Genomic DNA, 56,330 nt, shown 5'->3' on the forward strand with positions numbered 1-56,330 from the left:
TGAGCTTCGGCGTGATCGAACAGCTGCGCATGGCCAGGCCCGAAGCCGACTTTCTGGAGCTGGTGCACCGGCTGGACCGCGAAACCAGCGGCATCTTGCTGATCGCCAAGCGGCGCATGGCGCTCAAGCTGCTGCAGGAGCAGTTCCGGGAGCGCGAAACCGACAAGGTCTATCTGGCCCTCGTCGGAGGCGACTGGCCGGCCAATCACCGCGTGATCGACAAAGCGTTGCACAAGTATTTGTTGCCCGATGGCGAGCGGCGTGTGAAAGTGGTGCCCAACGACCACCCCGATGGCATGCGTTCGGTGACGCTGGTCAAGGTCAAGTCGGCTTTTCCCGCCAGTCTGCTGGCGCCCGCAACGCCCTTTACCTTGCTCGAAGTCACGATCAAGACCGGCCGCACCCACCAGATCCGCGTGCACCTGTCCAATGAAGGTCATCCGATTGCCGGCGACGACAAGTATGGCGACTTTGAACTGAACCGGGCGCTGCAGAGGTCCGCCCCGGGCACGGTATCGCTCAAACGCATGTTTCTGCACGCCTGGAGCCTGAAATTTAACCACCCCAAACTGCGCAAGGTCGTGCACCTGCAGGCGCCTTTGCCGCCTGAACTGCAACAGTTTTTACCGGCGCAGGTTTCTACATGATTCGCGGGGGCCCTGAAGCGCTTGGCTCAAACAGCGCAGCCAAGCCGATACGGGGAAAGTTCAGCGGCCTGGCCGCAACAGTGCTGATGTTTGTTTTTGCCGGTCCTGCCCTGTACGGTGTGGCGTATTACCTGGTGGCAGGTGAGCTGGGGCGCGGCGAATTCCGGTGGAGCGAAGTGCCCTCGGTCATCTTTTGGCCGCTTTTGACGGAGTTCATGTTCTGGGTGTCGTGGGGGAGTGTTGAAACGATGCTTCTGGTTCCGCTCCCCACCCTTTTGGCGGCCGCGGTTTTTTGGCTGTTGAACGGGCGGGTGATTCCTTCCTTGAACGCCGTGTCTGCATTTCGTTTTGTTGTTTCCAGATCGGCAATCTGCCTGGTGGTTTGTGTGTGCGCTTTTGTGGCCCTGAATCCGGGGACAGTGACACAAGGATGGGATGCGCTGTATTTTTACAACCCCCACAACCGGCATCCGTTCGACGACTCAGGGTGGGGGTTTCTTGAAAACTATGGACCGCTGTTCCATTTGACGGTGCTCGGCCTGGCAAGCGTCTTGTTGGGCGCAATTCACGGGTTCTCGTCGTGGTGGCTCCGTAAAAACCGGAACAATTGACGCCTGCATTTCAACGTTTGTCCATGTGCGCGCATAGGCCGGCCTTCCCTAAGACAATATATCCCCATGCAAACCCGAAATTTCGACCTGATCGCTTTCGATTGGGATGGCACGCTGTTTGATTCGACCAAAATCATCGTGCGCTGTATCCAGGCCGCAGTGCGTGATGTCGGCGGCACGGTCCCCACCGACAAGGAAGCCGGCTACGTCATCGGCCTGGGCCTCATGCAGGCACTGGCTCATGCGGCGCCTGATGTACCCCCTGAAAAGTATCCCCAACTGGGCGAGCGATACCGCCATCACTATGCCGCGCATTACGACGACTTGAGCCTGTTTGAGGGCGTGCTTCCCTTGCTCGACGCTTTGAAAGCGCGCGGTCACCTGCTCGCGGTGGCCACCGGCAAGTCGCGCCGCGGCCTTGACGAAGTACTGCGCACCGTAGAGCTCAAAGGCGTGTTCGACGGATCCCGCACGGCTGACGAGACGGCAGGCAAGCCCGATCCGCGCATGCTGCATGAGCTCATGGCGGAGTTCGGTATTCCCGCGGGGCGCGTGCTGATGGTGGGCGACACCACCCATGACCTCCAGATGGCGGTCAATGCTGCTTGTGCCAGTGTGGGGGTGAGTTATGGCGCGCATGAGCCGGACACATTTACCGCGCTGTCGCCGCGCCATGTCGCGCATTCGGTGCAGGAACTGCACGACTGGCTGCTGGCCAACGGGTAGCCTTTCGATGACGTCCACGGACCCCCGGCAAGCTTTGTGCAATAGCCGCGACCTGCTTGAAGGCGGGTTGGCGGTGCCGTTCGATGTCATTTATGCCGGGCAGACCTGCCGCGCCTTTGCGGTCCGTTACGAAGGAATGGTCCACGCGTATCTCAATCGCTGCACCCATGTCGCGATGGAGCTGGACTGGCAGCCCAACCGGGTGTTTGATGCCGGGGGGCAGTGGCTGTTATGCGCCAGCCATGGCGCCGTTTACCGTCCGGATACCGGCCTGTGCGCCGGCGGGCCTTGCCAGGGAGGGCTGGTCAAAATCGAGCTTTCAGAAATCGAAGGGGTTGTTTATTGGCATTCTGCTTACAACCTTAAACCGCTACAGTTCTAATACCTCTCTAAACTATCGCCCATGAACGACCCCCATCGCCCTGACCCTCCCATGGACTCTGATTCGTTGCGCGAATCTGATTTCCGGCCCAACCAGCCGGAGTCCCTTCCGCCTTATTCCCAGGCCAAAAAATCCGCCGCTGATCCTTCCGCCAGCCCCGGCTGGGAGCGCGCGACGCTTGAGAAACTGGCTTTTGCTGCGCTGAACGAGCAAAAGGCGACGCGACGCTGGAAAACCTTTGTGCGCCTGTCCTGGCTGGCGTTTTTCATCGCTCTGGTATGGATGGCACTACATCGCGGCACGCCTGCCAGCGATGCGACTGTTCCGCACACGGCCGTGGTGGAAATCAAGGGTGAAATCGCCGCGGGCGCCGACGCCAGCGCCGAGTTCGTCAACGCGGCGCTGCGTGCCGCCTTTGAAGACGAAGGCGCCAAGGCGGTCGTGCTGCTGATCAATTCGCCCGGCGGCAGCCCGGTGCAGGCCGGCATGATGAACGACGAAATCCTGCGCCTGAAGGCCAAGCACAAGAAGCCGGTTTACGCTGTGGTCGAAGAAACCTGTGCCTCGGCCGCTTATTACATCGCCGTCTCGGCCGACAAGATTTACGTCGACAAGGCCAGTATTGTGGGCAGCATCGGTGTGCTGATGGATGGTTTTGGCTTCACAGGCTTGATGGACAAACTGGGCGTGGAGCGCCGCTTGCTGACGGCCGGCGAAAACAAGGGATTTCTTGATCCGTTCAGCCCGCAAAGCGAAAAACAAAAGGTCTTTGCACAGGCCATGCTGGACCAGATCCACCAGCAGTTCATCGCGGTGGTCAAAGCCGGCCGCGGTAAACGCCTGAAGGAAACGCCCGAGATGTTCAGCGGCCTGTTCTGGAGCGGCCAGCAGGCGGTGGAACTGGGCCTGGCCGATCAGCTAGGCAACCTGGAGTATGTGGCCCGAGAAGTGGTCAAGACCGACGAGATCATTGACTACACCCGTCGCGACAATGTGGCCGAACGGCTGGCCAAGAAGTTTGGCGCGGCGATGGGCGAGGGTGCCATGAAGGCCTTCAAGGCGATCCCGGCGCTTCGCTAGGGCGACTTGAGAAGGCGATGGCCTTTGTCAAAAAGCCCGCTTCGCGCGGGCTCTTTTGTTCGTGTCTGGCGCTTTAGCGGCCGATACAGAAGACGGTTGGCAATTCCAGTGGCGCCTGGAGCTTGTCGCGTTTCCAGCCGCTGACCTGCGCGCTGCGGGACCAGCCTTTGGTCATTGTCAGGCCGCAGCTCAGCGCCAGCCGGGTGTTGCCCTGCAGCGTTTGCAGCAGTGACTGGAACAAGGCCGCGTTGCGATAGGGTGTTTCGATGAAGAGCTGGGTCTGGCCGGATTTGAGCGCCAGGGATTCCAGTTCCCGGATGCGCTGGACGCGCTCGGCCGGTGCCTGCGGCAAATACCCGGCAAACGCAAAATGCTGGCCGTTCAGGCCGCTCGCTGCCAGCGCCAGCATCAGCGACATCGGGCCCGTCAGCGGCACAACCTCCAGCCCCAGGTCATGGGCGGCGCGTACCACTGAGGATCCGGGATCGGCAATGGCAGGCATGCCGGCTTCGCTGACCAGGCCCATGTCGCGGCCTTCCACGGCCGCCATCAACAGGGGGCGCGCGTCGAAGTTGCCGGTATGGTCGCCTTTTTTGTGAACCTCCCGTGGCAGCTCCTGGATTTGCTGCGACTGCAGCGGCGCGCTGAGCGGCTGCAGCGCGTCGATACGCTTGAGGTAGGCGCGCGTGCTTTTGGCGTTTTCGCAGATCCAGCAGGAGAGCCTGGCGGCGATTTGCACGGTGCCCAGCGGCATGACATCCTGCAGAGGGGCAAGGTCGTCGCAGCCGAAGTCGAGCGGCGCGGGCACCAGGTAAAGTTTCCCTTTCGCTGCGCCGCTCATGGCTGGCTCCCGTAGGCTGAAAGCAGCCTCACGCCTGCGGCTTCGATGAGCCTGCAGGTGCGGATCAGCGGCAAGCCGATCAGCGCAGTCGGGTCGTCGTTGTCGATCGATTCAAGCAGTGCAATGCCGAGGCCTTCGCTTTTGGCGCTGCCCGCGCAATCGTACGGTTGCTCGGTGCGCAGGTAGTTTTCAATTTCGTCATCCGTCAGCGCGCGGAATTTCACCCTCACTGCGGCCAGGCTTTGCGCTTCATAGCCGCTGTCCAGGCACACGACGGCCACAGCCGTCTGAAAAATGACGGTTTGCCCTCGCATCCTGCGGAGCTGGGCGACGGCTTTTTCGTGGGTGCCCGGCTTGCCGAGCGGCTGGCCGTCGAGGTCGGCGACCTGGTCGGAACCGATGACAACCGCGCCGGGAAATGCCGCAGCAACAGCCCGGGCCTTGGCCAGGGCCAGCCGCTCGGCCAGGGGGCCAGGGAGCTCGCCGGCATGGGGCGTTTCGTCCACGTCGGGCGCGACCACCTCAAACGGGATATGCAGCCGCTGCAGCAATTCCCGGCGATAGCGGGAGGTCGAACCCAAAATCAGGGGGCGGTCTTGTCCGGTGTGTCCGGAGATTGCGGCGAGGTCGGGGGCGGGGTTCATGCCTTGATTCTCTTACACTGCACTCATGTCCAGATCCCTGCAGCCCAACCGACTCAACATGACCGCTTTCGCCCAGGATGGCGTAGCGCTTTCCGAGACTACTTTGCTACGAAATATGGAGCGCCTTGCGCACGAAGCGCAAGGGCTACAGGCCGATTCGGCGGTGAAATGGCAGGCGGTCGGCGAGCTACGCCCGCGCCCGGGCGCTGAAGACGACGTATGGTTGCATCTGACGGCCGAGGCCGTGGTGCCTTTGACCTGCCAGCGCTGCATGGGTGTGGTTGCCACACCTGTAGAGGTCGACCAGTGGTACCGCTTTGTGGCCAATGAAGACATCGCCATGGCCGAGGACGACCAGTCTGAAGAAGACTTGCTGGTGATGGCGCCCCAGTTCGATTTGCTCGCTGTGCTGGAAGATGAATTGCTGATGGCCCTGCCGCTGGTGCCCATGCATGAGGTGTGCCCTGTCGCGCCCAAACTGCAGGCGGGCGACCTTGGTGACAATGCAGATTCGGTGGGCGAGGTTGGTGAAAAACCCAATCCCTTTGCGGTTCTGGCGCAGCTTAAAGCAAAAAAGTAGTAATTTAGAATTACTTATTTCTCAGGTAAAACTCCTAGATTTGTCGGCATTTCACCAGTCGCGGGTTGAGGTGATGAAATTTGTCTCGCATCGAGCTATAATCAAAGGCTTCGCGTACCAATGCGATGAATACGGTGACATGGCGTTTAGACCGCCTTGGGCCGATATTCAGGTCCAGCTGTCTGAACTCGGATTTTGGTGCGTAATTTACCAACCTTACACCCCATCAGGAGCGGATCATGGCCGTCCAGCAGAACAAAAAGTCACCTTCGAAGCGCGGCATGCACCGCTCGCACAACGCACTCACCGTGCCAGGCATTGCCGTGGAATCCACCACCGGCGAAACCCACCTGCGCCACCACATCAGCCCTACCGGTTTTTACCGTGGCCGCAAGGTGCTGAAAACCAAATCCGAAGCGTAATTCCACGCTTTGAGCATGGGCCCGCACTCATCCTGCGGGCCTTTCTTTTGCCTGAATTCCACTCTCTCTTGACTGCACCGGTCGCCCCATGATCAGGATCGCTGTCGATGCCATGGGCGGCGATATCGGCCCAGCCGTCACGCTCCCGGCCAGCCTGGCATTTCTGGATGGCCATCCGGATGCTGCTGTGGTGCTGGTCGGCCAGCCTGAAGTCCTCGCGGGGCACCCGTTGTACCCCCGCCTTCAGGTCCATCCGCGCTGCCAGATCGTTCCGGCCAGCGAGATCGTCACCATGGACGATCCCATCGAGATCGCCTTGCGGCGCAAGAAGAACTCCTCGATGCGGGTCGCGATGAACCAGGTCAAGGATGGTGTGGCCCAAGCGGCCGTATCGGCCGGCAATACCGGCGCCTTGATGGCCATTGCCCGCTACGTCCTCAAAACCCTGGAGGGCATAGACCGTCCGGCCATTGCTACCCAGCTGCCCAATGCCTTGGGTGGCGCCACCACGGTGCTGGACCTGGGTGCCAATGTCGATTGCACCGAAGATCACCTGCTGCAGTTTGCCGTGATGGGATCCGCCCTGGTGGCAGCCATCACCAGCAACCCCACGCCCAGTGTCGGCCTGCTCAATATTGGCGAAGAAGCGATAAAAGGCAGTGAAATTATCAAAAAAGCCGGTGAGTTGTTGCGTTCTGCGTCTAATTCCGGTGATTTGAATTTTTACGGGAATGTCGAAGGTAACGATATTTTCAAGGGAACGACCGATATCGTCGTCTGTGACGGTTTTGTGGGCAACGTCGCGCTCAAGGCTAGTGAAGGTCTTGCAAGCATGATCGGGGGCTTCATAAAGGCTGAGTTTTCCCGCAATATCTTGACAAAAATTGCGGCCATCATTGCCTATCCGGTGCTAACTGCGTTTAAAAATCGAGTTGACCACAGGCGGTACAACGGCGCCGCCTTGCTCGGTCTGCAAGGCCTGGTTTTCAAAAGCCACGGCTCAGCGGACGCCTTTGCTTTTGAGACGGCGCTGAATCGGGCTTATGATGCGGCTCGGAACAATTTGCTTGAGAGAGTGCGCGAACGCATAGCCCATGCGGCCCCTTTGCTGGTGGCAGCGCAGGCGGCGCCCCCTGCTGATGCGCCCGTCGACACCCCTTCAATGTCAGTTGACTCAGCAGTCTCAACACCGGCCACTTATTAATGACCCGTTACTCACGCATCACCGGCACCGGTAGTTATTTGCCGCCGCGCCGACTGACCAATGCCGAACTGGCCGCCGACCTGGCGACCCGGGGTGTGGAAACCTCCGATGAATGGATTGTGGAGCGCACCGGCATCCGGGCCCGCCACTTTGCCGCGTCCGACGTGACCAGCAGCGATCTGGGTGTAGAAGCCGCCAAAAATGCACTGCAGGCTGCGGGTCTGCAGGCTGCGGACATCGACCTCATCATCGTGGCGACCTCGACCCCGGACATGGTGTTTCCCTCGGCGGCCTGCATTTTGCAGAACAAACTGGGCATCGCCGGTTGCCCGGCCTTTGACGTGCAAGCTGTGTGCAGCGGATTCGTCTATGCATTGACCGTGGCTGACGCCATGATCCGCACCGGTTCGGCCAGCAAGGCGCTGGTGATCGGTGCGGAAGTGTTCTCGCGCATCCTGGACTTTTCAGACCGGACCACCTGTGTGCTTTTTGGCGACGGCGCCGGCGCCGTGGTGCTCGAGGCCTCGGACACGCCCGGCATTCTTGCCAGCGACCTGCATGCCGACGGCAAGCATGTCGGCATCCTGTGTGTGCCGGGCAATGTCTCGGGTGGTCAGATCCTGGGCGACCCCTTGCTCAAGATGGATGGCCAAGCCGTGTTCAAGCTGGCTGTGGGCGTGCTCGAAAGCGCCGCGCGCGCTACGCTGGCAAAAGCCAACATGACCGATGCCGACATCGACTGGCTGATTCCACACCAGGCCAACATCCGCATCATGCAGAGCACGGCCAAAAAACTGAAGATGCCGCTCGAGAAGCTGATTGTCACCGTCGACCAGCATGGAAACACCTCCGCGGCTTCTATCCCGCTCGCGCTGGATGTGGCCGTGCGCAGCGGCAAGATCCAAAAAGGCGACACCCTCATGCTCGAAGGCGTGGGCGGCGGCTTTACCTGGGGTGCGGTGCTTCTCAACTATTGAGTGGCTCCCACCCATCTGCCAGGCTTTCACAGACAGGTGGGCATTTGAATTTCAGACCGTCCGGTGCATGGGATCGCCTTGCAGCAGCCTTGCTGGTGCTGGCTTTTGCCTTGGCTGGATGGAAAATCCTGCAGCGCCCACCGGCCACCCCTTTTGCGGCATTGGCGGCCAGCCCTTCGGCTGGTGCCGTCAAATCCGTGCCACGCACCGGCTTGCCGGCGCAGCAGATTTCGCCGGACGGCCGCTTTCGTTTTGATGCGCAATTTGTCTCATCTTCTCCCGGCCAGGCCGTGCATGCGGCCTCCCTCGTGGAGTTGCGTGATGGCCGCTTGCGCGCGGTCTGGTTTTCGGGCTCGCGCGAAGGCGCGGGGGATGTCACCATCCAGACCGCAGTGATGGACCCCGCCAGCCTGCGCTGGAGCGCAGAAAGCACGTTGTTCAACCGTCAAACACTTCAGCAGGGCCTGTGGCGCTATGTCAAGAAACTGGGCAATCCGGTGATTGCTCGCGCGCCCGATGGCTCACTCTGCCTGTGGATGGTCAACGTTTCATTGGGCGGATGGGCGGGCAGCTCCATCAGCTGGGCGCGTTCCACGGATGAAGGCGCGACCTGGAGCATGCCACGCCGCCTGGTGACGTCGCCCTTCCTGAACATCAGTACGCTGGTCAAAGGAGCACCCGTCAGCTTTGAAAGCGGCGAGACCGGCTTGCCGGTGTACCACGAGTTCGTCACCAAATTCGGCGAAGTCCTGCGCATCAACGCTCTGGGCCAGGTCATCGACAAAGTTCGCGTTCCCGGTAGCCGCACCGGTTTGCAGCCGGTGGTGCTGGTTTCGGGGCCAGAGAAGGCGCAGGTCTATATGCGCTCAGGCAATGCCACGGCGCTGATGGTTTCAGATACCACGGATGCCGGCAAGACCTGGTCGCGCGCGTCTGCAAGCATCTGGCCCAATCCGGACTCCGCTGTGGCCGGCGTCGTGACGAACATCGGCACGCAATGGCTGGCCCTGAACCCGGCGCCCCGAAATCGCGAAATGCTGGCCTTGCTGAAAACAGAGGCGGGCGGCTCGTTTGATGGGGTGGCGCCATGGATCGTGGAGTCGTCCGCCAATCCGCAGTCGCGCACGTCCCTCATTGACTATGAGCGCCTGCTGACTCAGGAGCTCAAAGCCCGCGGCGCGAGCGACGGCGAAGCCCAGTCCTATGTAGCCAGTGCCAGGCGCCAGTTGTGCGGCGACCAGAGCTGCTCCCAGGAATTTTCTTATCCTTACTTGCTGCAAACCCGCGACGGCTACCTGCATCTCGTCTATACCTGGCATCGCACGCGCATCAAGCACGTGCGGCTGGACCCCCTGCAAACCCTCCAGGCCGCGCAAGCGGCGACCGGCCATGCTTCCTCCGGCAAATGATCTGATCGCCTTGCTCGGCATTGATCTGGCGCTCAGCGCCGGCTGTCTGCGGCTGCTGGGCTGGCGGCGTGGCGTCGGGCCGTGGGGCAAGTTTGCTACTGCTGCGGTGTTTGTACTTCTGTGGTGCCCGGTGGGGCCGGCCCGTTTACCGCTCGTGGCCTATGTGCGCGGCATCAGCTCGGACCTGAGCATTTCTTTGGTAGCACTCGCCTGCCTGGGCATGTACCAGCGCCTGTCGGGCGTCCGCTTGACGGATACCCGCGAGTGCATGCTGGTGAGTGTTGTCCTGGCTGTGGGCGCATTGTTCTTGTACCCGCTGGCCCTGGGCTGGGGTGACTGGGATGCCTACCGGCTCGGCTGGGGTTCGCCAGTTCTCTGGGCGGCGCTTCTGGCGCTGTCGCTGGCATGCTGGGCCAGCGGATTTCGTTTGCTGCCCGTGCTGATCGCTCTGGCTTTACTGGCCTGGGCTGCGGGGTCGCTGGAGTCCACCAATTTGTGGGACTACCTGATAGACCCCTGGCTGGCCGTTGCGGCTATCTATCAGTGCGTCAAATCGGCTGTCGGATGGGGTTTTGCAAGGCTGCGTGGTGCGCACAATGGCGCTATACCGTCGTCAGCCTGACAGACTGTGCTTCAAAAAATGACTGTTCATCTTCTTAAAATGCATGCGGATGCTTTTCGGCGACCCAAGAATTCGACCCATGGAGTAATCATTTGAAATCGTTTGCTATTGTTTTTCCCGGCCAGGGCTCGCAGTCGGTCGGCATGCTGGACGCCTGGGGCGACCATCCGGTGGTTGCGCAGACGTTGGCCGAAGCCTCCGAGGCGCTGGGCGAGGATGTCGGCCGGCTGATCAAGGACGGCCCCAAGGACGCGCTGGCGCTGACCACGAACACGCAGCCTGTCATGCTGGTCGCCGGTGTGGCGGCTTACCGTGCCTGGATGGCCGAAACCGGTACCGCGCCGGCCGCCGTCGCGGGTCACTCGCTGGGCGAATACTCTGCTCTGGTGGCCTCGGGTGTGCTGACACTCGCGCAAGCCGCGCCGTTGGTGCGCTTTCGTGCGCAGGCCATGCAGGACGCCGTACCGGTCGGCATAGGCGCGATGGCGGCCATTCTGGGCATGGAAGCCTCCAAAGTGATTGAAGGCTGTGCCGAGGCCGCGCGCAGCTTCGGGGCCAACACCACCGAAGTGGTCGAAGCCGTCAATTTCAACGATCCGATGCAGACCGTCATCGCGGGCAGCAAGGCTGCGGTTGAGAAAGCCTGCGAAGTGCTCAAGGCCAACGGTGCCAAGCGCGCCTTGCCCCTGCCGGTGTCGGCTCCCTTCCACTCCAGCCTGATGAAGCCCGCGGCCGAGAAGCTGCGCGAAAAGCTGGCCGCCGTCGAGTTCGCAGCGCCGAAAATCCCGGTCATCAACAACATCGAGGTAGCCGTCGAGACTGACGCTGACCGCATTCGCGCGGCGCTGTACGGGCAGGCTTTCGGCCCCGTGCGTTGGGTGGAATGCGTGCAGGCCATCAAGGCACGCGGCCTCACGACGCTGGTCGAGTGCGGGCCTGGCAAGGTGCTGGCCGGCATGGCCAAAAGAATCGATCCCGAATTGACGGGTGTCCCCCTGTTTGATCCCGCCTCCCTGGCGGAAGTGAAGGAGTTACTGGCATGAGCGAAGTCAAGTTTGAAGGCCAGGTCGCACTGGTCACCGGCGCATCGCGCGGTATTGGCGCGGCCATTGCGCTGGAGCTGGCCCAAAAAGGCCTCAAAGTGATAGGCACGGCGACCAGCGATGAAGGCGCGGCCAAAATCGGCCAGGCCCTTGCGGCTTTTCCGGGTTGCGCCGGCAAAAACCTGAATGTGAACGACGTTACCGCCGCCGAAGCGCTGATCGACGCCATCGTCAAGGAGCACGGTGGCCTGCAGGTGCTGGTCAACAACGCGGGCATCACACGCGACATGCTGGCAATGCGGCTCAAGGATGACGATTGGGATGCGGTGCTGGACACCAACCTCAAGGCCGTGTTCCGCATGAGCCGCGCCGTGATGCGCACCATGATGAAGCAGCGCTACGGCCGCATCATCAGCATCACATCCGTCGTTGGTGCCTCGGGCAACGCGGGCCAATCCAATTACGCGGCGGCCAAGGCCGGCGTGGCCGGCATGACGCGCGCACTGGCTCGCGAGCTCGGCTCGCGTAACATCACTGTCAATTGCGTGGCGCCAGGCTTTATCGAGACCGACATGACCGCCGGATTGCCGGAAGAGCAGCAAAAAGCACTTTTGGGGCAGATCCCGCTGGGCCATCTTGGCAAACCGCAAGACATTGCGCACGCTGTGGCCTTTGTGGCAAGTCCACAGGCGGCCTACATCACAGGCCAGGAGATTCACGTCAACGGCGGCATGTATATGTAGCTCTTGAAACGTCAGCCCTGCAGTTTCATGAAAACAGCGGGCTGAGAGTGGTAAAACACGGGAAATCGAAGCCGGTTTTTATCCGTCCGGCGCGGTGCTTAGGGAAACGACTCTAACGCGGTAAAATCACGGATTAATTTACAACCCTCAGAGGGAACTATGAGCGATATCGAAGCACGTGTTAAGAAAATCATTGCCGAACAACTCGGCGTGGAAGAAGGCCAGGTCACCAGCGAAAAAGCCTTTGTGGCCGATCTGGGCGCTGACTCCCTTGACACCGTAGAACTGGTTATGGCTCTGGAAGACGAGTTCGGCATTGAGATTCCCGACGAAGACGCCGAGAAGATCACCACTGTCCAGAACGCGATTGACTACGCAAACACCCATCAAAAGGCTTGAGGCAAGGCTTTCGCCTGCCTCCGCCGTCATCAAGCCTGAAAAGTCATTCCAGGGCTTTTCGGGTTCTTCTCAGGATTTTTGAATGAGCCGTCGTCGTGTCGTCGTGACAGGTCTGGGTTGTGTCAGCCCGGTAGGTAATACCGTGGCTGAATCCTGGGCCAATCTGATTGCCGGTGTACCCGGAATTGATCTGATCACGCAGTTTGATGCAAGCAACTTTGCCTGCAAATTTGCCGGTGAGGTCAAAGGCTTCAATATCGCGGATTACATTCCCGAAAAAGAAGCGCGGCACATGGATCGCTTCATTCATCTGGGTCTGGCTGCAGCTTTCCAGGCGGTGGCCGACAGCGGCTTGCCGACGGGCGAGGCGCTAGACGGCGAACTGGCGACCCGCATTGGCTGCAATATCGGTTCGGGCATCGGCGGTTTGCCGATGATCGAGCAAATGCATTCCGAGCTGGTCAATCGCGGCCCGCGCCGGGTGTCTCCGTTTTTTGTACCTGCCTCGATCATCAACATGATTTCCGGGCATGTATCCATCAAATTCGGCTTTAAAGGCCCCAACGTTGCGGTCGTAACGGCCTGCACGACCGGACTTCATGCCATCGGCCTGTCGGCGCGCATGATTGAATATGGCGATTGCGACGTGATGGTGGCCGGTGGCGCTGAGTCCTGCGTCTCTCCGCTGGGCGTAGGCGGCTTTGCCGCAGCGCGTGCCCTGTCCACCCGCAACGAAGACCCGAAAACAGCATCTCGCCCTTGGGACAAGGACCGTGATGGTTTTGTGCTGGGTGAGGGCGGCGGTGTGCTGGTTCTCGAAGAGTACGAGCATGCCAAAGCGCGCGGCGCCAGAATTTATGCTGAACTGACCGGGTTCGGCATGAGCGCAGACGCATATCACATGACAGCGCCCGATGTCGACGGACCGCGCCGCTCCATGGTCATGGCGTTGAAGAACGCAGGTGTCAATGCCGACGAAGTCCAGTACCTCAACGCGCATGGCACGTCCACACCGCTGGGCGACCTGAACGAGACAAACGCCGTCAAGGCTGCGTTCGGCAGCCACGCTAAAAACATGGTGGTCAGCTCGACCAAATCCATGACGGGTCACCTTTTGGGCGGCGCCGGCGGCATTGAGTCGGTGTTTACGGTGCTTTCGCTGTATCACCAGAAAATTCCGCCGACCATCAATATCTTCAACCAGGATCCCGAGTGCGACCTGGACTACTGTGCCAATACCGCGCGTGACGCAAAAATCGAGGTTGCCGTCAAAAACAATTTCGGGTTCGGCGGCACCAACGGTACGCTGGTCTTCAAGCGCGCCTGATTTCCCGGCTCACGCACGTCCAACAGCCTGCCTTGAGCCTGCACAACGCCCCGCCGGTTGTTTATCCGCTGGGGCGTTCGCGTTTTCTGGGTACTCTTTTGTTGGGTTTATGGCTGTCCGGGCTGCTTTTAGCCATGCTCTGGTATTTCAATGGAAACCGTCAGCTGGATTGGCGCATCGGCCTGGCACTTACTGCCGCGTTAGGCGCTGGTGTGGCAGCACATATTGGTTGGCGAAATTCTCCGGCGGGCCACTTGGCATGGGATGGCGAAGTGTGGCGCTGGGAGGGCCCGGGTTACCAGGCGGGCGTTGCCGAATATGAGCTTTCAGTCCTTGCCGATTTTCAGCACTATTTACTGCTTCGGCTTGAAAATTCTGTTCACGCACGGCTGTGGCTTTGGGTGGAGCGCGGTGTCATGCCGGAGCGATGGCTGGACCTGCGCCGGGCGGTCTACTCGCCGCACAAGTCATCTTCCACCTTATCGCCGCACGATTTTCTGCCGGCAGAACCCGTGCCGGCTGTGGCAGTATCGGGGTCTATGCGCCCAGTTGAAGTCACGTCACAAAACCCATGAGCGCTGACCTGCCTCCGCCGCAACTGGAAAAAGCAACCGACAGCGATGCCATGCTGGTGGAGCGCACCGTTGCAGGCGACCAGAAGGCATATGAGCTGCTGGTCATCAAATACCAGCGGCGCATCCAGCGCCTGATAGGCCGTATGGTGCGCGATGTGGACCTGGTGGAAGATATCGCCCAGGAAACGTTCATCCGCGCCTACAGGGCCCTGGCGCAGTTCAGGGGCGAGGCCCAGTTCTACACATGGCTTTACCGGATTGCGGTGAATACCGCCAAAAAGGCCCTGATGGACCTTAAACGGGATCCAACCGTCTCTGAAAACTCCTTTAAATCGGGCCAAAGCGATGAAAGCGATGAAACTTCCCCGCTTGAAAACGAACTAACAAGCTCGGAAACGCCGGAAGCCGTGCTGGCCACCAAGGAAATTGCGGAAATCATCAATGCCGCCATGGAAGCCTTGCCTGAGGAGCTTCGCCAGGCCATTACCCTGCGTGAAATAGAAGGGCTGAGCTACGAAGAGATTTCAGAGGCGATGGATTGCCCCATCGGTACAGTGCGGTCACGTATTTTCAGGGCGCGCGAGGCAATTTCGCAGAAGGTGAAACCGTTGCTGGAAAACCAGAGCGGCAAGCGCTGGTGAAGTCGCAGCACCCAGGAGCCATCCATGAACCCACGAATCAGACCCCGTATTTTGAGCCTTTCAAAACGGCAGTTCCGCTGCCCACGAACATGATGAAACCGTCAATGCAAACCAGCGAACTCATGTCTGCCTTGGCCGATGGCCAATTGGACGGGGACGAACTTGTGGCTGCACTCGATGCCAGCCGGCGCGATGATTCAGCGGTCGCCGCCTGGGACGCCTATCACCTGATTGGCGATGCCTTGCGGTCGCCTGCGCTTCGGACCAAAGGGGCGGACATGGCCTTTTTGGCGCGCCTGAACCAGCGCCTTGCCCAGGAAACCCCGGCCGGTTCGAGTTTTCATCCTGCTGCTCCGGCTCTGGATGTTGTTCAGGTACCCGTGCAAGCAATGTCTCAACCGCATGGCGAAGCCGCCAATGACAGCGATTTCCGCTGGAAGCTGGTAGCAGGATTTGCCTCACTCGCCGCGGTGGCTGCCATTGCGTGGAATGCCTCTGGCTTGCTGGCATCCGGCTCGGCGCCGCAGCTTGCCCAGGCGCCACTGTCACAACAGGTGTTGGTTGCTTCGCCCCAAGGCCCAATGGTGCGGGATGCCCGGCTGGAGGAACTGCTGGCTGCGCACAAGCAGCTGGGGGGCACATCGGCCCTGCAGGAGCCCTCGGGCTTCTTGCGCAATGCCACCTTTGAAACGCCGCAAAATGCAGGACGCTGAGCGGGCGCCTGCTTGTCGCCGGGCTTTGGAAACTTCATGAAATTCAAGCTATTTCGCCTTCTAGCCCTTGCGGGATGTGCGCTGCCAGCTATGAATTTTGTAGCGGCACAGGTGCCGCCGCCGGCCCCTGCTGCGACGCCCATGGAATCCCGCAACATCAACGATTGGCTGATGCGCATGCACGAGGCTTCCAAAAAGCGCTCGTACATCGGCACCTTTGTCGTCTCTTCCGGTGGCGCCATGTCCAGTGCGAAGATTTGGCATGTTTGCGAGGGCGACCAGCAAATGGAGCGGGTAGAAACGCTGACGGGGGCACCGCGCTCGATTTTTCGCCATAACGACCAGGTGGTCACCTTCATGCCGGACCACAAGGTGGTTCGCAGTGAAAAGCGCGAGTCGCTGGGTATGTTCCCCCAGTTGCTGCAGTCAACCGATAACCGGATTGCCGACTATTACAAGGTCCGTCAGGAGGGTACCGAGCGTGTGGCGGGCGTCGAGGCCGATATCGTGCTGCTGGCGCCCAAAGACAATATGCGGTTTGGCTACCGGGTCTGGACAGAACAGAAGAAAGGCCTGGTCGTGAAGCTGCAGACGCTCGATACCGACGGCAAGGTCCTGGAACAGGCGGCATTTTCAGAATTGCAGCTTGATGCTCCGGTCAAAATGGACAAGCTCCTCCAGATGATGGGCAAGGTCGACGGTTACCGTGTGGAAAAGCCTGTTCTCATGAAGACCACGGCAAGCGCGGAAGGCTGGCTCCTGAAGGCGCCTGTGGCGGGCTTTAAACCCATGAGTTGCTACAAGCGGCCGGCGACGGCACTGGCGCCTGCCGGCACTGCGGCCGGTGAAGAGCCCCTGCAGTGGATTTTCTCGGATGGTTTGGCATCGGTGTCGATTTTTGTAGAACCGTTCGACCGCCAGCGCCACGGTCAGGAATCGAGCCTGTCGATGGGCGCCACCCAGACGATTACCCGGCAGCTCGACGCCTATTGGGTCACCGTGATGGGTGAAGTCCCCATGGGCACTTTGAAGCTTTTTGCGGGCGGGCTGGAGCGCAAGAAATAATATGCACTGGTGCTCCTGGTACTTTTCTCGGGGGCCACGTGCTGCAACAATTTTCTCCGGCGCCAGCCTTGGGTTGCCGCCGGGTGTGATTGCCGGATGACAACATTTATGACGAGGCTGATGATGCTTGAATTGAAATGGAAACCCCTGCGCTCCTGCCTGACGGCGGCCATCGTGGGAAGCACTGCGGTCCTGGCGGTGCTGCCGGTCGCGCCGGTCTGGGCGCAGAACCGCACATTGCCGGATTTCACGGACCTCGTGGAGCAGGTGGGTCCTTCGGTGGTCAATATCCGCACCCTGGAGAAAGCCAAGGCAGCGGCTTCCGGAAGTGCCGACGAACAGATGCTGGAATTCTTCAAGCGCTTTGGCATACCGATCCCCCCTAATATGCCCCGCGCACCCCGGCCGGACCGCAGCCCTCAGCCTGACGAAGATCAGCCACGCGGCGTCGGGTCGGGTTTCATCCTGACGGCCGACGGCTTTGTGATGACCAACGCGCATGTAGTCGAAGGCGCCGATGAAGTCATCGTCACGTTGACCGACAAGCGCGAATTCAAAGCCAAAATCATCGGTGCGGACAAGCGCAGTGACGTTGCCGTCGTCAAGATTGAGGCGACGGGGCTGCCCGCAGTGAAGATCGGCGACATCAACCGCCTCAAGGTCGGGGAATGGGTGATGGCCATCGGCTCGCCATTTGGCCTGGAAAACACCGTGACCGCAGGTATCGTGAGTGCCAAGCAGCGGGATACCGGCGACTACCTGCCGTTTATCCAGACCGACGTGGCCATCAACCCCGGCAACTCCGGCGGGCCCCTGATCAATATGCGCGGTGAGGTGGTTGGCATCAACAGCCAAATTTATTCGCGCTCCGGCGGCTTCCAGGGCATTTCCTTTTCCATTCCCATAGATGAGGCAGCGCGCGTGTCCGATCAGCTGCGCACGAGCGGCAAGGTCACGCGGGGCCGCATCGGTGTGCAGATCGACCAGGTCACCAAAGAGGTGGCGGAATCGATTGGCCTGGGCAAGGCCCAGGGCGCGCTGGTTAGGGGTGTCGAAAGCGGCGCACCCGCAGAAAAAGCGGGCATTGAGGCCGGCGACATCATCATCAAGTTCGACGGCAAGCCGATTGAAAAATCCAGCGACCTGCCGCGCATGGTCGGCAACGTGAAGCCGGGTACCAAGGCCGTGGTGACCGTCTTCAGGCGCGGCGCGAGCAAGGACCTTTCGGTCACGATTGGTGAGGTCGAGGCAGAAAAACCCGCGCGCAAGGCTTCGGCTGGCCCCGAACCCAAGCCCCCGGTAGCGGGTGCCGCACAGGCTTTGGGTCTGGCCGTGAGTGAAGTGCCCGACGCACAGAAGAAGGAGCTGAAGGTCAAGGGTGGCGTCAAGGTGGACACCGCCGAAGGGGCTGCTGCGCGGGCCGGCCTGAAAGAAGGCGACGTGATTGTGGCGATTGCCAACTCCGAAGTCACCAGCGTCAAGGAATTTGAAGCGGCCCTTGCCAAAATCGACAAGTCCAAAGCCATCAACGTGCTGTTCCGGCGGGGCGAGTGGGCGCAATACGCGCTGATCAGGCCATCTCGCTGAAGCGCTACCTTAGATCTCTTTCTCGCAGCGTCACAGCAAGAGCCGGGAGGCTGCCATTAACCCCCATACCCTGCCGGGCTATGGGGGTTTTTGATGTCTGGCGCGGAAATTTGGTGTTTCGCAAAAATATATTTTGCGAGGAGCCGGATCTCATTTTTTGTTAGTGATTGCTCACAATGAGGTGGTCCATGGACCGTTTTCGGTAGAATATGAGCTCCCGCCTGCGCTATTTCGATATATCGGAATGGCTAAAGACCCGGTTTCTCTCTTTATTTTGAGTAATACCGAACGCTCCACAGATCACCCACAAGTTGTCCAGAGACAAGCAGTATAAAATTGTGAATAAGTTGTGCATAAGATCCATGTTGCTAGCCTGCAACGACAAAAATATGGCCATTTCGGGACTGTTCGGCTCCGGCTTTTTGCCTACAATGAAGTTCCAACTATCGCAGTTGCCATAGATTGTTGGTTCAGGGCGCGTCGCTACTCGACGCGCCCTTTTTTATGGCCCTCGCGAATTCCATTCAATCTCTTCGCAATACTTTCAAGTACTTAGGCGTTCTCGTTGATGAATCACATCAGAAATTTTTCGATCATTGCCCACATTGATCACGGCAAATCCACGCTGGCTGACCGTCTCATCCAGCGCTGCGGCGGTTTGCAGGACAGAGAGATGAGTGCGCAGGTTCTGGATTCGATGGATATTGAAAAAGAGCGTGGGATAACCATCAAGGCGCAGACCGCTGCGCTCAAATACAAGGCACTCAACGGCGAGGTCTACAACCTCAATCTGATCGACACGCCGGGCCACGTCGACTTCTCTTATGAAGTGAGCCGCTCGCTGTCCGCATGCGAGGGTGCGCTGCTGGTGGTGGACGCCAGCCAGGGTGTGGAAGCGCAGACCGTCGCCAACTGCTACACCGCGCTGGACCTCGGTGTGGAAGTCGTGCCGGTGCTCAACAAGATGGACTTGCCGCAAGCCGACCCTGATAACGCCAAGCAGGAAATCGAAGAAGTGATCGGCATCGACGCGACCGATGCGATTCCCTGCAGTGCCAAGACGGGCATGGGCATCGATGAAATCCTGGAGGCCGTCGTTGCCAGGATTCCGCCGCCCAAAGGTAATCCAGGCGGCCCGTTGCGCGCCATGATCATTGACAGTTGGTACGACGCTTATGTGGGCGTCGTCATGCTGGTGCGTGTTGTGGACGGCCGGCTTGCCAAGGGTGACCGTATCAAGCTGATGGCCAGCGAGGCGATGTACAACGCCGAGCAATTAGGCGTCTTTACTCCGCATACCGAGCCTCGCCAGGCACTCGAATCCGGCGAGGTGGGTTTTGTCATCGCTGGCATCAAGGAGCTTCAGGCGGCGCGGGTCGGCGACACCGTGACCCTGATCAAGCCCGGGACAGGCGGCGCTGCCTTTACCGCCACCGAGGCTTTGCCCGGCTTCAAGGAAATCCAGCCTGCGGTGTTTGCCGGCCTGTATCCCTCAGAGGCCAGTGAATACGAATCCCTGCGCGATGCACTGGAAAAACTCAAGCTCAATGATGCGTCGCTGCACTATGAGCCGGAGGTCAGCGAGGCGCTGGGTTTCGGGTTTCGCTGCGGTTTCCTGGGGCTGCTGCACATGGAAATCGTCCAGGAGCGGCTCGAGCGGGAATTCGACCAGGACCTGATCACGACGGCTCCCAGTGTGGTCTATGAAGTTCTCCAATCCGACGGAACCCTCCTCAAGGTTGAAAATCCCTCCAAAATTCCCGACGGCGGAAAGGTTAACGAGATCCGCGAGCCCATTGTGACCGTGCACTTGTATATGCCGCAGGACTACGTGGGCGCCGTGATGACGCTGGCCAACCAGAAGCGCGGCATCCAGCTGAACATGGCCTACCACGGCAAACAGGTCATGCTGACCTATGAAATGCCGCTGGGCGAGATCGTGCTGGACTTCTTCGACAAGCTCAAGTCCGTCTCCCGCGGCTATGCGTCGATGGATTACGAATTCAAGGAGTTCCGGGCATCCGATGTGGTGAAGGTGGACATCCTGCTGAATGGCGAGAAGGTCGACGCGCTGTCCATCATCGTCCACCGCAGCCAGTCGGCCTACCGCGGCCGGGCGGTGGTGGCCAAAATGCGCGAGATCATTTCCCGGCAGCAATTCGATGTGGCCATCCAGGCGGCGATCGGGGCCAATATTATTGCGCGTGAGACAATCAAGGCGCTGCGCAAAAACGTGATCGCCAAGTGCTACGGCGGCGATATTTCACGCAAACGCAAGCTCCTTGAAAAACAAAAAGCGGGTAAAAAACGCATGAAACAAATCGGTTCCGTTGAAGTCCCCCAGGAAGCCTTCCTGGCCATTTTGCAGGTGGAAGATTGATGCGCGGCGCAATGAGCACGATCACGGCCGTGGTGCTGGCCGCATTTGTGGGTTATGGCGCTGCCTGGTACTTCGGCGTCGTGGACGGAAACTTCTCCCTGCTGCTGTTCCTGGCATCGGTGGTCACCGGGATTTACTGGCTGGCCGAGCGGTTTTACTTTTTGCCGCAGCGCTACCGCGCGGCGGCGGCATTCGAGGAAAGTGCTGCCAGGCGGCAGGCTGAGCTCGCCGGAAAAGGCATCAGCCAGGTCGACAACCATGTTGACGAAGCCAGAACCCGGCTCATCATGCAGCCCTGGTGGCTGGATTGGACCGCCGGCCTGTTCCCGGTGATCGTGGTGGTTTTCCTGTTGCGCTCCTTCCTGTTTGAGCCCTTCAAGATTCCTTCTGGCTCCATGATCCCGACCTTGCTCGTCAACGATCTGATCCTGGTCAATAAATTCCATTACGGCGTTCGCTTGCCGGTGCTCAATATCAAGGTACTGGACAACAACACCCCGCAGCGCGGTGATGTGATGGTGTTTCGCTACCCGCCAAAACCGAGCCTGGATTACATCAAACGGGTGGTGGGTGTGCCCGGGGATGAGGTGGCCTACCTGAACAAGAAGCTGACCATTAACGGCAAGCCTCTGGTCAAGACGCCTTTGCCCGACTTTTTTGACGAAGATATTTTGCGTTACGCCAAACAGTTCGAAGAGGTCAATGGGACAAAGAAATACCGCCTGCTGAATGACGACTCCCGGCGGGCCGGCCTCGATGAGCGGGAGGTCATGGACTTTCCTTTCAAGGAAAATTGCCGTTACAGTAGCGAAGGCGTTGTCTGCAAGGTGCCTGAGGGGCAGTATTTCATGATGGGCGATAACCGCGATAATTCGCTGGATTCCCGTTATTGGGGGTTTGTTCCCGATAAAAACATTGTCGGCAAGGCCTTTTTTGTCTGGATGAATTTCGGCAACCTCAAGCGTATCGGTTCTTTCGAGTAGCCGCTTTTTTGGCACACTTTGGTGTACCAGGGGCAATACGACAGGACTTCCTAGTCAGAGCAGGAGAAAAAATGAAACATCGTCAACGTGGCATTTCCTTTATTGGCCTTCTGTTTGTGGGCATCGTTCTTGTATGTGGTGGCATTTTGGCTGCCCAGGTTGCCCCGACGCTGATTGAATATCAGGCCATCCTCAAGGCCGCCGGAAAGGCGAGGGAAGGCAATACCGTGGCTGAGGCCAGAACTATCTTTGACAAGGCCGCCCAGATTGACGACATCAAGTCAATTACTGCCAAAGATATCGAAGTGACCAAAGAGGGTGACAAAACTGTGGTGTCTTTCGCCTATAACAAGGAAATCCACATGGCCGGCCCAGCTTATCTGCTGCTCAAGTACAACGGCCGTGCCAAGTAAGTGCGAGCGAGTGCTACCTCAAGTCCTGGTCTGCTGGCACTGCAAAAGCGCCTGCAGCATGATTTTTCCGACCCAAGGCTGCTCCAGCAAGCGCTGACGCACCGCAGCTTTTCAACCGACCATAACGAGCGTATCGAGTTTCTGGGCGATTCCGTCCTGAACCTGGCTGTCGCGGGGTTGCTCTACGAGCAACTGAGCACCCTGCCTGAGGGCGATCTTTCACGTGTGCGGGCTAACCTGGTCAAGCAGGACACCCTGCACAAACTTGCCGTCGTGCTTGGCTTGCCGGATCTGGTACGGCTGGGCGAAGGCGAGGCAAAATCAGGCGGACAGAAGCGGCCCTCCATCCTCGCCGATGCGCTGGAAGCTGTCATAGGCGCCGTTTACCTGGACGCCGGCTTTGAGGCGGCCAACCTGCTGGTGCGCCGGCTGTTCAAGGACGTGGAAATCAACCCCCAGATGCAGGCCATCGGCAAAGATCCGAAAACCGAATTGCAGGAGTGGTTGCAGGGGCGCAAAATGAACCTGCCGATTTATCGCGTGGTGGGTACCATGGGTGCGGCCCACAAGCAGACCTTCGATGTGGAATGCGAGATCACTGAATATGGCCGGGCCGAGCGCGGGATCGGCGGCTCCCGCCGGGCCGGCGAACAAGCCGCCGCCGCAGCCATGCTGATGTTTGTCAAGACACTGGATTCCTGACTCCGAGCCGGCAGCCGCCCGAAGGCCGCAGGCCAACACACCAAGATTATGAGTACAGGTAAAAAAGAACCGAAAAAACCGGTAGTTGCTGCGGCGACTCCCCCTGCAGTCGCGCCGAAAAAGCGTCAAGCCAAAGCCCCGGAAGCCGTGCAGCCGCCCGATGCGCTGGAAGCCATGCTGGCGCAGGCGCTGTCCTCGCGCGGCGCGGCCGTGCCCGCCGCTGCTGACACATCGTCCGCCGGCGAGCAGCGCTGTGGCCTGATCGCCATCGTCGGCAAGCCCAACGTGGGCAAGTCCACTCTGCTCAATGCCCTGGTGGGACAAAAGATCAGCATCACCTCGCGCAAGGCCCAGACCACGCGCCACCGCATCACCGGCATGCGCACGGTCAAGGCAACGCAGTATGTCTTCGTGGACACGCCGGGCTTCCAGACCCGGCACGGCAACGCGCTGAACCGCTCGCTGAACCGCACTGTGGTCGGCGCCGTCAATGATGTGGACCTGATTGTCTTTGTGGTGGAAGCCGGTCAATTCAACCAGGCCGACGCCAAGGTTCTGGCTCTGCTGCCCGAAAACACACCCGCGATTTTGCTGGCTAACAAGTTTGATTTGATTCACCGCCGCGCCGAGATCGCGCCCTGGCTCAAGGAAATGCAGGAGCGGCACAATTTCGCCGAGTTCGTGCCGATGTCGGCCAACAACGCCAAGGACATCGAGCGCCTGTTCGGCATTTGCGAAAAATACCTGCCGGTCCAGCCCTGGATGTACGGTGCCGACGAATTGACCGACCGCAGCGATCGCTTCATGGCGGCGGAAATCATTCGCGAGAAGCTCTTTCGCCTCACGGGGGACGAACTTCCCTACACCTCAACGGTCATCATTGACCGGTATGAAGAAGAGGGCACCCTGCGCAAAATTGCCGCCACCATCGTGGTGGAGCGTGACGGCCACAAAGGCATGATCATTGGCGAGAAGGGTGAAAAGCTCAAACGCATCGGCACTGAAGCCCGGCATGAGCTTGAAACCCTCACGGGCGGCAAGGTGTTCCTGGAGATCTGGGTCAAGGTCCGTTCGGGTTGGGCCGACGATGAGGCCCGGGTCAAGACATTCGGGTATGAATGAGGCCCCCACGGTCGCTCACTGCGTGTAGCTCCCTGCCCCCCGAGGGGGCCGCTGCGCCTGCGGCCCGGCAAAGCCGGTTCCGCGGCCCCGGCTTGAAGGGGGAGTTCCCTCAGTTCTCGCTGCTGGTTTCCTGCCTGGCCTCCTGAACCACATGGCCACCAAGCGCATCGGCGATGAACCCGCGTACGTCCTGCACCGCTACGACTGGAGTGAGTCCAGCCTGATCCTGGAGGTGTTCACCCGTAAATATGGCCGGGTGGCTCTGGTGGCGCGGGGGGCGAAGAAGCCCAGCTCCAGCTTCCGGCCGATCTTGTTGCCTTTGCAGCCGCTGCATATCGCCTTTGGCGGCGATGCTGAAATCCGCACCCTGAAAAGCGCTGAGTGGCAGGGCGGCCACGTCATGCCCACGGGGGATGCATTGCTGTCGGGTTATTACCTCAACGAGCTCTTGATGCGCCTGATGGCGCGTGACGACCCGCATCCGGTGCTGTTTGACGCCTACGCCGCCACGGTGCAATTGATCGCCGCACAAAGTGCCGAAACCCTGCAGCTGGCGTTGCGCGCGTTTGAGCTGCGGCTGCTGCGCGACATCGGCCTTTTACCCCTGCTGGACGCCGAAACCGCCACGCTGGCGCCGCTCGATCCGGACACCCGCTATGTGCTGGTGCCAGAGGCGGGGCTCCGGCAAGCGCACGACGACGATCGCGTCAGCCTGCCCGGCGGGCAATGGCAGGCGCTGCAGCAGGCGCTGGGTGACGAGGCGCTGTTCTCTGACACGGTACGGGCCTGTATCCCCGGCTTCAATGAGCTTAAAACCCAGTTGCGCGGGCTGCTGCACTACCATTGCGGCGTCAAGGTCCTGAAAACCCGGCAGATGATGATGGACCTGCAAGCTTTCTAACGAGCAACCGCCATGAAACTCCTTTCGCCCGCTCCCCTCGTGTCCCATGTGTATGACAAGACCGCACTGTCGGTCAACGTCAACAAGGTCGCCCTGTTGCGAAATTCCCGCCACCTGGATATTCCTAGCGTGCGCCGTGCCGCCGAGCTGTGCCTGGAAGCTGGTGCACAGGGCATCACGGTGCACCCGCGGCCCGACGAGCGGCATATCCGCCGTGACGACGTCTTTGAACTCGCCGCGCTGATGAAGGACTGGCCAGACCGCGAATTCAACATCGAAGGCAACCCGTTCGAGAATCTGATGGGCTTTGTGCACGATCTGGCCGCCCGGGGCCTGCCGCTGCACCAATGCACCTTTGTGCCCGACAGCGAAGACCAGTTCACCAGCGACCACGGCTGGAATTTCCCCGAAGACGCTGAGCGCCTGCAGCCCCTGATAGAACAGGTGCATGACCGCCGTGTGCGGGTCAGTCTTTTCATGGACCCGATTCCCGAAGCCATGGCAGCGGCCAAGGCCGTGGGCGCCGACCGGGTGGAGTTTTATACCGAGACCTACGCGCGCGCCTGGGCAACTCCTGAAAAGGCCGAAGTTCTGGCGCGCTTTACCCGTGCGGGCCAGGCCGCTGCGGCAGCCGGCCTGGGCATCAACGCCGGCCACGACCTGAACCGCGACAACCTCACGGAGTTTGTGCGGGAAGTACCCAATGTGCTGGAGGTGTCGATAGGCCACGCTTTTGTTGCCGACGCCCTCGAGTTGGGTTACGCCGCGACCACCCGGCGTTACCTGCTTAGCATCACCCAGGCATTCGCCCCCGCATGATTGGAGCCCCCACGCTCCCCCACTGCGTGTGGGTCGCTGCCCCCCGAGGGGGCCGCCCGCCTGTGGCCCGGCAAAGCCGGTTCCACGGCTCGAGCTGGCCTGTTTTGTGTCACCTTACGGCAGCGACTGTGCGGGCAGAATGATCTACGGAATCGGTACTGACATCTGCGACGTGCGCCGCATCCGCGCCAGCCTTGAGAGGCATGGTGAACGGTTTGCCCGCAGGATTCTGAGCGATGGTGAACTTGCCACCTGGAAACACCGCAGCGCCCGCTGGCCCGACCGCGGCGTCAGCTACCTTGCCACCCGGTTTTCAGCCAAAGAAGCTTTCAGCAAGGCGATCGGCACTGGCATGCGGATGCCCATGACGTGGCGCAGCTGTGAAATCGCCAAGGCGCCCAGCGGCAAACCCGAGATCGTGCTGCACGGCACGCTCAAGGCCTGGTTTGAAGCCCGCCAGCTCACTGCCCATGTGTCCGTCACCGACGAAACCGATTACGCCGCCAGTTTTGTGGTTGTAGAGAAAAATAGCCCCTAGCGCCCGTCAATATTGCGCTAGCAGCTATCAATTTAATAGTATTTAATTCCTGATTTCAATCCCATGACCCAGCACGCTCCCCTCATCATCGACATCGCCGGCCTCACGCTGACCAAGGCCGACCGCCGGCGCCTCAAGCACCCATTGACCGGCGGGATCATCCTGTTTGGCCGCAACTGGCAAGACCGCCGGCAACTGAGCGCGCTCTGTGCTGAGATCAAGAGCATCCGGCCGGACTTGCTGATTTGCGTGGACCACGAAGGCGGGCGCGTGCAGCGCTTCAGGACGGATGGTTTTACCCACCTGCCGCCCATGCGCGCGCTGGGCTCGCTGTGGATGAAGGACCAGCTTGCGGCCACCAACGCCGCCACCGCCTGTGGCTACGTGCTGGGTGCCGAGTTGCGCGCTTGCGGCGTTGATTTCAGTTTCACGCCGGTGCTGGACCTCGATTGGGGTGAAAGCGGGGTCATCGGCGACCGCGCCTTTGGCCGCGACCCGCGCGTGGTCACGCTGCTGGCCAAAAGCCTGATGCACGGCCTGCTGCAGGCCGGTGTGGCCAATTGTGGCAAGCACTTCCCCGGCCATGGTTTCGTCAAGGCCGACTCCCATACCGACATCCCGGTCGACAAACGCAGCCTGAAGGCCATTCTGGCCGACGACGCCGCGCCTTATGAGTGGCTGAACACCACGCTCACCAGCGTGATGCCGGCGCATGTGATCTACCCCAAGGTGGACGCCAGGCCGGCAGGTTTTTCGGAAAAGTGGCTGACCTACATCCTGCGCGGCCAGCTGGGTTTTGGCGGCGCGATTTTCAGCGACGACCTGAGCATGGCCGGCGCACGCCTCATTGACGGCAAGGAAGTCAGCTACACCGAGGCTGCTGTCACGGCGCTTAACGCCGGCTGCGACATGGTCCTGCTGTGCAACCAGTCGGTGGGGGAGGGCAAACCGGTGGACGAACTGCTGGACGGCATGGCCGAGGCGCTGCTCAAGGGCCAGTGGGAAGCGCTGGAGTCCAGCGAGCTGCGCCGGCTGGACCTGCTGCCCGCCATCCCAGCCCACGAATGGGACGAACTGATGCTGCACCCTGCCTACATGCACGCGATGGGACTGATTCCCTGAGATGCGTTTGCCGGAGATGCTATTAAATAAATAGCTGTTGGCGCAAGACTGTATTGGGTCTCAGGCATTTTTCTTGTAAATTTGACCGATTCGGGACCCGCGCGGGCGGCTGTGACCACACCGCAGTGGGGTCAGGCTGAAGGCCACTCCAGCCGGCCCACCGCATCCATATGCGTCAGGTACACCCGCAGGTCAAATTCATACTGGTGGTAGCGCGGCTCCATATGGGTGCAGAGCTGGTAAAAAGCCTTGTCGTGCGCTTTTTCCTTGATGTGGGCCAGCTCGTGCACCGCAATCATCCGCAAAAACTCTTCCGGCACTTCCCTGAACAGCGTGGCCACCCGGATTTCACGCTTGGCTTTGAGTTTGCTGCCCTGGACCCTGGAAACGGTGGTGTGTGTGCCCAGCGCATGGGCAATCACGTGCAGCTTGCTGTCAAACGCGACTTTGGAGAGTGGCTCCGAGCTGCGTAAAAACTCGCTTTTGAGCCCCATCACGTAGTCGTACAGGGCCTTGTCCGTCCGCACGCCATGGGCAAGGGGGTATTTGGCGAGCAGCACCTCACCCAGCCGGCCTTGCGCCAGCAACTGCTGCACCTGGGTCTGCAGACTGTCGGGGTAGCCGAGAAGGTATTTGAGTGGCATATGGTTCACCCCCGTCCAGGCTCACTGCGTGTAGCCTGTTCCCCCCTCAAGGGGGCGGCGCCAGCGGTCTGGCAAAGCCAGTCCCGCGGCCCCTGCTGGTGTGGAATCGCGTATGGCGAAGTGCGCGATCGTGGGCTAAACCTCCCGGCGCAATGCCGGGAACAGAATCACATCGCGGATGCTGGGGCTGTCGGTCAGCAGCATCATCAGCCGGTCTATGCCGACGCCGCAGCCGCCGGTCGGCGGCATGCCGTATTCCAGCGCGCGGATGAAGTCGTGGTCATAAAACATGGCTTCGTCGTCACCGCTGTCCTTGGCGGCTACCTGGGCGTTAAAGCGCGCGGCCTGCTCTTCAGCGTCGTTCAGCTCACTGAAACCATTGCCGAATTCGCGGCCGGTGATGTAGAGCTCAAAGCGCTCTGTCACCTCAGGGCGGCTGTCATTGGCGCGGGCCAGGGGGGAGATTTCGGTCGGGTGCTCCATGATGAAGGTCGGTTGCCAGAGCTTTTCTTCGACCAGCTCTTCGAAATACAGCACCTGCAGGCCGGCCAGGGAGCGTGTAGACAGACGGTCTTTTTCCTCGTTCATGCCCAGCTTGCGCAGCGCATTCGTCAGCCACACGGTGTCATCGACGTTGTTGCCGGCTTCGGTGTGCTTGAGGATGGCTTCGCGAATGGTCAGGCGGGCAAAGGGTTTGGCGAGGTCGACTTTTTCTTCCTTGCCGCCGTAGCTCAGCTGTAGCGTGCCCACGGCTTTCTGGGCTGCGTCGCGAATCAATGCTTCGGTGAAGTCCATCAGGTCGTTGTAGTCCCAGTAGGCCGCGTAGAACTCCATCATGGTGAATTCAGGGTTGTGCCGTACCGAGATGCCCTCGTTGCGGTAGCTGCGGTTGATCTCGAAGACGCGGTCAAAACCGCCGACGATCAGGCGCTTGAGGTAAAGCTCCGGCGCGATGCGCAGGAACATTTCCTGGTCCAGCGCGTTGTGGTGCGTCTTGAACGGCTTGGCATTGGCACCGCCCGGGATGGGGTGCAGCATCGGCGTCTCGACTTCCAGGAAGTCGTGGCCGACCATGAATTCACGGATAGAGCTGACGGCCTTGCTGCGGGCGGTGAAACGCTTGCGTGCCTGCTCGTCGGTGATCAGGTCCACATAACGCTGGCGGTATTTCTGCTCCTGGTCGGCCATGCCATAAAAATCTCCAGGAAGGGGGCGTAGGCTCTTGGTCAGCAGGCGCACGCTGGTGGCGTGGATGGATAACTCGCCGGTCTTGGTCTTGAAGACCTTGCCTTCTGCCGCGACGATGTCACCCAGGTCCCAATGCTTGAAAGCGGCATAGAGCTCTTCGCCTATTTCGTCGCGCGTGAGGAAAATCTGGATACGCCCGGTGCTGTCCTGCAGGGTGGCAAAACTCGCCTTCCCCATGACACGCTTGAGCATCATGCGGCCGGAGATTTTCGCGGGAACCGCCTCGGCGGCCAGCGCCTCGCCATCCTTGCCGCCGTGCATGGCGTGCAGCTTGCCCGCGTGGTCGGACGGCTTGAAGTCGTTCGGGAACGCAATCCCCTGGCTCCGGATGGCCTTGAGCTTTTCGCGGCGTTCCGCGATCAGCTTGTTTTCGTCTTGGGCGGGGGGCAAGGTGTTGTTATCGGACATGGTCAGAAGTGTGAAAACGATCGGGGCGCCGCTATCAGGCCGGTTTTGTGGCTGTGCGGATAAAGCGCCAAACCGTTGATTTTAGTTTTTTAAGTGGCTGGTTTCCCCATTCAGGGCCGGCTGCCCCTATTTAAGCCTTGATAATCCCGCCTATGTACCTGCGCGCCGGCGTTTTTTCCCTGGGTTTGCTCATGGCCAGCCGCCTGCTCGGCCTCCTGCGGGAATCGGCCCAGGCCGCTGCTTTTGGCGCCACCGGACTTGGCGACGCGGTGATTGTGATGTTCACCCTGCCGGACTTGCTGGTCGGCATATTGTTCAGCGGCGCCCTGGGTTACGTGTTGTTGCCGGAATGGGCGCGCCAAACGCCTGCGCAACAGGATGCCAGCCAGAAAAAAGTCGCACGGGCGCTGCTCGGCACTGGTCTTGTGCTGGCTTTGCTGATCTGGTTACTTCGGGGGGCGCTGTCCCATGCGCTTGCACCTGGCCTGCGGGGCGACATGGCCATCCTTGGCCGCGACTCGCTGGCCTGGAGCGCCGCCGTGCTGCCGCTGGCCATGCTGGCCGCGCTCTGGGTAACGCGGTTGCAGCATGAACGGGATTTCGTAGGCATGTACAGCGGTAATCTCGTGGTCAACCTGCTGCTGGTTTTTGCGCTGTTCCTGGCGCCGCAAAACAGCGGAGATCGAACTGTCTTTATCCTGGGCTGCTTCCTTGTGCTGGCGATGGTCGCGCGCCTCGGCTGGCTGGGCTGGCGGCTTCCGCAGGCTGCGCCGACTGATCCGGCGGCGATGGCTATGCCGGCCCCGCCTGCTGCGGGCATATGGATATGGGCCGGCCTGTCTTCGGGCCTGCTGCTGCTGTTGCCCCTGATGGGGCGCAGCCTGGCGTCCCAGGCCGGGGAGGGGGCCCTCGCAGACTTTAATTACGCCTGGAAGCTGGTGGAGTTGCCGCTGGTGCTCGCGGTGCAGCTCGTGGCCAGCCTGGCTTTTCCGGCAATCACCCGCACCCAAGCGGGCTCTGCGGAACGCGACAGGGCTTTGCAAATTGCCTTTCTCCTGGCCTGGGCCCTGGCTTGCGCAGCGATTGCCGTGGTGGGCAGCTTTTCGCTGCCGCTTGCTCAACTGCTGTTTGGCTGGGGCCGCATGGATGCCGGGCATCTGGAAGTTATTGCGCGCTGGGGGGCCATCGGTATCTGGTCACTGCTGCCACAGGCTTTGATCGCCGTATTGCTGACAGTCATGGCTGCATCGGGGCATATGCACCGCGCGGTCTGGGCTTATGTCGCCGGCCTGGCTGCGCTCGCCGTTGCAGCTTGGTCCGGGCTTGCCGGAGGCGCGCTTGTGATGGGTGCGCTCAATGCTGTATTGGCTGGCATCACCCTCGCCATGTTGTTTGCCGAGCGCGAGCAGCTTCACCGGGCGCTGCCGTGGCGTGCCATGCTTGCCCCATTGGCCGCTTGCCTGCTTCTGGTAGCGGCCAGTCGCTGGTTTGGCCGCTGGAATTTTCTGCCCAGCGCGCTGGCAGCCAGTTTTTTTGCGGTAGTGGTGTTGGCCAGCGCGCTGCTGGCCAGCCCTTTGCTGCGCAGTTTTCTGGGCCGCCAGCCGTTGGCCGTGCCGCAGGCCGGCGGGCAATAATGGCTTATTCCTCTTTCGTCCCATGATTGACTTACTGACCATTACCAACCAGCCAGAGCTGGCGAAACGCTGTGACCGGATGCCGGCCATGCGGCTGTTTGTCGATCTTGAGCGCAATGGCAAGGCCGAGCGCCAGGCCGGGCGCAACACTTTCATCAGTACGCACCAGATTGACGATGTGGGCCGTGTCAAGGCAGTTTTACGGCACTCGCGTCTCATGGTCCGCGTCAATCCATACCGGCTCGATCAGCCAGCTGCAGCCCGTGCGGAGGTCGATGCTGTGCTTGCGCAAGGGGCCGACCTGCTGATGCTTCCGATGTTTTCGACCGCGCAGGAATTGCGGAGCTTCTGCGAAATCGTCGATGGCCGTGTGCCGGTAGTGCCCCTGCTCGAAACCGTGGGTGCGCTCGAATCACTCGAGCAATGGCTGGACACGCCGGGGCTTGGAGAGGTCTTCGTCGGCCTGAATGACCTGCACTTGGCGATGGGCTGCCGCTTCATGTTCGAGCCGTTGGCCCAGGGCCATGTTGACCGCGTAGCGGCAGCGGCAAGGCGGCGAGGTTTACCGATGGGCTTTGGCGGGATCGCCCGCGCAGACGAGGGCTCACTTCCCGGCCGCGATGTTATGGGTGAGCATTTGCGCCTGGGTTCGCAGGCGGTGATTCTTTCGCGGACTTTCAACCGGCCCGATGGTGAACAGTCGTTCGAGGCGGCGGTGGAAGCGCTTCGCGAGGCCGAGTCCGGACTCGCGAAGCGTAGCGCGGCACAAATTGATGCCGACCGCATACGCGTGGCCGCGTTGATCGGCCAGCTCGCGCAGACGGCAAGGCCCGCATGAAACGCCTGATGGACATGGCACTGTCGTTTATGGCGCTACTGCTGCTGTCGCCATTGCTGCTGCTGGCAGCCCTTGTGATCGGATTCGATAGCGGTTTCCCGGTTTTCTTTCGTCAGACGCGGATCGGAAAAAATGGCAGGGAATTTTACATGTACAAATTTCGCAGCATGGTCAGAAATGCCCCGGGGCTCGGACCACATTTCACCGCGAACAACGATCCGCGTATTACACGGGCGGGCCGCTGGATCCGGCGAACCAGCATTGACGAGCTGCCTCAATTGATCAATGTGCTGCGAGGTGACATGAGCCTGGTCGGCCCGAGGCCGCATGTGCCGGCCGAGCGGTCCCTGTATACAGCCGCCGAATGGGAAAGCCGCTGCAGCGTGTTGCCCGGAATCACCGGCCTGGCGCAGATCAGCGGGCGTTCGGACATCTCGTTTGAGCAACAGTGCGCCCTTGACCAGCAATATGTCCAGGAGAATTCATGCTGGCTCGATATCCGGATTCTCTGGGGAACGGTACGCCAACTCGGCGGTAAACATGCCAATTGAGGGGACATGGTTGTCCGCTTCAGCAGGGGCCGGACCCTATAATCCCGCTATTGCAGCCGACTCCCCAAAGCAGCGCTCTGGCCGCTGAAACAACGTGAATCAAAGACAAGCTGAATCTCCCATGGAGCAAAAGCCGATCGGCTACAACGTTCACACGGGCTCCGACCGGCAGGCAATGCTTGAGGCAATAGGGCTTTTTTCGGTGGAACAGCTGTTTGCCGATGTGCCGCAGCAGGTTCGCCTTCGGCGCGAGCTTGACATTCCTCCTGCCCTTAGCGAATGGGAGCTAATGCGTGATGTCACGGCGATGGCCGGGCTGAACCAGACAGTATTCACGCATTCAAATTTTCTCGGCAGCGGCGCCTACGAACATTACATTCCGGCCGTTGTCGACGCCATCGTTTCCCGCGGCGAATTCCTTACGGCCTACACGCCTTATCAACCCGAAATGAGCCAGGGCCTGCTACAGGCCCTGTTTGAGTTTCAGGTGCTTGTGGGCCGCTTGCTGGGCCAGCAGTCCGTCAACTGCTCGGTGTATGACGGTGCGACGGCGCTTGCCGAATCGTGCTGGATGATGTGTTCAGCCACCGGTAAGCGCCGTATTTTGGTGGCTCAGGCCCTCTGGACCGAATATCGCGAAGTGTTGACTACCTATCTGGAGCCGCGTGGTGTTCGGCTCGATAGCGCAGGGCATGATGCTGGCACTGGCCAGATCGACGTCGCGGCCATAGCCGCATTGTTAGCGTCCGGCGATATCGCCGGTGTCGTGCTGCAAAGCCCCAATGCCCTTGGCGTCGTCGAGGATGTCGCAGCACTTTCGCCGATTTGCAAACAAGGGCAGGCACTGCTTGGGGTGTGTGTCAACCCGTTGCTTTGCGGCTGGATCGAAGCGCCTGGCAGGCTCGGGGCAGACATTGTTGTCTGCGAAGGCCAAACGCTTGGTTTACCGCTCAGTGCAGGCGGGCCTTATGTCGGCATCATTGCTTGCAGCAAACCACTTGAACGGTACCTGCCGGGCCGGCTGGTCGGCCGGGTGCACGACCTCAACGGAAAACTTGGTTACGCGCTGGTCAAGGAAGACCGCGAGCAGCACGTGGCACGCGACAAGGCTACCAGCCACATTTGTTCCAACCAGGCGCTCAATGCGATTCGCGTTGCAATCTACCTGGCGTGCCTGGGTGACGCAAATTTCATGCGAATCGCTGAGGCTAATGCGGCGAATGCAGCCCTGCTGCACGAGCTGCTGGTTGCGCTGCCCGGCGTCAGGCCGCTGCGCAGCGGCGCTTTTTTCAACGAATTTTCGATTGAATTGCCTGTTGCCGCCACGGCCTTTTGTGCGCGCATGCGCAAGCTCGGATTTTTCGCGGGTGTGCCCATCGCGGCTGCGTTGGCGGGCCACAAGAACGGCCTGCTGGTCGCGGTCACTGAAACCAAATCACGCGCTGATATCGAGGCTTATGCCACGCATGCGCGGGCTTGCCTGCAGGAGTGCTGAGATGGCTGCTACGTCCGCCTCCCAGACCATCACCGAATTGCACCGCTCTGGCGCGGCCAGCGATGTCTTTGCCGGACGCCTGTCCGGGAAGACGCCTGCGCTGCCGATTTTTGCACGAGCCCGTACCGCCATTGGGCTGCCCGAAGTCAGCGAGGTTGACGTCGTCAGGCATTTCACTCGCCTGAGCCAGGAGTCTCATGGTGTCGACAACGGGCCCTATCCGCTGGGCTCGTGCACGATGAAATACAACCCGAAGCGCAATGACGAGCTCGCACGTCTTTCTGGTTTTGCCAATGCCCACCCGATGCAGGATACCGACACGCTCGGCGGCGTCTGGGAAATGTACGAGAGGCTGCAGGCCATGATTTGCGAGGTTACGGGGATGGACGCCTGCTGCCTGGCACCTGCTGCCGGTGCCCATGGCGAACTCGCAGGCCTGCTGGTGATCCGTGCACATTTTGCACGGCTGAATACCCGTCGCCCGGTGGTGCTGGTACCCGACTCGGCACATGGCACCAACCCGGCGTCGGCGGCCATGGCGGGCTTTGACTGCCGTATCGTGCCGTCCGACCTCAAGGGCCGGGTCGATCTTGCCGCGCTGCGCGGGATGTTGACCTCCGATGTCGCGGCTTTCATGTTGACCAATCCCTCAACTCTGGGCCTGTTTGAGGACCAGATCGTCGAGATTGCCGATGCGGTTCATGCCAACGGTTCATTGCTCTATTACGATGGTGCCAATCTCAATGCACTGATGGGTATCGTGCGTCCCGGCGACATGGGTTTTGACGTAGTTCACGTCAATGTGCACAAGACTTTTTCGACGCCGCATGGCGGCGGTGGACCGGGCGCCGGCCCGGTCGCGGTCAAGGCCGCGCTGGCTGCCTATCTGCCGAGCCCGGTCGCAGTTCGAAAGAACGGCGTGGCTCAACGAGACGACGACAGGCCGCTTTCCATCGGTCGCATGAAAAGCTTCCACGGCCATGTTGGTGTGTTGCTGCGTGCTTACGGCTACTTGCGCACTATGGGTGGGGCCGGCTTGCGCCAGGCGTCCGAAAATGCGGTGCTGAACGCCAATTACCTGCAGCACCGGCTGGCGCCAATGCTGCCGCCGGTTTACGACCAGTTCTGCAAGCATGAAACCCTGTTGTCGGGCGAGAAGCTCAATACATCGGCACGCCAGTTCGCCAAGCGGCTCATCGATTACGGCATCCATCCGCCAACGCTGGTAGGTGCGGGCTGCGTTTATTTCCCGGGTGACCTCAAGTCGGCGATGTTGATCGAGCCAACCGAAACAGAGACCAAGGCCAGCCTGGACTACCAGGTGGAAATTTTCCAGCGGGTCTTTGATGAGGATGCTACCGATGAAGCGCTTGTCGAAAGTGCACCGCTGAGCCGAAAAATTGCACGAATTGATTTGAAGACTTAAGGATTTGCCATGTGTGGAATAGCTGGCGTGGTCAACGCTGCGGGTACGACCAAAGATGATGTCTGGAAGATGATCGACTGCATCAAGTACCGTGGGGTCGATGAGCAGGGGGTGGAGGACCTTGGGCAGGCGGTGCTGGGTCACGCACGACTTGCAGTGGTGGATCCCGAAAACGGCATGCAGCCCATGTCGAGTACCGACGGCAAGGTCTGGGTTGTTTTCAACGGCGAAATCTTCAATTTCATTGAGTTGCGCGAACAGCTCAAGGCCAAGGGCTACAAGTTCAAGTCGCGCTGCGACACCGAGGTGCTGGTGCATCTGTGGTGCGAAAAAGGCGAAAAAATGCTCGACGACCTGGTCGGCATGTTCGCTTTTTTTATCTGGGATCAACGAACGGAAACCGGCATGCTTGCGCGTGACCGCCAGGGCATCAAGCCGTGCTTTTATGCCCCTTATCAAGGCGGCCTGGCTTTCGCCAGTGAAATAAAGGCCATCCTTGCGCTGCCGAAATTTAAACGCAAAGTCAATGAATCCGCGCTTGGCAATGTCTTTACCTTCAACTATTGCCCTCCGCCGGAGACTTGCTTTGAGGGCATTCGCCATCTGCCGCCCGGCACTTTTATGCGCTATGGAGCGGGAAAATTCTCCGAACCGGTGCGCTACTGGAGCTGGCCCCTCGATGGTCCGCGTGTTGAAGCGTCTCAGGAACAGCTTGAGCAGGCACTTAACGAGGCAATCAAGCTGCAAATGAGGTTTGACGTCGACGGTGGCCTGTTTCTTTCTGGCGGTGTCGACTCGTCGGTGATCGCCAATCGGCTGGTGCCGCAATGGAACCGGCCGCAACTCGATGCAATCGGCTTACGCATCGAGGACAAGGGGTTTTCGGAGTACTCCTATGCTGAGCGTGTGGCATCGGAGCTCGATATCAATCTGAAGCCGCTTGATATCAAGCCAGCCGACATTCCTGAGATTGCACAAACTGTGGTGCGGCACGCGGAACAGCCACACGGTGATTTTTCATTTTTTTTATTCTTCCTGCTCTCGCGTGAGGCACACAAGCAGGGAAAAATCGTGATGTTCACGGGTGATGGACCTGACGAGGTGATGCTCGGCTTCCGTCACAACGAACAGTTTTTCTCGGAAATGACACGCACCAATTTTCCGATGCGCAGCTACTTCGACCTGATCAGCTACAGCACCGAAAAAGACCGTCAGCGGATGATGAGCCCGGCTTTTTTCCCGCACACCCAGGGCGCCCTGGACAGGTTTATGGAAATCATCGAGCCATTCGGCGACCTTGAGCCGGCAGAGCAGGTTGCAGCCTATGAACTCAACTCACTCATGCCGGGCAATAATTCGGTCAAGGGTGACCGTATGGGAGCCTGCTGGTCAATCGAGGGCCGTGCACCTTTTCTCGACCACCGGGTCAGCGAAATGTTTGCACGCCTACCAGTGACTTCAAAGTTCCGCGATGGCATCGGCAAGCATTTTCTCAAGCAGGCCGCGGCGAGCTATTTCGACCACGATTTCGTCTTCCGTCCCAAGACCATGCCGACCCTGCCGATTGGCGAGTGGATCAAAGGGCCGCTTTATACCTGGGCACGCGAAGTGCTGAACCTGCCTGATGGCGGCCGCTTCGACCGCAATGAGCTGCTGGTGATGCTGGAGGAGCACCGCAGTGGTTTGCATAACCATACGAAACAGCTACGTACTCTGTTGATGACGAAGCTCTGGTTGCAGGAATTTTTTCCCGAAAACGCATAATTAAAGACGGAAGGCCGGACATGGCAGATTTTGATTACTACCTCGCGCAGTTTGTCGATATTCATGGCCGGCCCAAGGCAAAGTTGGTGCCTGGCAAGCACAAGGAAATGATTTTTGGGGCGGGGGCGGGCTTCGCGGGCTTTGCGATTGCCGGTATGGGAATGGGTCCACATGGCCAGGAGTTCATGGCCGTCGGTGACCGCGACAGCGTGCGTCCCGTGCCCTGGATGCCGTCGACGGCCAGCGTGAGCTGCGATGGACATGTCGATGGTAAACCACATGCGCTTGATTCACGCGTCATCGCCAAGAAGGCGATTGCCGCCTTTCGCGAGGCCACGGGCCTTGAATTTTTCTCCGGCCTCGAACCCGAGTTTTTTCTGCTCAAAGCAACTGCTGCTGGTGGATACGAGGTTGCCACCGGCTCGGAGTCGCTCGACAAGCCTTGTTACGACTTCCGGCACCTGTCGTCGGTGTCTGAATTTCTCATGGAGTTGCGCGCCGCACTCGAGGGGGCGAATATCGACGTGTATCAGATTGACCATGAAGACGCAAACGGTCAATTTGAGATGAACTTCACCTATGCAGATGGTCTGCGCACAGCAGACAACCTGACCTACTTCAAAATGGCAGCGACGGCGATCGCGAAAAAACACGGCATGCTGTGTTCGTTCATGCCGAAACCGTTTGCCGAACGCTCGGGCAGCGGTCTGCATATGCACATGTCGGCGGGCAAAAAATTTGGTGACAACGCTTTTGAAGATAAGGCTGATCCGGGCGGCATGAATTTGAGTCCCTTGGCCTATCATTTCCTTGGCGGGCTGATGGCTCATGCCCCGGGGTTGACCGCGATCGCCGCTCCATGCGTCAACTCCTACAAGCGACTGGTCTCGCGCGGCTCGCGCTCTGGTGCTACCTGGGCGCCGGTCAATATTGCCTGGGGTAATAACAACCGGACCGCGTTTGTCCGTATTCCGGGGGGGCGGCTTGAGTTGCGCGTTCCTGACGCCTCATCAAATCCTTATCTCCTGACCGCTGCCATCATTTATGCGGGTCTGGACGGCATCAAGCGTAAGCTTGATCCTGGGATGCCGTGCAACGAAAATCTTTACCAACTGAGATCGGATGAGCTGGATGCACGCGGGATTCAGCGGTTGCCGGCTTCGCTGCCAAATGCACTTGATGCGTTGGAATCTGATGAAGCATTGTGTGCCGGGCTTGGTCAAGCCTTTGTCGACGAGTTCACACGGCTTAAGCACCTTGAGTGCGACGAATTGTTGCTCCATATCGCGCCGGCTGAGTTCCGGCGATACGTTGATTTTTATTGACGGACTGCATTGCGTCATGCCGTGTGTTCGGTCAAGCCAAAGGTTTCCAAGCTGGCCAAATTCGCACGCTAGAAAAACCGTTCGTCCCATGCGTGTTCATCGATGAGAGTGCTCTTTGTCAGTTATGGTGGCGGGCATATCGAAATGTGCCTGCCCGTAATGCGAGCGTTACGCCAGCTTTCGCCAGCTATTGAACTTCGGCTTATGGCGCTGACCACTGCTTTCGCAGTTGCCCACGATGCTGGCGAGATGGCGCTTGGTTACCGTGATTTTTGCGATCCTGCAGAGTGGGAGCGGATCAAGGCCTATGGTCATCAAATGATGCGAGGCCAATCTCACCCATCGATAGATACATCTGAGTCTCTGGCTTACCTTGGTCTCAATTTTGCTGAACTCGTTGATGAGTTGGGCGAGGAGGGTGCTTGGGCGCGCTGGCACAGTCAAGGACGCCAGGGATTTATGCCATTGCGATTTTTCGAGCGAGTACTCGGTAGGGTTCGTCCAGACGTAGTCGTTACGACTAATTCACCGCGCAGTGAGCAGGCTGCTGTTGCTGTTGCTGTTGAGCTTGGCATTCCCACTTTGTCAATGCTTGATCTGTTCGCACTGGCGAGCGATCCGTTTTTGCGACGGAAGATTTACGCCGACCGGCTGACTGTGCTGAACGAAGGGGTTAAGGCCAATTTGGTGAACGCGGGGTTTAATGCGGACCGGGTATTCGTGACCGGGAATCCGGCATTCGATGTCTTAGGCACGTCGGCGGCGCGGCAAGCTGGCGAGACATTTCGCCGGTCGATGGGCTGGGAGAAAAAAAATATCGTGTTGTGGGCAGGCCACCTGGAGGCTCCAGACGCTTTGCCGCACGAGTTCGCCGGTACCGGTCTGGGGCGGCTGGTGCAGGATTGTCTGGTGTCTTGGCTTGAATCTCGTCCTGATGTCGCGCTTGTTATTCGTTATCATCCCAACGAATGGCACCGCTTTCCGGTGCCGCAGGGAGTTCCGCGGCTACATTGGAGTCAACCCCAAATCGAACCGCTACTGCCTGTGTTGTTGGCGGCGGACCAGGTCATCGTTCAGGGAAGCACCGTCGGGGCGCAGGCTTATTTTGCCGGGAAACGTTTGATCAATATCACCTTTTCGCCTTTTGTCAAAAGCACAGGCCTTGATTACCAGGCCCTCGGCCTGGCTGACGGTGCGTCCGACATTGCCATGCTCCAACAACGACTTGACGAGGGTTTGGACCACCGCTGTCGTGAGTTGTCGGCTGCACGCGAAGTACCGGAAGCGGCGACCGCCGTGGCGATGCATATTTTGCAGCTTGTGAAAGGACACGGTCATGGGCATGCCGGATAAGTTGTCTCTGCTCGGTATTATCCTGGCGCGGGGTGGGAGCAAGCGGTTGCCCGGGAAAAACATTCGGATGCTGCAGGGCAAACCTGTATTGGCGTGGAGCATCGACGCCGCGCGTGCGGCGCATTCGCTCGACAAGGTTATGGTGTCTACGGACTCGTCATCCATCGCTGATGTCGCGTCTCGTTTTGGTGCCGAGGTGCCCTTCCTGCGACCTGCCGAGCTTGCGGGTGACGATTGCAGTTCGGTGGATGCGGTGTTGCACGCGCTCGATTATTGGCATGGCCATGGGCATGAATTTGATGCCGTAATCCTGCTTGAACCGACTTCGCCATTGCGCGCGAGTGGTGACATCGACGCAGTGGCTGCACTGTTAGCGCGTCACTGGGATGTGGCCGACGCTGTGGTTTCGGTCGGCGAGGTTCAACTCGAGAAACCCGATGTCATGAAAGTCGTCGGTGCTGACGGCTATCTCTCGAAGTGGGGCGACGCTGTGCCGCCTGCCGCCGACGTTGCTGGGTCTGTCGCCTATTTTCCATATGGCGTGGCTTATGCGATTAAGACTGCGGTGCTTCGCCGCGATATGACTTTTTATCCGCGCAACGTGATGGGCTACAAAATTCAGCGATGGCAAAACTATGAGATCGATGATGAATTCGACTTTGCATGTGTCGAAGCCATCATCCAACATTTCAAGGGAGAGTTGCCATGAAGGCATTGGTGATTGGCCTCGGATCGATGGGTAAACGACGTATTCGTTGTCTGCAACATCATGCGGTGACATCGATCTGCGGCTTCGATAGGGCCCCGGAGCGTCGTGCAGCGGCTGCCGCACAGTACGGAATCAAGACTGTCGAGACCTTGCAGTCGACCGATCTGCAGGCATTCGACGTGATATTGATCTGCACACCACCGGATCAGCATCATACGGCGATGGCATGGGCCATCGACGCTTATCGCCCTTGTTTCGTGGAAGCCAGTGTAATTCGCGATCCATTGCCGGAGCTGCTTGAACGAGCTTACCGTCATAAGGTATTGATCGCGCCGTCCTGCACGCTTCGATTTCATCCGGCGATTCGCGACATAGCCGCCATCGTGAAATCCCAGCGTTATGGCAAGGTTTGCAATTTCTCCTATCACTGCGGGCAGTATCTGCCAGATTGGCATCCTTGGGAAAAAGTCAGCGATTATTATGTTTCTCAGCCGCTGACCGGCGGTGCGCGGGAAATTGTGCCGTTCGAGTTGACCTGGATGGTCGAGGTGTTTGGTTGGCCGCTAGCGGTACAGGGCCTTCGGATGAGGACCACCGACGTAGGTGCGCCTATCGACGACACTTACGCCTCGTTGCTGAGCTTCGGCGGATTTGTCGGAACCATGGTAGTTGACGTTGTGGCTCGCCAAGCGGTGCGCAGGCTTACCTTGAATTTCGAACGTGCGTCACTTTACTGGGACTGGGACGAAGCTCGGGTGCGCGTGTATGAAGCAGACGCCGGGCGCGTGCTCGAGCTGCATCAGCCAAAGATGGCCGCTCAAGTCGGGTACAACCGGAACATCGGCGAAGCAATGTATCTTGATGAAGTGGGCAGTTTTCTTGCTGCGGTGCGAGGCGAATCAGTGTTTTCGCACAACCTCGCGGCGGATATTCGTGTGTTGGAATTGCTTGAAACCATCGAAAACGGTGTCATAACCTGACCGTTGAATAGAAAGGCTTTCGAACCATGAGCATGTCATTCCGCGAGCGCTTGCATCGAGTCATCCCTGGCGGCGCTCATACCTATTCGCGTGGGGACGACCAGTATCCAGCGAACGCACCGGAGATATTGATCAGCGGCAAGGGGGCTTACGTCAAGGCCGCCGATGGACGGACATTTCTGGACTATGGGATGGGCTTGCGCGCGGTTACGCTCGGCTATGCCGACGATAGGGTGAATCGCGCGGCCATGGGAGGTATGTCGCTTGGTGTCAACCTGACCCGCGCTTCTGTGCTGGAACTGGAAGCGGCTGAGCGCCTGGTTGCGTTAATTGATGGCGCGGACATGGTGAAGTTCGCCAAAAACGGCTCGAATGTCACGACGGCTGCCGCAAAGGTGGCTCGGGCCTACACGGGCAGGCAGTACATCTGTGTACCGCGCCAGCATCCATTTTTTTCGTTTGACGACTGGTTTATCGGAGCGACCCAGCTCAAGCGCGGCATTCCGCCGATTCATCATCAGACCACGCTGCTCTTCGACTACAACAATATCGCAAGTCTGCAGGCGTTGTTTGATGCGCATCCGGGAAACATCGCCGGAGTGATGCTTGAACCAGCCACTACGGTCGGTCCTTGTCCGGAATGTGCTTCGGCCAATCGCATGGCGCCTCCTGACTGCCAACGTTGCCCGGGCCACGCAGACAATTTTCTGCTACAGGTACAGGCGTTGTGCCGACGCGACGGCGCATTGTTCATTCTCGACGAAATGATCACTGGATTTCGCTGGCATCTCAAGGGCGCGCAGTATTTGTTCGGCGTTAGCCCGGACCTGACAACCTTCGGTAAAGGCATGGCCAACGGTTTTGCCATGGCCGCGCTGGTCGGCCGGCGTGAGGTCATGGAGGTTGGTGGCATCAACCGTCCCGGCCAGGAACGCACTTTCCTGATCTCGACGACTCATGGCGGCGAAATGTCGAGTCTCGCCGCGTTTATGGAAACTGTCAGCATCTATGAGGAGTTGCCGGTTGTTGAGCATTTATGGAGTTTCGGTCGCGAGCTTATCGAAGGGCTTGAAGCGCTCGCGCGCGAGGCTGGTGTCGACCATTCATTCCAGATTCAAGGCAATGCAATTTCCATGAACTACCTGACGCTTGACGCACAAGGTCAGGCAGATCTCAGGCTGCGCACGCTTTTTTCACAGGAGATGATACGCGGCGGGGTGTTGATGCCATGGATCGCGCCGAGCTACGCACATAACCAGGCGGACCTTGACCGGACGATGCAGGCGGCACAGAAGGCCTTCGGAATCTACGCGCAGGCGCTCGAGAACGGCACACAGGGCCTGTTGATCGGTGATCCTATCAAGCCAGTGTTCCGGCAATATAACTAGGGCGGAGGGCGGCGTATGAGCGATCCATTCGGGCTTGATGGGAAAGTCGTCGTCGTTACGGGCGCGGCGGGCATTATCGGGCGTCAAATTAGCGCGGCCTTTATCGAAGCTGGCGCTCGGGTGTTCGCACTCGACCGTGATGCCGACCTTCTTGAGAAAAGCCTCGGTCCGGCGCATGAGGGTCTGCTGACCTGCGCAACAGACATTGCCCGACAGGATGACGTAAAACATGCGTTCGAGTTGTTGTTCGCAAAATGGGGCACCCCGGATGTACTGCTAAACAATGCAGCGACCAAAAGCGAAAACTTTTTCGAGCCTTTCGAAACCTTTCCGATTGACGAATGGAATGAGGTGATGTCGGTCAATCTGACCGGCGCAATGCTTTGTGCGCAGGTGTTCGGCGGTGCGATGGCGCATCGTGGCGGCGGCAGCATTGTAAACACCCTGTCAATCTATGGCATTGTCGCGCCTGACCAGCGCATTTATGAAGGCTCGGAATATCTTGGTCGGGCGATTAACACTCCCGCCATCTACGCCGCCAGCAAGGCCGGTCTATGGGGACTAACAAAATACCTGGCGGCGTACTGGGGCCATCGTGGTGTGCGCGTGAATGCCGTGACGCCAGGCGGTGTATTTAGCGGACAAAATAATACATTTGTGGAAAACTATTCGCGCCGCACTCCCCTGGGGCGCATGGGCGGAGCCGATGACATGGTCAATGCAATGCGCTACCTCAGCAGCGATGCCGCAAAATATGTGACGGGTCATAATTTGGTCGTTGATGGCGGGTGGACCGCATGGTAGGGAACGAAGCGGCGAAGCCGGTTTTTCTGATTGCCGAGGCGGGAGTCAACCATAACGGCGAGCTTACGATGGCGTTACGTCTGTGCGATGCGGCGAAAGCGTCAGGTGCGGATGCGGTCAAATTTCAGACTTTCCGGGCCGAAGACCTGGTCATTCGTGGTGCTCCGACAGCGGAGTACCAGGAGCGTCAAACAGGTGCTCAAGACCAGTTCGCGATGCTTGCGAAGCTGGAGTTGTCTGAGGCACAGCACGGGGAGATCAAAAAGTATTGCGATGCCATCGGCATCGAATTTTTCTCTACGCCGTTTTCTGTCGATGCCGTTGACATGTTGGTCCGTCTCGGTGTCGGGCGGCTTAAGCTGTCTTCGGGCGAACTTACACATCGCACACTGGTTGAACATGCGGCGGCGACCGGGTTGCCGCTCATCATTTCCACAGGCATGGGGACGATGGCAGAAATTCGCGAGGCGCTCGGCTGGATCGGTGCCGCACGCGGTGGCCTGCACGATGTCGTGGTATTGCATTGCACTTCTGCCTACCCGGCGCCTGATAGCAGTTTGAACCTTCTGGCGCTGGCAAGCATGGCGCAAGATCTCGGGCTTGCCACCGGCTACTCAGACCATAGTATGGGCGTCGAAGCATCCCTCGCTGCGGTGGCGATAGGCGCCAGCGTGATCGAAAAGCATATTACTTTGGACCGCACGCTTCCCGGGCCAGATCACAGCGCTTCTCTTGAGCCTGGTGAATTTTTGCGCATGGCGCAAGGTATAAGACGGGTTAGTGCGATGCTGGGTGACGGCCTTAAACAACCGCTTCCCGAGGAGATTGACACTGCTCGTGTCGCCCGACGCAGTGTCGTTGCTGCGGTTGACATAGCGCCCGGGGAAGTTGTGCTTGCAACCATGCTGGCCTGCCGGCGGCCGGCGACCGGTATCGCGCCACGGGATTTTCAGCGTGTCGTTGGCCGACGCTCGCTCGTCGCAATTCCTGCGGATTCGGTTATTCAATGGAATCAGCTCTCCGATTCGGAAGGCGATTGAGTGCCATGGGCGAATATCGGCGAAAAATCATCTACCTGAGCGGAACGCGGGCCGACTTTGGCTTGATGCGGAGTACGCTGATCGAAACCGCACGGCTTGCCGGTCTCAGTGTGGCAGTCACCGGCATGCATCTCGACGCCCGTTACGGCAACACCATTGAAGATATTCGCGATGCCGGTCTGCGCATTTGTGGGGAGATTCCTGTCGATGTTTCAACGCGCAGCCCGCAGAGCATGTCTGCCGGTATCGCCGAGTGCCTCAAGGGACTGACCGTCCTGCTTGATCGTGAACGTCCGGACCTGTTGGTCGTATTGGGTGATCGTGGCGAGATGTTGGCAGGAGCGATTGCCGCCTTGCATCTGGGAATTGTTTGTGTGCATGTTCATGGCGGCGAGCGATCTGGTACGGTTGATGAACCAGTCAGGCACGCAATCAGCAAACTGGCTACCTACCATCTTGTAGCCACCGAGCAGTCACGGGAGCGGTTGATTCGTATGGGCGAGCCGCAGCAGCGGATTTATGTGACGGGCGCCCCCGGCCTTGATGATTTGGCGCAGGACGCGGACATTTCTCCCGAAGCGTGTCGGGAGGGCCTTGGTCTGTCGGCAGGGGCCTTCGTGCTGGCTGTGTTTCACCCAGTGGTGCAGCAGGCGGGGGATGCTTGTGGGCAGACTACCGCGCTGTTGCAGGCGCTGGGTAAGACAGGTCTGCCGGTAGTCTGGTTGGAGCCTAATGCCGATGCCGGCTCCGGTGACATTTTGAAAGCGCTCGACGAAGTGGCACTTCCCGCCGGGTCTCGCCGGTTCCGTCATTTAAAGCGCAATCTATTTTGTGCGGCCATGAGACATTGTGCTGTGATGGTCGGAAACTCGTCTGCTGGGATTATCGAATCCGCCTCCTTCGGTACACCGGTGGTCAACGTCGGTGATCGCCAGAGACTTAGGGAAAGAAATGCCAATGTACAGGATGTCCCCGTAGAAGCCGGCGCGATCACTGTCGCGATTGCCGAAGCGTTGAGGCACGGAAAATGGCCGTGTGACAATAGGTATGGTGATGGGCTGTCGGGTCCGCGTATTGCGAGCCATCTTGTCGACCTTTCTCTGGACCGTTCAGTGCTTGAGAAGATCAATTCCTATTGAGTAAATATAGCCGCCACACCATGAATTCCCGTGCGATAGCCATAAAACCCGAGTCGCTGATTGTTTTCGGCGCGGGTGGTCATGGCCGGGTGGTGGCCGATGCTGCGCTGCGCGGGAAACGCTGGACGCACATTGTGGCCTCGGATCGCGACCCGCAGCGCTGTCATGGCGAACTTTTGCCTGGCGTAGATCTACTCGGTGTGCAGGGCTTGGCGGTGTTCCCATATCTGATCCACATCGCGATTGGCAACAACCTATCGCGCGAACGCGAGGCCGTGTTGTGGGGATATTCGCGCCTTGCTTCGCTGATTCATCCTGCGGCTCAGGTTTCTCCCTTCTGTACTATTGGCGAGGGATGCTTTGCGGCGGCATGCGCAGTGATAGCACCGAGCGCAAGAGTCGGGGTTTGTGTCATTGTCAATCATGGCGCCGTGGTCGATCACGATGCCCTTGTTGGATCCTTTTCCCACATTGCACCCAATGCGGTTCTTGGGGGTGAGGTGAAAGTCGGGCAACGTGTGTTGATCGGTTCTGGTGCAGTCGTACTGCCAGGTATCGTCATTGCGGATGATGTTACTGTCGGCGCTGGCGCTGTTGTGCGTGCCAACCTTGTGGACGCGGGTGTTTATGCAGGTGTCCCGGCAAGGAGAATCAAGTGAACCCAGCCATGCTGACGGCTTTAACCGTACCGCCAGGTCTTACGTTACGAGAAGCGTTGTTGCGTATGGACCAAACTGGGCGCGGAATCCTGCTCGTGCTGGACAACAAAGGTGCGCTTGCGCGTACGCTGACGGATGGCGATTTACGAAGGGCCATTCTTGGCAACGCTGGGGATTCAATGCCGGTGAGTACGTTGCCGGAAACCCCGCCGATTACAGTTGGCGAGGAAGCAAGCGCGGCAGCAGTACTGCAGTTAATGGATCAGTACCAGATAGATCACGTGCCAGTGCTGGACGCTGCGGGAAAGTTGCTGGATGTGATATTTCGTCGTGAGTTATCGCAGCGTGTCTGGCTTTCGTCGCCCCATCTCGGCGAGGAAGAAACCCTGTTTGTGGATGATGCCTTCAAGAGCAACTGGATAGCTCCGCTGGGTCCTCACGTAGACGGTTTTGAGGCAGAGCTGGCAAGCCATGTCGGTGTTGGACACGCCGCCGCTGTCAGTTCCGGAACTGCCGCCATTCATCTTGGGTTGATTTTGCTTGGCGTGAAACCCGATGACACTGTCTTCTGCTCTTCCCTGACATTCGTTGGAAGTTGCAATCCAATTGTTTATTGCGGGGCAAAACCGGTCTTTATCGACTCCGAACCTGAGAGTTGGAATATGTCGCCAGCTGCTCTTGAACGCGCTTTTGACTGGGCCAAGCGTGAGCGGAAAATGCCGTCTTGCGTCATTCTTGTCAATTTGTATGGCCAAAGCGCCGATATGGACGCATTGCTTCCGATTTGCGAGCGTTATGGTGTACCTGTACTTGAGGACGCGGCTGAGTCACTGGGCGCGCACTACAGGGGAAAGAGTAGTGGGGCTTTTGGAAAAGTTGCAGTTTATTCGTTCAACGGCAACAAGATCATCACGACATCGGGAGGGGGCATGCTGGTGGCTGACGATCCCGACCTGATCGCAAGGGCACGAAAGCTCTCGACACAGGCACGTGAGCCCGCTGCTCATTACGAGCACACCGAAATCGGATTTAACTATCGCATGAGCAATGTTCTGGCCGGAATTGGGCGAGGACAGCTTCGGGTGCTGGAACAACGTGTTTCGCAGCGTCGGCGCGTGTTTGAGCGTTATGTAGAGGCGATGGCGGATTTTCAGCAACTTCAGTGGATGCCAGAGCCGGAAGGCTGTCACTCGACCCGATGGCTGACATGTTTCACCTTGCAGGGATCAGATGCCGAAGCGAGGAGCCGCCAGGTGATGAAGGCGCTTGAGCGGCATTTGATTGAGGCCAGGCCGGTCTGGAAGCCCATGCACTTGCAGCCACTCTTTGAGGATGCTCCTTATTTTTCGCATGAACCTGATGTCGATATTTCTGCCGGTCTTTTCCGGACCGGTATCTGTTTGCCTTCGGGCTCCAATCTTGATGCGGCTCAGCAGGATCGTGTGATTGATCACTTGCGGCATGTCCTGCTCATGATGGAGGGCCGTCGTGCGCTTGCGTAAAGAGACTGTTCCGCTGTGGACTGCAGATCTCTTGCTGGTTTGCTTAGGGTGGTGGGCCGCATTTTGGTTGCGGTTTAATTTTGACATTCCTGAAGAGTTTGAAGCACTCGCCCTGCAGAGCATGCCATGGGCGTTGGCTGGGTCTTCGGCCGGACTGGTCATCGCACGCGTTGACCGGCAAATCTGGAAGTACATTGGCCTGCCCGAGCTACGGCAACTGGTTTGGGGGGTATTTCTCGGTGGACTGTTGGCTGCCGCCGCTGTGCTGATGATCCGGTATCCGGATTTTCCGCGATCTGTCCTCCTGCTGCATCCACTCGTTGCATTGATATTGCTTGGCGGAGCTCGCGCTGCCTGGCGGACATTTGTCGAGCACGGTAGCCCGTCGGACGAATCCCGGGCCTTGTTGATTGTCGGATCGCTTCATGATGCTGCCGATGCCCTGCGTGCGATCAAGGGATCCAGGCAGTGGCATTGTGTGGGTATTGCTTCATCCGTTGAGTCCGAACAAGGGCGTTATCTTCATCAGATACCGGTATTGGGATTTCCGGCTGCAATTGCCGACATGGCTGCGTCTACGGGGGCATCAACTGCGCTCATTGCCAGTCCGCCGGGCTCTCGGGAGCGTCGCGAGGTCCTCATGCAGTCCAGTCCGCCCGGACTGACGTTGCTAACCATGCCGAGGCCGGATGAATGGTTGCAGTCCGAGAGCGCAAGTCCGAGGAAAATTGAACTGGAAGATTTGCTGGGCAGGCAGGCGGTGGAACTGGACACGCAGGGACTGGCGGAGCTTTTTTCGGGGCAAACCGTGTTTGTATCGGGTGCTGGCGGGTCTATAGGGTCGGAACTTTGCCGGCAGATTGCGCGATTGGGTGTCGCCCGGCTGGTTTGTGTGGACGCCTCGGAGATTGCCATTTACAAGCTGGAGCAGGAGCTGCGGGAAGCGCATCCGCAGATGCAGGGGCTCTATTACACGGCCAATGTCAGGGAGCATGCCCGCTTGCAGGCCATCGCAATGCAGTACAAGCCCTCGGTGTTTTTTCATGCGGCAGCGTACAAACATGTCCCATTGATGGAGTTGAATAACGAAATCGAAGCGGTCCGAACCAATATTCTCGGAACCATTCACGCCGCTAAAGTGGCCGGTGCGTGCGGTGCCCAGAAGTTTGTCTTGATCTCCACTGACAAGGCAGTGAATCCCACCAATATCATGGGAGCCACCAAACGCATGACGGAACTCGTGGTGCAGAGCATTGCGCGCGAGTACACCGACACCCAGTTTGTGTCGGTTCGGTTCGGAAATGTTCTGGGCTCAAGCGGCTCTGTGGTTCCCTTGTTCACTGAGCAAATTGCGCGTGGTGGCCCGATCACTGTGACGCACCCCGACATCGTGCGCTATTTCATGACGATTCCGGAGGCCGCCAAATTAGTACTGCAGGCCGGGCTTATGGGGCGCAGTGGCCAGATTTACGTGCTCGATATGGGTGAGCCTGTAAAAATTGTGGATCTGGCCCGGATGATGATTCGTCTTTCGGGTAAATCCGAACACGACATTCCGATCACTTTCACCGGTTTGCGTCCCGGCGAAAAACTATTTGAAGAATTGATGGCTGATGACGAAACCACGGAGCCCACTCCCCATCCCAAGCTCCGTGTGGCCAAATCGTCGGGCGATCAGGCCGTTGCCATCGACGATGTAACAGCCTGGATATCCGCTGTTGGTGCCGCACCGTCCGGCGAAACCGTGAAGGCTTGGTTAACCAGTCATGTTCCGGAGTACAAATCCCGGATCTGATTTGGCCGGTTCCTTGTTTACAGCGAAATTCCTGTACGTTCCAGAATGTCGCCGACCAGTTCCAGCCGCATCAATGGGTTGTCCAGTTGCATCAGGCGCTGCTTCAATTCCAGCGGCATCGGTAACAGTTCGCACCAGCGGTTGGCGACCCATCCGCAGTCGTTCAGCCTGTAGGGTGCCAATAGCGGCATTTGTGCCTGCGGCACCTCGCGTTCCTGCAGGCTTTTGATCAGCTTGCCTAGCGCATTGGCCGTGGCCTGCAGGTCAACCGGAATTTCCACCGGTTGGTCGTCTTCCAGTCGGGTGACGTCGGCAATCCACAGGCCATGCCTGAGTTTTTCACGGCGGGTGATTTCAAAGCGCTGTGCACCGGTGCAGCGTACGACCATCAGGCCCGGCTGGGGGATTGAAAACTCAGTGATGGTGGCCAGGGTGCCCACGGTGCTGAAGGCCTCGTTTGCAAAGCCGTCGCTCGTGGGTGTGCCGGCATCGGCGGGCCGGCGCACCTCGGAGCCTTCGGTGAGCGAGACAACGCCGAAAGGCGCGCCGGCCTTGTGGCATTTTCCGATCATGTCGAGGTAGCGGACCTCAAAAATGCGCAGCGGCAGCACGCCGCCCGGGTATAGCACCGCGCCCAGCGGGAAGAGGGGGAGGGAGCTCAGCGTCAAGGCTTCTGGCATGGTCTCATCGTGCTTTGGAGTGCCGTGAACCACATCATCCCATGTGACCCGTGCGGTGAGCTTCTCGTACGTCTAATACGCTTTGCTTCAGGGGCTTTTCGAGGGGAGCTTGCCGGGTTCTCAACTGACGGCATCAGCCGGTTGGCGCAGCAGCATGGCCAGGGAATTGGCCACGGTCTTGCGCAGTTCCCTGCGGTCGCAGATCAGGTCAACTGCGCCTTTGGTCTGCAAAAACTCGGCGCGCTGAAAGCCTTCAGGCAGCGTGACGCGTACGGTGGACTCAATGACACGCGGGCCGGCAAAACCGATCAGGGCCTTGGGCTCGGCGATCACGATGTCACCCACGAAAGCAAAGCCGGCGCTCACACCGCCCATGGTCGGGTCGGTCAGCACGCTGATGTAGGGCAGTCCTTTTTTGGCCAGGCGGGTCAGCGATGCATTGGTTTTGGCCATTTGCATCAGGCTTAGCAGGCCTTCCTGCATGCGTGCGCCGCCGGTGGCGGTAAAGCAGATGAAGGGCACTTTTTGCTCGATGGCCGCATGCACGCCGCGCACAAAGCGCTCGCCCACCACGCTGCCCATGCTGCCGCCCATGAAGTCGAATTCAAAGCAGGCCACCACCACGCCGATGCTGTGTACGGCTCCGCCCATCACGACCAGGGCGTCGGTTTCCTGGGTGTTTTCCAGGGCTTCCTTCAGGCGTTCGGGGTACTTGCGGCTGTCCTTGAATTTGAGGGCGTCGACGGGCAGCACTTCCTGGCCAAGCTCATAACGGCCTTCGGGGTCCAGAAAGGCGTCCAGGCGGGCGCGTGCGCCTATGCGGTGGTGGTGGCTGCACTGCGGGCAGACATTCTGGTTTTTTTCCAGGTCGGTCTTGTAGAGCACAGCTTCGCAGCTCGGGCACTTGATCCACAGGCCTTCGGGCACGCTGCGGCGCTCGGTCGGGTCGGTGGGGCTGATTTTGGGAGGGAGGAGTTTTTCTAACCAAGACATCGAGTTAGTCCTTAGAGTGTCGGGCGGCATCCGGAGGCATTTGCCGGGCGAAAAGCGCAATTATGCGCCGGTTTTTCCGATGTTTTGCCCGGCAAAAGCAGCATGAAAAGTCAGCCTAAAGCAGTACGGATTTCTTTCAAAAAGTCATGCGCCACCGCTGCCACCTTGTCGCGCGGCTGGTTTTCAATCAGCTGGATGATCTTGCTGCCGATCACCACTGCGTCGGCCACCTTGCCGATGGCCTTGGCAGTGGCGGCGTCGCGAATACCGAAGCCCACGCCGACGGGCACGTTCACATGCTTGCGGATGCGCGGCAGCATGGCCTCCACCGCGTCCACGTCCAGGGTGCCGGCGCCCGTCACGCCCTTGAGCGAGACGTAGTAGACATAGCCGCTGGCGACTTGCGCCACCTGGGCCATGCGTGCGTCGGTGCTGGTGGGGGCCAGCAGAAAGATCAGGTCCATGCCGTGGGCGCGCAGCCGGGCGGCAAACTCCACGCACTCTTCAGGCGGGTAGTCCACGATCAGCACGCCATCCACGCCAGCTTGTGCGGCGTCGCGGATGAACGCACTTTCGGTTTTGCTGCCGCCGTGCTTGATGTCGTAGCGCTCGACAGGGTTGGCGTAGCCCATCAAAACGACGGGGGTGGCGCTGTCTTTGGTGCGGAATTGGCGCACCATCTCCAGCACCTGTGCCAGGCCGATGCCCAGGGACAAGGCCTTTTCACCGGCTTTCTGAATCACGGGGCCATCGGCGCTGGGGTCGGAAAAGGGCACGCCCAGCTCGATCACGTCGGCGCCGCCGGCCACCATGCTGTGCATCAGCTCGGGGGTGACGTCGGCAAACGGAAAACCCGCCGTGACGTACGGAATCAAGGCCTTGCGGCCCTGGTTTTTCAGCGTGGAGAAGGTGGTTGCAATGCGGCTCATGACTGCACCCCGCTTCCCTTGGCGCCGCTGGCGTCGAACGACGCTGCCGAGGCCGCGCCGCCCTTGACGGAGAGGCCGCGCATCGAAGGCCGGTCGTAAAACTCCGCGCCGGAAAGGTCGGCTACGGTGCCGATGTCCTTGTCGCCGCGGCCAGACAGGTTGACGAGCAGGCTTTGGTCAGAGCGCATGGTGCGCGCCATCTTCATGGCGCAGGCCACGGCATGGCTGGATTCAAGCGCCGGGATGATGCCTTCAGTGCGGCACAGATAGTGAAAGGCTTGCAGCGCTTCGGTGTCGGTGATGCCGACGTATTCAGCACGGCCGATGTCCTTGAGGAAGGCGTGCTCGGGGCCGACGCCGGGGTAGTCGAGGCCCGCGCTGATGCTGTGCGTTTCGGTGACCTGGCCGTCGTCGTTTTGCAGCACATAGGTGCGGTTGCCGTGCAGCACGCCGGGCAGGCCGCGCTGCAGCGACGCCGAGTGCTTGCCGCTGTCCAGGCCTTCACCGGCGGCCTCGACGCCGATCAAGCGGGTTTCGGCATGCTGGATATAGGGGTGGAAGATGCCCATGGCGTTGCTGCCGCCGCCCACACAGGCAATCACCGCGTCGGGTTGCTTCGTGCCAATGAACTCCGGCATCTGCTGCAGGCATTCGGTGCCGATCACGCTCTGGAAGTCGCGGACCATCATGGGGTAGGGGTGGGGCCCCGCCACCGTACCGATGATGTAGAAGGTGTTGTCGACGTTGGCAACCCAGTCACGCATGGCTTCGTTGAGCGCGTCTTTCAGCGTCTTGCTGCCGCTTTCGACCGGCACCACGGTGGCGCCCAGGAGGTTCATGCGGTAGACATTGGGGCTTTGGCGCTTGACATCTTCGCTGCCCATGTAGACCACGCATTCCAGGCCGTAGCGGGCGCAGATGGTGGCCGTGGCCACACCGTGCTGGCCGGCGCCGGTTTCGGCGATGACGCGCGGCTTGCCCATGCGGCGCGCCAGCATGGCCTGGCCTATGGTGTTGTTGATCTTGTGCGCGCCGGTGTGGTTGAGGTCTTCGCGCTTGAGGTAAATCTGCGCGCCGCCCTGCTCACGGCTCATGCGTGCGGCATGGTAGATCGGGGAAGGGCGACCTACAAAATGCGCCAGCTCGGAGTGGAATTCGGCGAGGAACTCCGGGTCGTGCTGGTATTTGGCGTAAGCGTCTTTCAGCTCATTGATGGCGTGGGTCAGTGTTTCAGAAACAAAACTGCCGCCGTAAATTCCGAAATGGCCTGAAACGTCAGGCTGGTGGTACTCGTACATGGTTAAGACTCTTTGCAAGTAGCTCGTCGGCGGCACGAACGGCCGCGACAAACTGGTTGATCTTGTCGGCGCTTTTGATTCCCTTGGAAATCTCGACGCCCGAACTGACATCAACGGCCAGCGTTGTGCAACGCGGCCTGACTTGCAAAATGCCATCGATCACGTTTGCAGGCGTCAATCCACCAGACAAAACGAGGTGAGCGCTGACGTTTGGAGGAAGAAGTGACCAATTGAATGTTTTCCCGCCGCCACCATAACCTTCGACATGAGCGTCGAGCAGGATGGCTTGTGCGGCCTTGAAGTCTTGTGCGTATTTTACGAGATCAAAGCCGCCGGAGGTTCCAGGCGTGCTTTCAGTGGTTTTTTCACCAAGTGGAATGCGTGCGGCACGCATGAACGGGCGCCCGGCTTCCAGGCAGGTTTCCGGTGTTTCGTCACCGTGAAATTGCAGTAAAGCCGTTGGTAGACCTGCGCAAGCAGCTATGATTTTTATAGCGGGAGCATTGACGAAAAGCAGCACCGGCGTCACGAAAGGAGGCAGGCGGCGAGCCAGTTCGGCGGCGCGTTCGGCTGTCACATAGCGCGGGCTGGCCTCGTACATTACAAACCCGATTGCATCGGCTCCGGCAGCCACGGCCGCGTCCACGTCTTCCTCGCGGGTGAGGCCGCAGATCTTGATTCGGGTGCGGGTGGCGGGCGTCATGGAAGCCAATCATAGGCCGCTGTGCGACTTGGGAGGCCATAGTGGTCTTCATAAACCGGTCCCAAGAAGTACAACCCATCGGGTGAAAAAGTGGGCGCGGCGGCGTCGCGGCTGCGCGCATCCCTTACCTCGGCCAGCCAGCCTGGCGGGTAGTTGCCTTGGCCGACAGCCACCAGGCAGCCCATGATGTTGCGAATCATGTGGTGCAAAAAGGCGTTGGCCTCGAACTCGAAGCGCCAGTATTTGGAGCCCGTACCGGCACGCTCGGAGATGTCGATCCGGCTGATCGTTTTGACGGGGGACTTGGCCTGGCACTGCGCGGCCCGGAAAGAGCTGAAATCGTGCTCGCCAATGAGGTGCGTGACGGCCTGTCGCATCGCAGCGCCGTCCAGAGGCCGGTAAACCCAGCCGACACGCCCAGCCTCCACGCTGGGCCGTACCGGCGATTCCAGCACCACGTAGGCGTACCTGCGTGCGATGGCGCTGCCGCGGCAATGGAATTCATCGGGGACCTCACGCGCCCATTGCACCGCGATGTCACCGGGCAAAAAGGTGTTGGTGCCGCGCACCCATGAGGCGATATCGCGCTGCAGGGGCGTGTCAAAGTGCACGACCTGCATCAGCGCATGCACGCCAGCGTCGGTGCGCCCGCAGCAGAGGGTACGAATCGGCTGGGCGGCAAACTTGGCCAAGGCCAGCTCCAGCTTGTCCTGCACGGTATTGCCCGAGAGCTGGCTTTGCCAGCCCTCGTAGGCACTTCCGCTGTAGCTGACGCCGAGGGCAATCCTCACGGTTGAACCCCGGCCGGTGCGCAGTGAACGCGGTGCGTTCAGGCTGCGCTCACGCCAAGGCGTTCAGGAACGCCTGCGCCTTGACTTTCAACGGGCCGCTGGCTTCTGCCAGCACTTCTTCGGCCAGCGAGCGGGCACCGTCGGTGTCACCCAGTGAGCGGAACTCTTCGGCCAGCATGAACTTGGTTTCAAGCGGGTCATCCGACGAAGAAGATACTTCAAACTCAGGAGCGGGACTCTCCGTTGTTGGGCCATTCAGGTCAAGTGAAAGCGCGCCCAGGTCGAATTCCAGCATGCCGCTGTCGGCTACTGCCGGGGCCGGAGCCGGAGCGGCCTTGACCGGCGGAACCGGTTTGGCTGGCGGGACGAACGGCTCGGGTTCAAAATTCAGGCCTTCGGACAGAAAGGAAATCTCGGGTGCCGCTTCGGCGGGTTTGGCCGCAGCAGGTGCCGGTGGCTTGGCCGCAGGCATGGCAACCGTTGCGCTGCTGAAATCCATGTTCAGGGCGGCGGGTTCCGGTTTCTTGGTAACGGGCGGGGCAACTGGTTTTGGTGCAACGGGTGCCGATATTGCCGCAGGGGTTGTGGCTGTATCAGGCTCATCACCGAGTGAGAAATCCAGGTCAAGATCAACGTCCACGGCCGGGGTTGGCGCAGGGACATTGACCGGTTGAGCCACCATGGCCACGGTACCGCCCGGGCTGAACGCCGATGTCCCGGCGGCAGAGGCTGTGCCGGCGGGCTGTCCGCCAGGCTGGTACATCGGGTTCGAAGGGTCGAGCTCTCGGCCCATCTCGGTGATGTACGCCCATTCCGGGCCATTGCCGTGGGTCAGGTTGAAGGCTTCGATGGCGACGGTCTCAAATGCCTTGCTGTCGCGGCGTTTGGCATAGATTTCCATCAGCTTGGCGTGAATTGCCACGCGCATGGGGCTGGTGCGCATCGCCTCCTTGAGGATTTCCTCAGCTTGCAGGTCGCGTCCATATGCCAGGTACACGTCGGCTTCGGCTACGGGG

At 59.6% G+C, this 56,330-nt stretch carries 57 protein-coding genes (2 of these 57 cut by a window edge); 46 read left to right on the top strand and 11 right to left on the bottom strand.

Annotated elements, in window-relative coordinates; genetic code table 11:
• The 5 genes from AC1D13_RS00480 to AC1D13_RS00500 form a co-directional block, all read left to right on the top strand.
• Positions 1-647, top strand: partial view of an RluA family pseudouridine synthase gene (locus AC1D13_RS00480; RefSeq protein ID WP_477666232.1) — the 3' portion only. The gene continues 508 nt to the left of window position 1, outside the view; 647 of the gene's 1,155 nt are visible here — the last part of the coding sequence; its start codon lies beyond the left edge, outside the window; the stop codon is at positions 645-647.
• Positions 644-1,258 (top strand): hypothetical protein, encoded by a 615-nt coding sequence (locus AC1D13_RS00485; RefSeq protein ID WP_457279397.1) that lies wholly within the window; start codon positions 644-646, stop codon positions 1,256-1,258. Before AC1D13_RS00480 ends, AC1D13_RS00485 begins: the two co-directional genes overlap by 4 nt.
• Before the next feature lie 66 nt (positions 1,259-1,324).
• Positions 1,325-1,984: an HAD family hydrolase gene (locus AC1D13_RS00490; protein WP_457279396.1), complete on the top strand. Its 660-nt coding sequence runs from the start codon at positions 1,325-1,327 to the stop codon at positions 1,982-1,984.
• 7 nt (positions 1,985-1,991) lie between these two features.
• Positions 1,992-2,366 (top strand): Rieske (2Fe-2S) protein, encoded by a 375-nt coding sequence (locus AC1D13_RS00495; RefSeq protein WP_477647251.1) that lies wholly within the window; start codon positions 1,992-1,994, stop codon positions 2,364-2,366.
• Between the two features lie 21 nt (positions 2,367-2,387).
• Positions 2,388-3,446: a S49 family peptidase gene (locus AC1D13_RS00500; RefSeq protein WP_457279394.1), complete on the top strand. Its 1,059-nt coding sequence runs from the start codon at positions 2,388-2,390 to the stop codon at positions 3,444-3,446.
• A gap of 73 nt (positions 3,447-3,519) precedes the next feature.
• On the opposite strand, the gene AC1D13_RS00505 is transcribed toward AC1D13_RS00500, so the two are convergent.
• Together AC1D13_RS00505 and AC1D13_RS00510 are read right to left on the bottom strand one after the other, a co-directional pair.
• Positions 3,520-4,287, bottom strand: a complete 768-nt coding sequence (locus AC1D13_RS00505) for an SAM-dependent methyltransferase (RefSeq protein ID WP_457279393.1) — start codon at positions 4,285-4,287, stop codon at positions 3,520-3,522.
• Positions 4,284-4,931, bottom strand: a complete 648-nt coding sequence (locus AC1D13_RS00510) for a Maf family nucleotide pyrophosphatase (protein ID WP_457279392.1) — start codon at positions 4,929-4,931, stop codon at positions 4,284-4,286. The genes AC1D13_RS00505 and AC1D13_RS00510 overlap by 4 nt, the downstream gene beginning before the upstream one ends.
• 25 nt (positions 4,932-4,956) lie before the next feature.
• On the opposite strand from AC1D13_RS00510, the gene AC1D13_RS00515 reads away from it, so the two are divergent.
• From AC1D13_RS00515 to nagZ, 24 genes are all read left to right on the top strand, one after another.
• Positions 4,957-5,511 carry a YceD family protein gene (locus tag AC1D13_RS00515; protein ID WP_457279391.1) on the top strand — a complete coding sequence of 185 codons (555 nt, stop codon included), beginning with the start codon at positions 4,957-4,959 and terminating at the stop codon, positions 5,509-5,511.
• Between the two features lie 239 nt (positions 5,512-5,750).
• Positions 5,751-5,933: a 50S ribosomal protein L32 gene (rpmF, locus tag AC1D13_RS00520; protein WP_007873878.1), complete on the top strand. Its 183-nt coding sequence runs from the start codon at positions 5,751-5,753 to the stop codon at positions 5,931-5,933.
• 88 nt (positions 5,934-6,021) lie between these two features.
• Positions 6,022-7,137 (top strand): phosphate acyltransferase PlsX, encoded by a 1,116-nt coding sequence (plsX, locus tag AC1D13_RS00525; protein WP_457279390.1) that lies wholly within the window; start codon positions 6,022-6,024, stop codon positions 7,135-7,137.
• Positions 7,137-8,114 carry a beta-ketoacyl-ACP synthase III gene (locus tag AC1D13_RS00530; RefSeq protein ID WP_457279389.1) on the top strand — a complete coding sequence of 326 codons (978 nt, stop codon included), beginning with the start codon at positions 7,137-7,139 and terminating at the stop codon, positions 8,112-8,114. The genes plsX and AC1D13_RS00530 overlap by 1 nt, the downstream gene beginning before the upstream one ends.
• Positions 8,115-8,158: 44 nt before the next feature.
• The gene (locus tag AC1D13_RS00535; protein ID WP_477666235.1) at positions 8,159-9,523 is read left to right on the top strand and encodes a sialidase family protein; all 1,365 of its coding nucleotides are present in this window, start codon (positions 8,159-8,161) and stop codon (positions 9,521-9,523) included.
• Positions 9,504-10,145 (top strand): hypothetical protein, encoded by a 642-nt coding sequence (locus AC1D13_RS00540; protein WP_477688759.1) that lies wholly within the window; start codon positions 9,504-9,506, stop codon positions 10,143-10,145. Before AC1D13_RS00535 ends, AC1D13_RS00540 begins: the two co-directional genes overlap by 20 nt.
• Positions 10,146-10,237: 92 nt before the next feature.
• Positions 10,238-11,188, top strand: a complete 951-nt coding sequence (gene fabD / locus AC1D13_RS00545; RefSeq protein WP_477666237.1) for an ACP S-malonyltransferase — start codon at positions 10,238-10,240, stop codon at positions 11,186-11,188.
• Complete coding sequence (fabG, locus tag AC1D13_RS00550; protein WP_457279385.1) at positions 11,185-11,931, top strand: 3-oxoacyl-ACP reductase FabG; 747 nt, start codon at positions 11,185-11,187, stop codon at positions 11,929-11,931. Before fabD ends, fabG begins: the two co-directional genes overlap by 4 nt.
• Positions 11,932-12,090: 159 nt before the next feature.
• Positions 12,091-12,330 (top strand): acyl carrier protein, encoded by a 240-nt coding sequence (gene acpP / locus AC1D13_RS00555; protein WP_011484542.1) that lies wholly within the window; start codon positions 12,091-12,093, stop codon positions 12,328-12,330.
• A gap of 82 nt (positions 12,331-12,412) precedes the next feature.
• Positions 12,413-13,657: a beta-ketoacyl-ACP synthase II gene (gene fabF / locus AC1D13_RS00560; protein ID WP_457279384.1), complete on the top strand. Its 1,245-nt coding sequence runs from the start codon at positions 12,413-12,415 to the stop codon at positions 13,655-13,657.
• Between the two features lie 32 nt (positions 13,658-13,689).
• Complete coding sequence (locus tag AC1D13_RS00565) at positions 13,690-14,232, top strand: hypothetical protein (protein WP_457279383.1); 543 nt, start codon at positions 13,690-13,692, stop codon at positions 14,230-14,232.
• On the top strand, positions 14,229-14,873 hold the full coding sequence (gene rpoE, locus AC1D13_RS00570) for an RNA polymerase sigma factor RpoE (RefSeq protein WP_457279382.1): 645 nt from the start codon (positions 14,229-14,231) through the stop codon (positions 14,871-14,873). Before AC1D13_RS00565 ends, rpoE begins: the two co-directional genes overlap by 4 nt.
• 92 nt (positions 14,874-14,965) lie before the next feature.
• Positions 14,966-15,586 carry a sigma-E factor negative regulatory protein gene (locus tag AC1D13_RS00575; protein WP_477689129.1) on the top strand — a complete coding sequence of 207 codons (621 nt, stop codon included), beginning with the start codon at positions 14,966-14,968 and terminating at the stop codon, positions 15,584-15,586.
• Positions 15,587-15,622: 36 nt separating this feature from the next.
• The gene (locus tag AC1D13_RS00580) at positions 15,623-16,651 is read left to right on the top strand and encodes a MucB/RseB C-terminal domain-containing protein (RefSeq protein WP_457279380.1); all 1,029 of its coding nucleotides are present in this window, start codon (positions 15,623-15,625) and stop codon (positions 16,649-16,651) included.
• A 123-nt stretch (positions 16,652-16,774) separates the two neighbouring features.
• Positions 16,775-18,238, top strand: coding sequence for a DegQ family serine endoprotease (locus AC1D13_RS00585; RefSeq protein ID WP_477688760.1), 1,464 nt, complete (start codon positions 16,775-16,777; stop codon positions 18,236-18,238).
• A gap of 568 nt (positions 18,239-18,806) precedes the next feature.
• On the top strand, positions 18,807-20,618 hold the full coding sequence (gene lepA, locus AC1D13_RS00590; RefSeq protein ID WP_457279378.1) for a translation elongation factor 4: 1,812 nt from the start codon (positions 18,807-18,809) through the stop codon (positions 20,616-20,618).
• An 11-nt stretch (positions 20,619-20,629) separates the two neighbouring features.
• On the top strand, positions 20,630-21,601 hold the full coding sequence (gene lepB / locus AC1D13_RS00595; protein WP_457279377.1) for a signal peptidase I: 972 nt from the start codon (positions 20,630-20,632) through the stop codon (positions 21,599-21,601).
• 71 nt (positions 21,602-21,672) lie between these two features.
• Positions 21,673-22,014, top strand: coding sequence for a DUF4845 domain-containing protein (locus AC1D13_RS00600; RefSeq protein WP_457279376.1), 342 nt, complete (start codon positions 21,673-21,675; stop codon positions 22,012-22,014).
• On the top strand, positions 22,015-22,716 hold the full coding sequence (gene rnc, locus AC1D13_RS00605) for a ribonuclease III (RefSeq protein ID WP_457279375.1): 702 nt from the start codon (positions 22,015-22,017) through the stop codon (positions 22,714-22,716).
• 174 nt (positions 22,717-22,890) lie between these two features.
• Entirely contained in the window at positions 22,891-23,838 is a 948-nt protein-coding gene (era, locus tag AC1D13_RS00610) for a GTPase Era (protein WP_477689130.1), read from the top strand.
• Positions 23,839-23,989: 151 nt separating this feature from the next.
• Entirely contained in the window at positions 23,990-24,739 is a 750-nt protein-coding gene (recO, locus tag AC1D13_RS00615) for a DNA repair protein RecO (protein WP_457279374.1), read from the top strand.
• Positions 24,740-24,751: 12 nt separating this feature from the next.
• Positions 24,752-25,558 carry a pyridoxine 5'-phosphate synthase gene (locus AC1D13_RS00620; RefSeq protein WP_477688761.1) on the top strand — a complete coding sequence of 269 codons (807 nt, stop codon included), beginning with the start codon at positions 24,752-24,754 and terminating at the stop codon, positions 25,556-25,558.
• Positions 25,559-25,697: 139 nt separating this feature from the next.
• Positions 25,698-26,096: a holo-ACP synthase gene (gene acpS, locus AC1D13_RS00625; protein ID WP_457279372.1), complete on the top strand. Its 399-nt coding sequence runs from the start codon at positions 25,698-25,700 to the stop codon at positions 26,094-26,096.
• 63 nt (positions 26,097-26,159) lie between these two features.
• Entirely contained in the window at positions 26,160-27,218 is a 1,059-nt protein-coding gene (gene nagZ / locus AC1D13_RS00630) for a beta-N-acetylhexosaminidase (protein WP_457279371.1), read from the top strand.
• A 131-nt stretch (positions 27,219-27,349) separates the two neighbouring features.
• On the opposite strand, the gene AC1D13_RS00635 is transcribed toward nagZ, so the two are convergent.
• The gene (locus AC1D13_RS00635; RefSeq protein ID WP_457279370.1) at positions 27,350-27,862 is read right to left on the bottom strand and encodes a YgjP-like metallopeptidase domain-containing protein; all 513 of its coding nucleotides are present in this window, start codon (positions 27,860-27,862) and stop codon (positions 27,350-27,352) included.
• Positions 27,863-27,997: 135 nt separating this feature from the next.
• Positions 27,998-29,518 carry a lysine--tRNA ligase gene (lysS, locus tag AC1D13_RS00640; RefSeq protein ID WP_457279369.1) on the bottom strand — a complete coding sequence of 507 codons (1,521 nt, stop codon included), beginning with the start codon at positions 29,516-29,518 and terminating at the stop codon, positions 27,998-28,000.
• Positions 29,519-29,670: 152 nt separating this feature from the next.
• Between lysS and AC1D13_RS00645 the strand changes: the two genes are divergently transcribed.
• The 17 genes from AC1D13_RS00645 (at position 29,671) to AC1D13_RS00725 (ending at position 49,920) form a co-directional block, all read left to right on the top strand.
• Positions 29,671-31,152, top strand: a complete 1,482-nt coding sequence (locus AC1D13_RS00645; protein WP_457279368.1) for a lipid II flippase MurJ — start codon at positions 29,671-29,673, stop codon at positions 31,150-31,152.
• Between the two features lie 22 nt (positions 31,153-31,174).
• Positions 31,175-31,990, top strand: a complete 816-nt coding sequence (locus AC1D13_RS00650) for an aldolase/citrate lyase family protein (RefSeq protein ID WP_457279367.1) — start codon at positions 31,175-31,177, stop codon at positions 31,988-31,990.
• The gene (locus tag AC1D13_RS00655) at positions 31,987-32,541 is read left to right on the top strand and encodes a sugar transferase (protein ID WP_477688762.1); all 555 of its coding nucleotides are present in this window, start codon (positions 31,987-31,989) and stop codon (positions 32,539-32,541) included. Before AC1D13_RS00650 ends, AC1D13_RS00655 begins: the two co-directional genes overlap by 4 nt.
• Before the next feature lie 121 nt (positions 32,542-32,662).
• Positions 32,663-34,036: an aminomethyl-transferring glycine dehydrogenase subunit GcvPA gene (gene gcvPA / locus AC1D13_RS00660; protein WP_477688763.1), complete on the top strand. Its 1,374-nt coding sequence runs from the start codon at positions 32,663-32,665 to the stop codon at positions 34,034-34,036.
• A gap of 1 nt (position 34,037) precedes the next feature.
• Positions 34,038-35,462 (top strand): aminomethyl-transferring glycine dehydrogenase subunit GcvPB, encoded by a 1,425-nt coding sequence (gcvPB, locus tag AC1D13_RS00665; RefSeq protein ID WP_457279364.1) that lies wholly within the window; start codon positions 34,038-34,040, stop codon positions 35,460-35,462.
• Positions 35,463-35,471: 9 nt separating this feature from the next.
• Positions 35,472-37,226 carry an asparagine synthase (glutamine-hydrolyzing) gene (gene asnB, locus AC1D13_RS00670; RefSeq protein ID WP_457279363.1) on the top strand — a complete coding sequence of 585 codons (1,755 nt, stop codon included), beginning with the start codon at positions 35,472-35,474 and terminating at the stop codon, positions 37,224-37,226.
• 20 nt (positions 37,227-37,246) lie between these two features.
• Positions 37,247-38,551 carry a type III glutamate--ammonia ligase gene (gene glnT, locus AC1D13_RS00675; protein ID WP_457279362.1) on the top strand — a complete coding sequence of 435 codons (1,305 nt, stop codon included), beginning with the start codon at positions 37,247-37,249 and terminating at the stop codon, positions 38,549-38,551.
• 204 nt (positions 38,552-38,755) lie between these two features.
• Positions 38,756-39,904 (top strand): UDP-N-acetylglucosamine 2-epimerase, encoded by a 1,149-nt coding sequence (locus AC1D13_RS00680; RefSeq protein ID WP_477688764.1) that lies wholly within the window; start codon positions 38,756-38,758, stop codon positions 39,902-39,904.
• On the top strand, positions 39,888-40,613 hold the full coding sequence (locus AC1D13_RS00685; RefSeq protein ID WP_477688765.1) for an acylneuraminate cytidylyltransferase family protein: 726 nt from the start codon (positions 39,888-39,890) through the stop codon (positions 40,611-40,613). Before AC1D13_RS00680 ends, AC1D13_RS00685 begins: the two co-directional genes overlap by 17 nt.
• A complete protein-coding gene (locus AC1D13_RS00690) occupies positions 40,610-41,593 on the top strand; it encodes a Gfo/Idh/MocA family protein (protein ID WP_477688766.1) in 984 nt (327 codons plus the stop codon). The genes AC1D13_RS00685 and AC1D13_RS00690 overlap by 4 nt, the downstream gene beginning before the upstream one ends.
• A 26-nt stretch (positions 41,594-41,619) precedes the next feature.
• On the top strand, positions 41,620-42,981 hold the full coding sequence (locus tag AC1D13_RS00695) for a glutamate-1-semialdehyde 2,1-aminomutase (protein ID WP_457279358.1): 1,362 nt from the start codon (positions 41,620-41,622) through the stop codon (positions 42,979-42,981).
• A 15-nt stretch (positions 42,982-42,996) separates the two neighbouring features.
• Complete coding sequence (locus AC1D13_RS00700; protein ID WP_457279357.1) at positions 42,997-43,785, top strand: SDR family oxidoreductase; 789 nt, start codon at positions 42,997-42,999, stop codon at positions 43,783-43,785.
• Entirely contained in the window at positions 43,779-44,825 is a 1,047-nt protein-coding gene (neuB, locus tag AC1D13_RS00705) for an N-acetylneuraminate synthase (protein WP_457279356.1), read from the top strand. Before AC1D13_RS00700 ends, neuB begins: the two co-directional genes overlap by 7 nt.
• 5 nt (positions 44,826-44,830) lie before the next feature.
• The gene (neuC, locus tag AC1D13_RS00710) at positions 44,831-45,964 is read left to right on the top strand and encodes a UDP-N-acetylglucosamine 2-epimerase (protein ID WP_457279355.1); all 1,134 of its coding nucleotides are present in this window, start codon (positions 44,831-44,833) and stop codon (positions 45,962-45,964) included.
• Positions 45,965-45,984: 20 nt separating this feature from the next.
• Positions 45,985-46,623: an acetyltransferase gene (locus AC1D13_RS00715; protein ID WP_457279354.1), complete on the top strand. Its 639-nt coding sequence runs from the start codon at positions 45,985-45,987 to the stop codon at positions 46,621-46,623.
• Positions 46,620-48,125: a DegT/DnrJ/EryC1/StrS family aminotransferase gene (locus AC1D13_RS00720; protein WP_477688767.1), complete on the top strand. Its 1,506-nt coding sequence runs from the start codon at positions 46,620-46,622 to the stop codon at positions 48,123-48,125. The genes AC1D13_RS00715 and AC1D13_RS00720 overlap by 4 nt, the downstream gene beginning before the upstream one ends.
• On the top strand, positions 48,112-49,920 hold the full coding sequence (locus tag AC1D13_RS00725) for a polysaccharide biosynthesis protein (protein ID WP_457279352.1): 1,809 nt from the start codon (positions 48,112-48,114) through the stop codon (positions 49,918-49,920). Before AC1D13_RS00720 ends, AC1D13_RS00725 begins: the two co-directional genes overlap by 14 nt.
• Before the next feature lie 17 nt (positions 49,921-49,937).
• Here the strand turns inward: AC1D13_RS00725 and AC1D13_RS00730 are convergent, their stop codons facing one another.
• The 7 genes from AC1D13_RS00730 to AC1D13_RS00760 form a co-directional block, all read right to left on the bottom strand.
• Positions 49,938-50,600 carry an LON peptidase substrate-binding domain-containing protein gene (locus AC1D13_RS00730; RefSeq protein WP_457279351.1) on the bottom strand — a complete coding sequence of 221 codons (663 nt, stop codon included), beginning with the start codon at positions 50,598-50,600 and terminating at the stop codon, positions 49,938-49,940.
• Between the two features lie 120 nt (positions 50,601-50,720).
• Positions 50,721-51,593: an acetyl-CoA carboxylase, carboxyltransferase subunit beta gene (accD, locus tag AC1D13_RS00735; protein WP_457279350.1), complete on the bottom strand. Its 873-nt coding sequence runs from the start codon at positions 51,591-51,593 to the stop codon at positions 50,721-50,723.
• 110 nt (positions 51,594-51,703) lie between these two features.
• Entirely contained in the window at positions 51,704-52,522 is an 819-nt protein-coding gene (gene trpA, locus AC1D13_RS00740; RefSeq protein WP_457279349.1) for a tryptophan synthase subunit alpha, read from the bottom strand.
• The gene (gene trpB, locus AC1D13_RS00745) at positions 52,519-53,820 is read right to left on the bottom strand and encodes a tryptophan synthase subunit beta (protein ID WP_457279348.1); all 1,302 of its coding nucleotides are present in this window, start codon (positions 53,818-53,820) and stop codon (positions 52,519-52,521) included. Before trpB ends, trpA begins: the two co-directional genes overlap by 4 nt.
• Entirely contained in the window at positions 53,798-54,523 is a 726-nt protein-coding gene (locus AC1D13_RS00750) for a phosphoribosylanthranilate isomerase (protein ID WP_457279347.1), read from the bottom strand. The genes trpB and AC1D13_RS00750 overlap by 23 nt, the downstream gene beginning before the upstream one ends.
• Positions 54,520-55,314 carry a tRNA pseudouridine(38-40) synthase TruA gene (gene truA, locus AC1D13_RS00755; protein WP_457279346.1) on the bottom strand — a complete coding sequence of 265 codons (795 nt, stop codon included), beginning with the start codon at positions 55,312-55,314 and terminating at the stop codon, positions 54,520-54,522. Before truA ends, AC1D13_RS00750 begins: the two co-directional genes overlap by 4 nt.
• Before the next feature lie 49 nt (positions 55,315-55,363).
• On the bottom strand, positions 55,364-56,330 hold the 3' end of the coding sequence (locus tag AC1D13_RS00760) for a FimV/HubP family polar landmark protein (RefSeq protein ID WP_477688768.1). The gene runs 1,769 nt beyond the window's last position; 967 of the gene's 2,736 nt are visible here — the last part of the coding sequence; its start codon lies off the right edge, out of view; the stop codon is at positions 55,364-55,366.

The organism is Polaromonas sp. P1_E12 (assembly GCF_056405975.1).

What these genes read in the sequence shown, in the direction of transcription:
- nagZ (WP_457279371.1), top strand. Translation starts at nt 26,160, where the DNA reads ATGACCCAGCACGCTCCCCTCATCATCGACATCGCCGGCCTCACGCTG.
- AC1D13_RS00635 (WP_457279370.1), bottom strand. Translation starts at nt 27,862, where the DNA reads ATGCCACTCAAATACCTTCTCGGCTACCCCGACAGTCTGCAGACCCAG.
- AC1D13_RS00655 (WP_477688762.1), top strand. Translation starts at nt 31,987, where the DNA reads ATGAAACGCCTGATGGACATGGCACTGTCGTTTATGGCGCTACTGCTG.
- AC1D13_RS00530 (WP_457279389.1), top strand. Translation starts at nt 7,137, where the DNA reads ATGACCCGTTACTCACGCATCACCGGCACCGGTAGTTATTTGCCGCCG.
- neuC (WP_457279355.1), top strand. Translation starts at nt 44,831, where the DNA reads ATGGGCGAATATCGGCGAAAAATCATCTACCTGAGCGGAACGCGGGCC.
- AC1D13_RS00505 (WP_457279393.1), bottom strand. Translation starts at nt 4,287, where the DNA reads ATGAGCGGCGCAGCGAAAGGGAAACTTTACCTGGTGCCCGCGCCGCTC.
- AC1D13_RS00650 (WP_457279367.1), top strand. Translation starts at nt 31,175, where the DNA reads ATGATTGACTTACTGACCATTACCAACCAGCCAGAGCTGGCGAAACGC.
- AC1D13_RS00680 (WP_477688764.1), top strand. Translation starts at nt 38,756, where the DNA reads ATGGCGCTGACCACTGCTTTCGCAGTTGCCCACGATGCTGGCGAGATG.
- AC1D13_RS00485 (WP_457279397.1), top strand. Translation starts at nt 644, where the DNA reads ATGATTCGCGGGGGCCCTGAAGCGCTTGGCTCAAACAGCGCAGCCAAG.
- era (WP_477689130.1), top strand. Translation starts at nt 22,891, where the DNA reads ATGCTGGCGCAGGCGCTGTCCTCGCGCGGCGCGGCCGTGCCCGCCGCT.
- AC1D13_RS00580 (WP_457279380.1), top strand. Translation starts at nt 15,623, where the DNA reads ATGAAATTCAAGCTATTTCGCCTTCTAGCCCTTGCGGGATGTGCGCTG.
- acpP (WP_011484542.1), top strand. Translation starts at nt 12,091, where the DNA reads ATGAGCGATATCGAAGCACGTGTTAAGAAAATCATTGCCGAACAACTC.
- rpmF (WP_007873878.1), top strand. Translation starts at nt 5,751, where the DNA reads ATGGCCGTCCAGCAGAACAAAAAGTCACCTTCGAAGCGCGGCATGCAC.
- AC1D13_RS00585 (WP_477688760.1), top strand. Translation starts at nt 16,775, where the DNA reads ATGCTTGAATTGAAATGGAAACCCCTGCGCTCCTGCCTGACGGCGGCC.
- acpS (WP_457279372.1), top strand. Translation starts at nt 25,698, where the DNA reads ATGATCTACGGAATCGGTACTGACATCTGCGACGTGCGCCGCATCCGC.
- AC1D13_RS00600 (WP_457279376.1), top strand. Translation starts at nt 21,673, where the DNA reads ATGAAACATCGTCAACGTGGCATTTCCTTTATTGGCCTTCTGTTTGTG.
- AC1D13_RS00515 (WP_457279391.1), top strand. Translation starts at nt 4,957, where the DNA reads ATGTCCAGATCCCTGCAGCCCAACCGACTCAACATGACCGCTTTCGCC.
- AC1D13_RS00540 (WP_477688759.1), top strand. Translation starts at nt 9,504, where the DNA reads ATGCTTCCTCCGGCAAATGATCTGATCGCCTTGCTCGGCATTGATCTG.
- fabG (WP_457279385.1), top strand. Translation starts at nt 11,185, where the DNA reads ATGAGCGAAGTCAAGTTTGAAGGCCAGGTCGCACTGGTCACCGGCGCA.
- AC1D13_RS00715 (WP_457279354.1), top strand. Translation starts at nt 45,985, where the DNA reads ATGAATTCCCGTGCGATAGCCATAAAACCCGAGTCGCTGATTGTTTTC.
- AC1D13_RS00695 (WP_457279358.1), top strand. Translation starts at nt 41,620, where the DNA reads ATGAGCATGTCATTCCGCGAGCGCTTGCATCGAGTCATCCCTGGCGGC.
- AC1D13_RS00730 (WP_457279351.1), bottom strand. Translation starts at nt 50,600, where the DNA reads ATGCCAGAAGCCTTGACGCTGAGCTCCCTCCCCCTCTTCCCGCTGGGC.
- gcvPB (WP_457279364.1), top strand. Translation starts at nt 34,038, where the DNA reads ATGGCTGCTACGTCCGCCTCCCAGACCATCACCGAATTGCACCGCTCT.
- AC1D13_RS00500 (WP_457279394.1), top strand. Translation starts at nt 2,388, where the DNA reads ATGAACGACCCCCATCGCCCTGACCCTCCCATGGACTCTGATTCGTTG.
- lysS (WP_457279369.1), bottom strand. Translation starts at nt 29,518, where the DNA reads ATGTCCGATAACAACACCTTGCCCCCCGCCCAAGACGAAAACAAGCTG.
- AC1D13_RS00750 (WP_457279347.1), bottom strand. Translation starts at nt 54,523, where the DNA reads ATGACGCCCGCCACCCGCACCCGAATCAAGATCTGCGGCCTCACCCGC.
- accD (WP_457279350.1), bottom strand. Translation starts at nt 51,593, where the DNA reads ATGTCTTGGTTAGAAAAACTCCTCCCTCCCAAAATCAGCCCCACCGAC.
- plsX (WP_457279390.1), top strand. Translation starts at nt 6,022, where the DNA reads ATGATCAGGATCGCTGTCGATGCCATGGGCGGCGATATCGGCCCAGCC.
- AC1D13_RS00700 (WP_457279357.1), top strand. Translation starts at nt 42,997, where the DNA reads ATGAGCGATCCATTCGGGCTTGATGGGAAAGTCGTCGTCGTTACGGGC.
- trpA (WP_457279349.1), bottom strand. Translation starts at nt 52,522, where the DNA reads ATGAGCCGCATTGCAACCACCTTCTCCACGCTGAAAAACCAGGGCCGC.
- trpB (WP_457279348.1), bottom strand. Translation starts at nt 53,820, where the DNA reads ATGTACGAGTACCACCAGCCTGACGTTTCAGGCCATTTCGGAATTTAC.
- lepB (WP_457279377.1), top strand. Translation starts at nt 20,630, where the DNA reads ATGAGCACGATCACGGCCGTGGTGCTGGCCGCATTTGTGGGTTATGGC.
- lepA (WP_457279378.1), top strand. Translation starts at nt 18,807, where the DNA reads ATGAATCACATCAGAAATTTTTCGATCATTGCCCACATTGATCACGGC.
- gcvPA (WP_477688763.1), top strand. Translation starts at nt 32,663, where the DNA reads ATGGAGCAAAAGCCGATCGGCTACAACGTTCACACGGGCTCCGACCGG.
- AC1D13_RS00645 (WP_457279368.1), top strand. Translation starts at nt 29,671, where the DNA reads ATGTACCTGCGCGCCGGCGTTTTTTCCCTGGGTTTGCTCATGGCCAGC.
- AC1D13_RS00510 (WP_457279392.1), bottom strand. Translation starts at nt 4,931, where the DNA reads ATGAACCCCGCCCCCGACCTCGCCGCAATCTCCGGACACACCGGACAA.
- AC1D13_RS00685 (WP_477688765.1), top strand. Translation starts at nt 39,888, where the DNA reads ATGGGCATGCCGGATAAGTTGTCTCTGCTCGGTATTATCCTGGCGCGG.
- recO (WP_457279374.1), top strand. Translation starts at nt 23,990, where the DNA reads ATGGCCACCAAGCGCATCGGCGATGAACCCGCGTACGTCCTGCACCGC.
- rpoE (WP_457279382.1), top strand. Translation starts at nt 14,229, where the DNA reads ATGAGCGCTGACCTGCCTCCGCCGCAACTGGAAAAAGCAACCGACAGC.
- AC1D13_RS00490 (WP_457279396.1), top strand. Translation starts at nt 1,325, where the DNA reads ATGCAAACCCGAAATTTCGACCTGATCGCTTTCGATTGGGATGGCACG.
- AC1D13_RS00690 (WP_477688766.1), top strand. Translation starts at nt 40,610, where the DNA reads ATGAAGGCATTGGTGATTGGCCTCGGATCGATGGGTAAACGACGTATT.
- asnB (WP_457279363.1), top strand. Translation starts at nt 35,472, where the DNA reads ATGTGTGGAATAGCTGGCGTGGTCAACGCTGCGGGTACGACCAAAGAT.
- AC1D13_RS00495 (WP_477647251.1), top strand. Translation starts at nt 1,992, where the DNA reads ATGACGTCCACGGACCCCCGGCAAGCTTTGTGCAATAGCCGCGACCTG.
- AC1D13_RS00575 (WP_477689129.1), top strand. Translation starts at nt 14,966, where the DNA reads ATGAAACCGTCAATGCAAACCAGCGAACTCATGTCTGCCTTGGCCGAT.
- neuB (WP_457279356.1), top strand. Translation starts at nt 43,779, where the DNA reads ATGGTAGGGAACGAAGCGGCGAAGCCGGTTTTTCTGATTGCCGAGGCG.
- AC1D13_RS00620 (WP_477688761.1), top strand. Translation starts at nt 24,752, where the DNA reads ATGAAACTCCTTTCGCCCGCTCCCCTCGTGTCCCATGTGTATGACAAG.
- fabF (WP_457279384.1), top strand. Translation starts at nt 12,413, where the DNA reads ATGAGCCGTCGTCGTGTCGTCGTGACAGGTCTGGGTTGTGTCAGCCCG.
- glnT (WP_457279362.1), top strand. Translation starts at nt 37,247, where the DNA reads ATGGCAGATTTTGATTACTACCTCGCGCAGTTTGTCGATATTCATGGC.